Annotated in this window: 40 protein-coding genes and 3 tRNA genes; 19 read left to right on the forward strand and 24 right to left on the reverse strand. The window is 74.6% G+C overall.

The genetic code is table 11. The annotated features are described in order from the left end of the window. Window positions 1-31 precede the first annotated feature (31 nt). From ACWGB8_RS17955 to ACWGB8_RS17970, 4 genes are read right to left on the reverse strand one after another with little or no spacing between them, the layout of a single operon-like run. On the reverse strand, window positions 32-442 hold the full coding sequence (locus tag ACWGB8_RS17955) for a Fur family transcriptional regulator (protein ID WP_452214457.1): 411 nt from the start codon (window positions 440-442) through the stop codon (window positions 32-34). Window positions 443-477: 35 nt separating this feature from the next. After that, window positions 478-1407 (reverse strand): metal ABC transporter permease, encoded by a 930-nt coding sequence (locus tag ACWGB8_RS17960; RefSeq protein WP_452214458.1) that lies wholly within the window; start codon window positions 1405-1407, stop codon window positions 478-480. After that, window positions 1404-2168 carry a metal ABC transporter ATP-binding protein gene (locus ACWGB8_RS17965; RefSeq protein ID WP_452214459.1) on the reverse strand — a complete coding sequence of 255 codons (765 nt, stop codon included), beginning with the start codon at window positions 2166-2168 and terminating at the stop codon, window positions 1404-1406. The genes ACWGB8_RS17960 and ACWGB8_RS17965 overlap by 4 nt, the downstream gene beginning before the upstream one ends. Window positions 2169-2185: 17 nt before the next feature. Beyond that, a complete protein-coding gene (locus tag ACWGB8_RS17970) occupies window positions 2186-3127 on the reverse strand; it encodes a metal ABC transporter substrate-binding protein (RefSeq protein WP_452214494.1) in 942 nt (313 codons plus the stop codon). A gap of 216 nt (window positions 3128-3343) precedes the next feature. Between ACWGB8_RS17970 and ACWGB8_RS17975 the strand changes: the two genes are divergently transcribed. Beyond that, entirely contained in the window at window positions 3344-4726 is a 1383-nt protein-coding gene (locus ACWGB8_RS17975; protein ID WP_452214460.1) for a glycine--tRNA ligase, read from the forward strand. A 136-nt stretch (window positions 4727-4862) separates the two neighbouring features. Here the strand turns inward: ACWGB8_RS17975 and ACWGB8_RS17980 are convergent, their stop codons facing one another. The 3 genes from ACWGB8_RS17980 to ACWGB8_RS17990 form a co-directional block, all read right to left on the reverse strand. Then, window positions 4863-6107 (reverse strand): hypothetical protein, encoded by a 1245-nt coding sequence (locus tag ACWGB8_RS17980; protein WP_452214461.1) that lies wholly within the window; start codon window positions 6105-6107, stop codon window positions 4863-4865. A 322-nt stretch (window positions 6108-6429) separates the two neighbouring features. Further along, window positions 6430-7002: an NADAR family protein gene (locus ACWGB8_RS17985; protein WP_452214495.1), complete on the reverse strand. Its 573-nt coding sequence runs from the start codon at window positions 7000-7002 to the stop codon at window positions 6430-6432. Window positions 7003-7087: 85 nt separating this feature from the next. Continuing rightward, entirely contained in the window at window positions 7088-8653 is a 1566-nt protein-coding gene (locus tag ACWGB8_RS17990) for an MFS transporter (RefSeq protein WP_452214462.1), read from the reverse strand. Window positions 8654-8662: 9 nt separating this feature from the next. On the opposite strand from ACWGB8_RS17990, the gene ACWGB8_RS17995 reads away from it, so the two are divergent. The 6 genes from ACWGB8_RS17995 to ACWGB8_RS18020 all read left to right on the forward strand — a co-directional run bounded on the left by ACWGB8_RS17995 (window position 8663) and on the right by ACWGB8_RS18020 (window position 15865). Then, a complete protein-coding gene (locus ACWGB8_RS17995) occupies window positions 8663-9592 on the forward strand; it encodes a helix-turn-helix transcriptional regulator (protein ID WP_452214463.1) in 930 nt (309 codons plus the stop codon). A 150-nt stretch (window positions 9593-9742) separates the two neighbouring features. Beyond that, the gene (gene dusB / locus ACWGB8_RS18000) at window positions 9743-10912 is read left to right on the forward strand and encodes a tRNA dihydrouridine synthase DusB (protein WP_452214464.1); all 1170 of its coding nucleotides are present in this window, start codon (window positions 9743-9745) and stop codon (window positions 10910-10912) included. Window positions 10913-11476: 564 nt separating this feature from the next. Next, window positions 11477-14185 (forward strand): pyruvate, phosphate dikinase, encoded by a 2709-nt coding sequence (ppdK, locus tag ACWGB8_RS18005; RefSeq protein WP_452214465.1) that lies wholly within the window; start codon window positions 11477-11479, stop codon window positions 14183-14185. 267 nt (window positions 14186-14452) lie between these two features. After that, a complete protein-coding gene (locus ACWGB8_RS18010; RefSeq protein WP_452214466.1) occupies window positions 14453-14965 on the forward strand; it encodes a ribonuclease domain-containing protein in 513 nt (170 codons plus the stop codon). Between the two features lie 106 nt (window positions 14966-15071). Continuing rightward, entirely contained in the window at window positions 15072-15542 is a 471-nt protein-coding gene (locus ACWGB8_RS18015; protein ID WP_452214467.1) for a hypothetical protein, read from the forward strand. Then, window positions 15542-15865, forward strand: coding sequence for a transcriptional regulator (locus ACWGB8_RS18020; protein ID WP_452214468.1), 324 nt, complete (start codon window positions 15542-15544; stop codon window positions 15863-15865). Before ACWGB8_RS18015 ends, ACWGB8_RS18020 begins: the two co-directional genes overlap by 1 nt. 56 nt (window positions 15866-15921) lie before the next feature. Here the strand turns inward: ACWGB8_RS18020 and ACWGB8_RS18025 are convergent, their stop codons facing one another. The 3 genes from ACWGB8_RS18025 to ACWGB8_RS18035 form a co-directional block, all read right to left on the reverse strand. After that, a complete protein-coding gene (locus tag ACWGB8_RS18025) occupies window positions 15922-16665 on the reverse strand; it encodes a hypothetical protein (protein WP_452214469.1) in 744 nt (247 codons plus the stop codon). Beyond that, window positions 16656-17006 carry a hypothetical protein gene (locus tag ACWGB8_RS18030; RefSeq protein ID WP_452214470.1) on the reverse strand — a complete coding sequence of 117 codons (351 nt, stop codon included), beginning with the start codon at window positions 17004-17006 and terminating at the stop codon, window positions 16656-16658. The genes ACWGB8_RS18025 and ACWGB8_RS18030 overlap by 10 nt, the downstream gene beginning before the upstream one ends. A gap of 95 nt (window positions 17007-17101) precedes the next feature. Next, a complete protein-coding gene (locus ACWGB8_RS18035) occupies window positions 17102-17830 on the reverse strand; it encodes a GNAT family N-acetyltransferase (RefSeq protein ID WP_452214471.1) in 729 nt (242 codons plus the stop codon). 619 nt (window positions 17831-18449) lie between these two features. On the opposite strand from ACWGB8_RS18035, the gene ACWGB8_RS18040 reads away from it, so the two are divergent. Together ACWGB8_RS18040 and ACWGB8_RS18045 are read left to right on the forward strand one after the other, a co-directional pair. Further along, window positions 18450-19394 (forward strand): PAC2 family protein, encoded by a 945-nt coding sequence (locus ACWGB8_RS18040; protein WP_452214472.1) that lies wholly within the window; start codon window positions 18450-18452, stop codon window positions 19392-19394. Between the two features lie 163 nt (window positions 19395-19557). Continuing rightward, a complete protein-coding gene (locus ACWGB8_RS18045; protein WP_452214473.1) occupies window positions 19558-20568 on the forward strand; it encodes an SGNH/GDSL hydrolase family protein in 1011 nt (336 codons plus the stop codon). 117 nt (window positions 20569-20685) lie between these two features. On the opposite strand, the gene nirD is transcribed toward ACWGB8_RS18045, so the two are convergent. The 4 genes from nirD to ACWGB8_RS18065 all read right to left on the reverse strand — a co-directional run bounded on the left by nirD (window position 20686) and on the right by ACWGB8_RS18065 (window position 27118). After that, complete coding sequence (gene nirD / locus ACWGB8_RS18050; RefSeq protein ID WP_452214474.1) at window positions 20686-21057, reverse strand: nitrite reductase small subunit NirD; 372 nt, start codon at window positions 21055-21057, stop codon at window positions 20686-20688. Continuing rightward, the gene (nirB, locus tag ACWGB8_RS18055; protein WP_452214475.1) at window positions 21054-23612 is read right to left on the reverse strand and encodes a nitrite reductase large subunit NirB; all 2559 of its coding nucleotides are present in this window, start codon (window positions 23610-23612) and stop codon (window positions 21054-21056) included. The genes nirD and nirB overlap by 4 nt, the downstream gene beginning before the upstream one ends. Continuing rightward, window positions 23609-24868 carry an NAD(P)/FAD-dependent oxidoreductase gene (locus ACWGB8_RS18060; RefSeq protein WP_452214476.1) on the reverse strand — a complete coding sequence of 420 codons (1260 nt, stop codon included), beginning with the start codon at window positions 24866-24868 and terminating at the stop codon, window positions 23609-23611. Before ACWGB8_RS18060 ends, nirB begins: the two co-directional genes overlap by 4 nt. A gap of 174 nt (window positions 24869-25042) precedes the next feature. Further along, the gene (locus ACWGB8_RS18065) at window positions 25043-27118 is read right to left on the reverse strand and encodes a molybdopterin oxidoreductase family protein (protein ID WP_452214477.1); all 2076 of its coding nucleotides are present in this window, start codon (window positions 27116-27118) and stop codon (window positions 25043-25045) included. A gap of 161 nt (window positions 27119-27279) precedes the next feature. Between ACWGB8_RS18065 and ACWGB8_RS18070 the strand changes: the two genes are divergently transcribed. The 4 genes from ACWGB8_RS18070 to ACWGB8_RS18085 all read left to right on the forward strand — a co-directional run bounded on the left by ACWGB8_RS18070 (window position 27280) and on the right by ACWGB8_RS18085 (window position 32885). Continuing rightward, complete coding sequence (locus ACWGB8_RS18070; protein WP_452214478.1) at window positions 27280-28017, forward strand: sirohydrochlorin chelatase; 738 nt, start codon at window positions 27280-27282, stop codon at window positions 28015-28017. A gap of 147 nt (window positions 28018-28164) precedes the next feature. Further along, a complete protein-coding gene (locus ACWGB8_RS18075) occupies window positions 28165-29475 on the forward strand; it encodes a deoxyguanosinetriphosphate triphosphohydrolase (RefSeq protein WP_452214479.1) in 1311 nt (436 codons plus the stop codon). A 96-nt stretch (window positions 29476-29571) separates the two neighbouring features. Beyond that, on the forward strand, window positions 29572-31482 hold the full coding sequence (gene dnaG, locus ACWGB8_RS18080) for a DNA primase (protein WP_452214480.1): 1911 nt from the start codon (window positions 29572-29574) through the stop codon (window positions 31480-31482). 161 nt (window positions 31483-31643) lie between these two features. Beyond that, window positions 31644-32885, forward strand: coding sequence for an RNA polymerase sigma factor (locus ACWGB8_RS18085; protein ID WP_452214481.1), 1242 nt, complete (start codon window positions 31644-31646; stop codon window positions 32883-32885). Here ACWGB8_RS18085 and ACWGB8_RS18090 read toward each other — a convergent pair. The 4 genes from ACWGB8_RS18090 to ACWGB8_RS18105 form a co-directional block, all read right to left on the reverse strand. Continuing rightward, complete coding sequence (locus tag ACWGB8_RS18090) at window positions 32882-34006, reverse strand: DUF2690 domain-containing protein (protein ID WP_452214482.1); 1125 nt, start codon at window positions 34004-34006, stop codon at window positions 32882-32884. The genes ACWGB8_RS18085 and ACWGB8_RS18090 overlap by 4 nt on opposite strands. Before the next feature lie 433 nt (window positions 34007-34439). Beyond that, window positions 34440-35843, reverse strand: coding sequence for a glutamate decarboxylase (locus tag ACWGB8_RS18095; protein WP_452214483.1), 1404 nt, complete (start codon window positions 35841-35843; stop codon window positions 34440-34442). Window positions 35844-35985: 142 nt separating this feature from the next. After that, entirely contained in the window at window positions 35986-37416 is a 1431-nt protein-coding gene (locus ACWGB8_RS18100) for an FGGY family carbohydrate kinase (protein ID WP_452214484.1), read from the reverse strand. Window positions 37417-37521: 105 nt separating this feature from the next. Next, window positions 37522-37818 carry a hypothetical protein gene (locus ACWGB8_RS18105; protein ID WP_452214496.1) on the reverse strand — a complete coding sequence of 99 codons (297 nt, stop codon included), beginning with the start codon at window positions 37816-37818 and terminating at the stop codon, window positions 37522-37524. 238 nt (window positions 37819-38056) lie between these two features. Between ACWGB8_RS18105 and ACWGB8_RS18110 the strand changes: the two genes are divergently transcribed. After that, window positions 38057-38129 (forward strand) — tRNA-Asn (locus ACWGB8_RS18110). Between the two features lie 60 nt (window positions 38130-38189). After that, window positions 38190-38262, forward strand: a tRNA-Asn gene (locus ACWGB8_RS18115). A 124-nt stretch (window positions 38263-38386) separates the two neighbouring features. Here the strand turns inward: ACWGB8_RS18115 and ACWGB8_RS18120 are convergent. After that, on the reverse strand, window positions 38387-39130 hold the full coding sequence (locus ACWGB8_RS18120) for a trypsin-like serine peptidase (RefSeq protein ID WP_452214485.1): 744 nt from the start codon (window positions 39128-39130) through the stop codon (window positions 38387-38389). 281 nt (window positions 39131-39411) lie between these two features. Between ACWGB8_RS18120 and ACWGB8_RS18125 the strand changes: the two genes are divergently transcribed. Next, a tRNA-Ile gene (locus tag ACWGB8_RS18125) sits at window positions 39412-39485 on the forward strand. Window positions 39486-39626: 141 nt separating this feature from the next. Further along, window positions 39627-40538 carry a 1-aminocyclopropane-1-carboxylate deaminase/D-cysteine desulfhydrase gene (locus tag ACWGB8_RS18130; RefSeq protein WP_452214486.1) on the forward strand — a complete coding sequence of 304 codons (912 nt, stop codon included), beginning with the start codon at window positions 39627-39629 and terminating at the stop codon, window positions 40536-40538. 35 nt (window positions 40539-40573) lie between these two features. On the opposite strand, the gene ACWGB8_RS18135 is transcribed toward ACWGB8_RS18130, so the two are convergent. From ACWGB8_RS18135 to ACWGB8_RS18150, 4 genes are all read right to left on the reverse strand, one after another. Further along, a complete protein-coding gene (locus tag ACWGB8_RS18135) occupies window positions 40574-40831 on the reverse strand; it encodes a hypothetical protein (RefSeq protein ID WP_452214487.1) in 258 nt (85 codons plus the stop codon). Then, window positions 40828-41436, reverse strand: coding sequence for an RNA polymerase sigma factor (locus ACWGB8_RS18140; protein WP_452214488.1), 609 nt, complete (start codon window positions 41434-41436; stop codon window positions 40828-40830). The genes ACWGB8_RS18135 and ACWGB8_RS18140 overlap by 4 nt, the downstream gene beginning before the upstream one ends. 261 nt (window positions 41437-41697) lie before the next feature. Continuing rightward, entirely contained in the window at window positions 41698-43224 is a 1527-nt protein-coding gene (locus ACWGB8_RS18145; RefSeq protein WP_452214489.1) for an LCP family protein, read from the reverse strand. A 184-nt stretch (window positions 43225-43408) separates the two neighbouring features. Continuing rightward, window positions 43409-43870 (reverse strand): MarR family winged helix-turn-helix transcriptional regulator, encoded by a 462-nt coding sequence (locus tag ACWGB8_RS18150; protein ID WP_452214490.1) that lies wholly within the window; start codon window positions 43868-43870, stop codon window positions 43409-43411. Window positions 43871-43964: 94 nt separating this feature from the next. Here ACWGB8_RS18150 and ACWGB8_RS18155 point away from each other — a divergent pair, with 94 nt between their 5' ends. Both ACWGB8_RS18155 and ACWGB8_RS18160 read left to right on the forward strand, forming a co-directional pair. Continuing rightward, the gene (locus ACWGB8_RS18155; protein WP_452214491.1) at window positions 43965-44990 is read left to right on the forward strand and encodes an NADP-dependent oxidoreductase; all 1026 of its coding nucleotides are present in this window, start codon (window positions 43965-43967) and stop codon (window positions 44988-44990) included. A gap of 391 nt (window positions 44991-45381) precedes the next feature. Further along, window positions 45382-45876, forward strand: a complete 495-nt coding sequence (locus ACWGB8_RS18160; protein ID WP_452214492.1) for a DUF3145 domain-containing protein — start codon at window positions 45382-45384, stop codon at window positions 45874-45876. Window positions 45877-45940: 64 nt separating this feature from the next. On the opposite strand, the gene fabF is transcribed toward ACWGB8_RS18160, so the two are convergent. After that, window positions 45941-47206: a beta-ketoacyl-ACP synthase II gene (fabF, locus tag ACWGB8_RS18165; protein WP_452214493.1), complete on the reverse strand. Its 1266-nt coding sequence runs from the start codon at window positions 47204-47206 to the stop codon at window positions 45941-45943. Window positions 47207-47270 lie beyond the last annotated feature (64 nt).

Here is a 47270-nt window from a genome sequence, read left to right on the forward strand (position 1 = left end):
GGACGCGTCCCGCGGGCCCTTCGCCGTGCTGTCAGAGCTTCTTGGCGCACTCCGCGCAGCTGCCGAAGATCTCCAGCGTGTGCGCGATGTCGACGAAGCCGTGCTCGGCGGCGACCGAGTTGGCCCACCGCTCGACGGCCGGCCCCTCCACCTCGACGGTCGCGCCGCAGTGCCGGCAGACCAGGTGGTGGTGGTGGCCGCTGCTGCAGCGGCGGTAGACGGCCTCGCCGTCGGCGGTGCGCAGCACGTCGACCTCGCCGGCGTCGGCGAGGGACTGCAGGGTGCGGTAGACCGTGGTCAGGCCGACCGAGTCACCCCGGTGCTTGAGCAGGTCGTGGAGCTCCTGCGCGCTGCGGAAGTCCGCGATCTCGTCCAGGGCCGCCGAGACGGCGGCGCGCTGCCGGGTCGACCGGGCGCGCGGCGACTGGCCTGCGGTGGTCACCGTGGGTCCTCCAGTGGGTGTGGGCGTCTCGCACCTCATTGTGCCAGCCCGGCCCCGCGAGCCGGATCGGTCGCGTCGGAGGAAGTGGGGGAGGGCAGTTGGACGTCGCACACGGCGGGCCCGGTCTCGGCCGGTGAGACCCGGTGCCGGCGCCGGGCCAGCGGCCCGGCCAGCGCGCTCAGCACCGCGAACACCGCGATGGCGAGCAGCACGATGGCCGGGCCGGGCGGGAGTTCGGCCTCGTAGGAGGCGGTGACGCCGACCAGCGAGACGATCACGCCGAGGGCGATCGAGGCGGCCTGGGTGGCGGCGAAGGAGCGGGTGACCTGCTGGGCGGCCACCACCGGGACCACCATCATGGCGCTGACCAGCAGCAGGCCGACGACCCGCATGGCGACCGTGACGGTGACCGCGGCCGTCACCATGAGCAGCAGGTTGAGCATCCGCACCGGCACGCCGGTGACCCGGGCGAAGCCCTCGTCCTGGCAGATCGCGAAGAGCTGGCGGCGCAGGCCGAGGGTGACCAGGGCGACCACCGCGCCGAGCCCCGCGATGGCGGCGAGGTCGCCGGGGGAGACGGTCAGGATGGAGCCCCACAGGTAGCTGTCCAGGGAAGCGCCGCCCTGGGCGGACTTGTCGGCGAGCAGCTTGCCGCAGGCCATGCCGCCGTAGAAGAGCACGGCGAGGGCGATGTCCCCGCGCTGGTTGCCGCGGGAGCGGACCAGCTCCATCAGGACGGCGCTGACCACGCAGACCAGCACGGCCATCCACACCGGGTCGGTCTGGAAGAACAGGCCCAGGCCGACGCCGGTCATCGCGACGTGGCCCATGCCGTCGCCCATCAGCGCCTGCCGCCGCTGCACGAGGTAGATGCCGACGGCGGGCGCGGTGCAGCCGACCAGGACGGCGGCGAGCAGCGCCCGCTGCATGAAGTCGTACGAGAGCATCTCGGTCAGGTCGATCATGCGAGGAGCCTCGGCGGGGTGTGGTCGGCGTGCGGGTGGACGTGGTCGTGGCCGGGCAGGGCGTGCAGGCCGGTATTGGGGACGGGCGGGCCGTCGTGGGCCACGCAGCCGTCCCGCAGCACCACGGCGCGGTCGATCAGCGGCTCCAGCGGCCCGAGTTCGTGCAGCACCAGGAGAACGGCGGCGCCGCGGGCGACCTCGGCCTTCAGGGTGTCGGCGAGCACCTGCTGGCTGGCGGCGTCGACCCCGGCCATCGGCTCGTCCATGATCAGCAGGTCGGGGGCGCCGACCAGGGCGCGGGCGATCAGCACCCGCTGCTGCTGGCCGCCGGAGAGGTCGGCCACGCCGTCGCCGGCGCGGTCCAGCATGCCGACGGACGTCAGCGCGGCGTCCACCGCCTCGCGGTCCCGGCGGCGGAACGGCAGCAGCCGGTGCTGCGGGAGCCGGCCGGTGGAGACCACCTCGCGCACGGTGGCCGGGACCCCGGAGGCGGCGGTGGTGCGCTGCGGCACGTACCCGATGCGCCGCCAGTCGCGGAAGCGCGCGAACGGGGTGCCGAACAGCTCCAGGGCGCCGTGCTCCAGCGGCACCGCGCCGATCACGGTCTTGACGGTGGTGGACTTGCCGGAGCCGTTGGCGCCGAGCAGGGCCACCACCTCGCCGGGGCGGACGGTGAGGTCGACCCGGCGCAGCACCGGCCGCCCGCCCTGCGAGGCGACGGCGCCGCGGAGGTGGACGGCCGCTGGTGTTCCGTTCTTCATCGGGTGCTGTGGTCCCGTCAGCCGGTGGCGCCGAGGGCGGCCTGGAGGTTGGTGAGGTTCTGCTTCATCACGGTCAGGTAGGTGTCCTTGGCCGGGTCCTTGACGCCCTCCAGGGGGTCCAGGACGGCAGTCTTGAGGCCGAGGTCCTTGGCGACGGTCTCGGCGAGCTTGGGGCTGGCCAGGGTCTCGAAGAAGACGGTGGTCGCGCCGTTGTCCCGGGCGGCCTTCTGCACGTCGGCGAGCCGGGCCGGGGTGGGCTCGGACTCCGGGTCGATGCCGTTGATGGCGACCTGGGTGAGGCCGTAGCGCTCGGCGAGGTAGCCGAAGGCGGCGTGGCTGGTGATGAAGGTCTTGGTCTTCGCACCCTTCAGGCCGTCCTGGAACTCCTTGTCCAGGGCGGTGAGCCGGCCGACCAGCTCCTCGGTGTTCTTGCGGTAGTCGGCGGCGTGCGCCGGGTCGGCCTTGGCGAACTCCTCGCCGACGCTCTTGGCGACCTGGGCGTAGCGGGTCGGGTCGAGCCACAGGTGCGGGTCGCCGGCGGACCCGTCGTGGTCGTGGCCGTCGCCCTCGGCGTGGCCCTCCTCGTGGTGCTGCTCCAGCGGGCCGGCCGCGGTCGCGTCGACCCGGTGCTTGGCCTCGGACTGGGCGACCGCCTTGTCGACGTTGGGCTGGAGGCCCTTGAGGTAGACCACCGCGTCGGCCTTCCGGACGGTGCCGATCTGCTTGGCGGTGAGCTCCAGGTCGTGCGGTTCGACGCCGGCCGCGGTGAGGCCGGTGACCTTGACGTGCTCGCCGCCGATCTGCGCGGCGAGGTACTCCATCGGGTAGAAGGAGGCGACGACGTCCAGCTTGCCGGCGCCCTTGGCGCTGCTGTCGCCGCCGCACGCGGTGAGCAGGAGCGCGGCGGAGAGGGTGGTGGCGGCGAGGGCTATGGAGCTGCGAGCACGTCGTCGGATCATCATGACAACCATTCTCAACTTAGATGGAAATGATTGTCAAATCACTCGGATGGTCGTACCGAGGAGGTGGCGGGGAGGTGGCGGGGAGGTGGCGCACCCGCTCCTGGCTGGTCGATACCGATTTGAACCGCGTACCCGTATGGCCGGTAACCTGAGGTATTCGGGTACGCGCAACCAGCCGCACCCTCACCGCGCCGTCGTACTGAAGAGAGCACTGTGGCCGCCGACAAGATCGAGACGATCGTCAGCCTGAGCAAGCGCCGTGGCTTCGTCTACCCCTGCAGCGAGATCTATGGCGGCACGCGTGCCGCCTGGGACTACGGGCCGCTGGGCGTCGAGCTCAAGGAGAACATCAAGCGCCAGTGGTGGCGTGCGATGGTCCAGGCGCGGGAGGACGTCGTCGGACTCGACTCGTCGGTGATCCTGGCCCGCGAGGTCTGGGAGGCCTCCGGCCACGTCGCCACCTTCAACGACCCGCTGACCGAGTGCCTCTCCTGCCACAAGCGCCACCGGGCCGACCACCTGGAGGAGAAGTACGAGGCCAAGCACGGGCACCTGCCGGCCAACGGCCTCAAGGACATCAACTGCCCCGACTGCGGCACCAAGGGCTCCTTCACCGAGCCCAAGGAGTTCTCGGGCATGCTGAAGACCCACCTCGGCGTCACCGAGGAGGCCGGCGGCCTGGCCTACCTGCGCCCGGAGACCGCGCAGGGCATCTTCACCAACTTCAGGGCCGTCCAGACCACCTCGCGCAAGAAGCCGCCGTTCGGCATCGCCCAGGTCGGCAAGAGCTTCCGCAACGAGATCACCCCCGGCAACTTCATCTTCCGGACCCGCGAGTTCGAGCAGATGGAGATGGAGTTCTTCGTCAAGCCGGGCGAGGACGACGAGTGGCACGAGTACTGGCTCCAGCAGCGCTGGAACTGGTACGTCGACCTCGGCCTGCGCACCGAGAACATGCGCTTCTTCGAGCACCCGAAGGAGAAGCTCTCCCACTACGCCAAGCGCACGGTGGACATCGAGTACCGCTTCAACTTCGGCGGCCAGGAGTTCTCCGAGCTGGAGGGCGTCGCCAACCGCACCGACTACGACCTGGCGGTGCACAGCGAGCACTCCGGCCAGGACCTCAAGTACTTCGACCAGGAAGCCAACGAGCGGTACTTCCCGTACGTCATCGAGCCGGCCGCGGGCCTCAACCGCGCCATGCTGGCCTTCCTGCTCGACGCCTACTTCGAGGACGAGGCGCCCAACGCCAAGGGCGTCATGGAGAAGCGCGTCGGCATGCGGCTGGACCCGCGCCTGGCCCCGGTCAAGGTCGCGGTGCTCCCGCTCTCCCGCAACGCCGACCTCTCCCCGAAGGCCCGCGGGCTGGCCGCCGACCTGCGCACCGCCTGGAACGTCGAGTTCGACGACGCCGGCGCGATCGGAAAGCGCTACCGCCGCCAGGACGAGATCGGCACGCCGTTCTGCGTCACCGTCGACTTCGACACCCTTGAGGACAACGCGGTGACCGTCCGCGAGCGCGACACCATGGCGCAGGAGCGCGTCTCGCTCGACCAGGTCAAGTCCTACCTGGCGGCCCGCCTCATCGGCTGCTGACGCCACCCCCCGGGTGGGAGCCCCCGTACGCCTCCGGGCGGGCGGGGGCTCTGCGTTCTCCGGGTCCTTCGTGTTTCTGCGCCGGGTGCTCCGCGACGTCCGCGCCGGGTGCTCCGCGACGCCCGCCGGGTGCCGGTCAGCGGCGGTTCCACCAGGAGCGCTGCGGCGCGGAGACGGCGGTCGGCAGCCCGGCCGAGCGCAGCGCGGCGTAGGTGGTGCGGTGGCGGGCGGCGTCGGCGGCCAGCGCGGTCAGCAGCTCGTCGTACAGCTCGCGCCGGCTGTCCGGCTCCGTCAGGGAGCTCAACGCACCGGCCAGCCGGGCCAGTTCCGCGGGCGGGCGGAGCGCGGCAAGCTCGTGGATCAGCATCGGGGCGAGCGGCACCGGGAGCGCGGCGGCCAGTTCGGCGAGATCGGCGGCGGGCCGGCCGGCGGCCTGGCGCAGCAGCGTCCGGACGTCCTCGGCGCGGCCGGAGCCGTGCAGTCCGGCGGCCAGCGCGGCCAGCCGGTCGGTCGGCGCGGAGCCCCACTCCCAGAGCAGGGTGGCGCCGTCGGCGTGCTGCCCGGCGTCCTCCAGGGCCGCCAGCAGGGCGGGCAGCGCGGCGGCCGGGTAGCTCCACAGGGCGTGGAAGAGCTCGGTGGCCTCCTCGGTCAGTCCGGCCTGGCGCAGTTCGCCGAGGGTCCGGGCGGCCTGGCGGGGCGCACCCTGCGCGGCGGCGCGGGCCAGCCGGCGGGAGGCTCCGCCCGGGGACAGCAGCCCGGCCAGCCGGGCCACGTCGGACGGGGCGAGCCGGGTGGCGGCCCGGGCCAGCAGGGCGTTCACCTCCTCGGCGGGCCCGGTGCGGCCGAGGTCGGCGATCCGGGAGGCGAGCGCGGTCAGTTCGGCGGCGGAGCGGCGGCGGGGCGGGGCGGGGGCGGGCTGCGGGGGCAGCAGCGGGTGCGGCTGCGGGGCGGGTTCGGCCGGGGCCTGCCGGACGCCGCCGAAACGGGCGCCGGTCGCGGGCGGCGGCGGTGCCAGCTGCGGCGGGGCGGCCTGCGGCGGGGCGGCCGGGGCGGTCGGCTCGTACCCGGTGCCGGCGAACCGCGCCCCGGTCGGTTGGTGCGGGATGAGGTCGCGCAACCGTCCCTCGACGGACTGCAGTTGCTCGCTCAGCTCCGAGCAGCGGGCGCCCAGCCCCTCGCGCAGCGTCCGCGCCTGGGCGAGCCGGTGCAGCAACTCCTCGTCGGGGCGGTCCTGTTGCCGGACGGCCTCGGACAACCGGCGCTCGCGCTGGGTGGCGTACTGCCGGGCGCGCAGCAACTCGTCGAGTTCGGCCCGCAGTTCCTCCGCCTCCTGGGCGGGTTGGGTGCTCCGGCCCGGTTGTGCCGGTGATGGTGTTCGCATGGTGACCGTCCCGCCCCGTTCGCCTGACCCTGACTTCCGGTCATCCTGGCGTCGCGATACGGCGGACGCGTTACGTCCGTGCGTCCAACGGTTTGCAACTCGCGTCCGGCGCTGCGGTGCCGGCCGGGTGCGGCGGCGGATCCGGTCCGCGTGGCGGGCCCGGTCCGGGGGCGCTGAGCTGCGGGGTCGCCGTCGGCGCACGCCGCCGTAGGCGGGTGCGGCGGGCCGCCCCGTCCGTGCGCCGTTTCGGGAGCCCGTAACGGCGCACGGACGGGCTGGGGGCGCGCGCGACGGGGCGCTCACGCCCCCCGTCCGGCGGGGGTCACTCCGCAGCGAGCCGGGTGCGGGCCTCCATCAGCGCGAAGCCGAGCAGGTTCTCGCCGCGCCACTGCGCGGGGTGCGGGGCCCGCTCGTCCTCGGCGGCCAGGCCGATGCCCCAGATCCGGTCCATCGGGCTGGCCTCCACCAGGACCCGCTGCGCCGTGCCGAGCAGATAGGCGCGGAGCGCCTCGTCCTGACCGAACTTGGCGACGTTCCCCTCCACCACCAGGGCGAACCGCCCGGCCCGCCAGACCGCGTCGTCGAAGCCGCGGACCTGGCGGCCCAGGCTCTTCGCCTCGGCGGGCGTCCGGGCGGCGAGGATGCGCGGCACGATCGCCTCGTCGCCGAACATCCGGGCCTTGCCGGCCATCATCCAGTGCTCGGCCGTCGCGTACGACACCCCGTCGACGGTGAACTCCCCGCGCCACCACTGGCTCAGCGACCCCGCGCCGATCGAACCGTCCCGCTGCGGCTGATGGCCCCAGAACATCACCCACTTCGGCTGCGCGCCGAGCGCGACCGCCGTCACGAGATCGGCCCGGTTGCGGGCGGCGAGCGGGTCGACCTGCTGCATGTCCGTCATATCGTCATCCTGACACGAAGGGGGTGGCGGCGGCCAACGGCTTTTGCGCGAGCCCGGAGCCGTCAGCCGCCGACCGTCAGCCGATCGAGCGGGGGAGCCGGAGGGTCAGGCCGAACACCGCGCACGAGCCCAGCAGCTGGATGCCGAGGCAGAGCGCGAGCGCACGTGCCTCGCCGAGCCCGGGCGCGAGCGCCAGGTAGAGCGAGCCGAGGGTGGCGACGCCGAGCGCCAGCCCCGACTGGTGGCTGGTGGCGAGGACCCCGCTGCCCACGCCCGCCCGGTCGGCGGGCACCCCGGCGAGCACCACCCGGAACAGCGGGGTCCCGATCAAACCCTGGCCGACACCCGCCAGCGCCACACCCGGCGCCATCCGCAGCGGGGTCAGCCCCGGCCAGTCGGCGAGCACGGTCAGCGCCAGCACCGCCAGGCCCGCCGCCTGTACGGCGGCCCCGGCCGTCAGGACCCGGCTGCCGAAGCGGCCGATCAGCCGCGGGCCCGCCAGCGAGGCGGTGAAGTAGCCGGCGGCCATCGGCGCCAGCGCCCAGCCCGCCGCGACCGGCCCGAGGTGCAGGCCCTGCTGCAGGGCGATCGCCACCACGAACATGAAGCCGCCGAACCCCCCGAAGAAGGGGAGGGCGATCCCCAGCCCCCGGCGCAGCTCCGGGATCCGCAGCAGGCTCGGCGGCACCAGGGCGTCCCCGCCGCGCCGTTCGGTCCGGTGCTCGACCACGGCGAAGGCGGCGGCGAGCGGCGGGAAGAGGGCGAGCAGCAGCCACGACCAGAGCGGCCACCCCGCGGCCCGGCCCGCCATCAGCGGCACCAGCAGGGCGAGCAGCGCGCCGGTCAGCAGCAGGGTGCCGGGCACGTCGACGCGGGCGGCCCGTTCGGCGCGGCTCTCCGGCACGTACCGCAGGGCGAGGAGCGCGGCCAGTACGGCGAACGGTACGTTCAGCAGGAAGACCGGACGCCAGCCGGAGCCGAACAGCTCGGCGGCGACCAGCACCCCGCCGAGCACCTGCCCCACCACCACGGAGATCCCGGCGACCGCCCCGTAGACGCTCAGCGCCCGGCCGCGCCGGGCCCCGGTGGTGGCGGCGGTGATGGTGCCGAGCACCTGCGGGACCAGCAGGGCCGCCGAGGCGCCCTGGGCCGCGCGGGCGGCGACCAGCGACCACGCCCCCGGGGCGAGACCGCAGGCCAGCGAGGTGACGGCGAAGGCGGCGGAGCCGGCGACGAACAGCCGGCGCCGCCCGTACGTGTCGCCGAGCCGGCCGCCGACGACCAGCAGCACCGCGAAGGCGAGGCCGTAGCCGGCGGCGACCAGCTCCAGCACGGCCGGGCCGGCGGCGAGCTCGCGGTCGATGGTGGGCAGGGCGACGTTGACGACGAAGAAGTCGAGGAACGGCAGGAACGCACCGAGCAGGACGGTGGCCAGCCCGGCCGGTCCCAGGGCGGGCACGGCGGGGGCCGTCCGCGCGGGCGCCGCGGTGGCGGTCGGCGGAGCTGCGGGCGGGGCGGGACGGGTGGCGGTGGTGAGGTCTCGGATCACGGACACCACGATCGAAGCTCCGTCAGCCTGGTACCAGAGTGCACTTATCCAGGTATCAGGAGTACCTGGCACCGAGGATCGGCCGTCCGCCATGCTGGGGGCATGAGCCCCACCCGCGCTCCCGCCGCTCCGCCCGCCCCCACCCGCGCCTCTGCTCCGGGGCCCGCCCACGCCCCCGCCCACGCCCCCGCGCCGGCCGGACCGGCCGAGGCCCGCCGGCACGAGCTGGCCGCCTTCCTGCGCAGCCGCCGGGAGCGGATCGCCCCGGAGCAGGTCGGCCTGCCGACCACCGGCCGCCGCCGGACACCGGGCCTGCGGCGCGAGGAGGTGGCGCAGCTCGCCGCCGTCGGGGTCACCTGGTACACGTGGCTGGAGCAGGGGCGCGCGATCCAGGTCTCCGTGCAGGTGCTGGACGCGGTGGCCCGGGCGCTGCTGCTCGACCCGGCCGAGCGCTCGCACCTGTTCGTCCTGGCGGGCGCGGAGGACCCGTCGCCGGTCAGGCAGTGTGCGGCGGTGACCCCGGCGGTCCGGCTGGTGCTGGAGCAGATGTCGCCCTTCCCGGCCGCGGTGGTCAACGCCCGATTCGACGTGCTGGCGCACAACCCCGAGTACACCTGGCTGGTGGGCGACCTCGACGCGCTGCCGTTCGAGGACCGCAACCTGCTGTGGATGGCCTTCATGCCCTCGCGCTTCCGGGAGGTGCTGGTCGACCACGAGGCCGAGCGCGAGGCGATGGTGGCGCGGTTCCGCTCGGGGATGGCCGACCACGCCGCCGAACCGGCCTGGAAGGCGCTGCTCACCCGGCTGCGGTCGGCCTCGCCGGACTTCGAGGCGGCCTGGCGGCGGCACGACGTGCAGCATCCGGGCAACGGGGTGAAGCGGTTCCTGCTCCCGGGGATCGGGCTGCTGCACTGCGATTACACCGGCTTCTGGCTCGGTCCGCGCCCCAGCACCCGGCTCGTGGCGTACACCCCGCGCGACGACGCGACCCGCGCGCGGATGGCGCTGCTGGCGGGCGGGCTCCCGCAGTAGCGGGCCGGGGGCGGTCCGCCGGAGCCGGTCCGCCGGGGGCGACCCGCCGCGCCGCCGGGGCCGGTCAGCCGGAGCCGGTCCGCCGGGCCGATCCGCCGGGTGGGGGACAATGAAGAGTCCCGAGCCCGCCGTCCAGAGGATCCGCCGCGCATGACCGCCACGCCCGACACCCCCGCGACCGCCTCCGGGTTCGCGCCGCTCAGCATCGGCCCGATGCAGGTGTGGCCGCCCGTCGTCCTGGCGCCGATGGCGGGGATCACCAACGCGCCGTTCCGGACCCTGTGCCGGGAGCAGAGCGGCGGCAAGGGCCTGTTCGTCAGCGAGATGATCACGACCCGGGCGCTGGTCGAGCGCAACGCCAAGACCATGCAGCTGATCAGGTTCGACCCGAGCGAGAAGCCGCGCTCCATCCAGCTGTACGGGATCGACCCGGTGACCGTCGGCAAGGCGGCCCGGATGATCTCGGACGAGGGCCTGGCCGACCACATCGACCTCAACTTCGGCTGCCCGGTGCCCAAGGTGACGCGCAAGGGCGGCGGCTCGGCCCTGCCGTACAAGCGCAACCTGCTGCGGGACATCCTGCGCGAGGCGGTCGCCAACGCCGGCGACCTGCCGGTGACCATGAAGATGCGCAAGGGCATCGACGACGACCACCTCACCTACCTGGACGCCGGGCGGATCGGCGCCGAGGAGGGGGTGTCCGCGATCGCCCTGCACGGCCGCACCGCCGCCCAGCACTACGGCGGCACCGCCGACTGGTCGGCGATCGCGCGGCTGCGGGAGTCCGTTCCGGCGCACATCCCGGTGCTCGGCAACGGCGACATCTGGGCGGCGGACGACGCGGTGCGGATGATGCGCGAGACCGGCTGCGACGGCGTGGTGGTCGGCCGCGGCTGCCTGGGGCGCCCGTGGCTGTTCAAGGACCTGGTCGCGGTCTTCGAGGGTGACACCGACTACGCCCGCCCGGTCTTCGCCGACGTGGCGCGGGCGATGGTGCGCCACGCGCAGCTGCTCGGCGAGTGGATCGGCGACGAGGCGCGCGGGGTGATCGACTTCCGCAAGCACGTCGCCTGGTACACCAAGGGCTTCTCGGTCGGCTCCGAGCTGCGGGTGAAGCTGGCCAACTCCTCCTCGCTCGCCGAGTTGGCCGAAACCCTGTCCTCGGTGGAGCAGGACCAGGGCTGGCCGGCGGGCGCGGACGGCCCGCGCGGGCGGACCAGCGGCAACAACCGGGTGGTCCTGCCCGAGGGCTGGTTGGACGATCCGTACGACTGCGCCGTTCCGAGCGCTGACGCCGAATCGGACAGCTCCGGCGGATGATCTGTACTCGGCGGCAGAAATGCCCCTGAGGGGGCGGTGGCCGCCGCGTCCGAGCCCTCTTGGCCGATCTGGCCAAGAGGGCTCCTTTTCGGCGTGTCGATGTCACGGAACGGCAACGTCCGTGGACGCAGTGCGACGATCGGACGAGGTTGCCTACGCACAACTGGTGAGATGCGCTCGTGACGCTTGCCACATACGCTCGCGGCGCCGGCGGCCCGATGCGACGAAATGGACAGGTCGGGGGTGGATCGCTTCCCGAAGGGGGGCGGCGGAGGATCGGCCGGTCGGTATGCAGGAAATCAAGCCGGGGCAACACGGTGGACGGTCGGCCATCACCCTCCGTCCGCATCGTGTGATCTTCGGGTTTCCGATCGTTCAAGAGTTGAAGGCAAGCTAGCGTCAGGGGGACGATTTCACCAACAGAGGTGAACGCCTTTATGTGCATTCGATCTGCCGGGTTACTAATGGGTACTGGCCTCGTACGGCCTATTGGCGGCGCGGAAGTGCCTTCGAAATGGGTATGTTCTCCGGCGTCAGGGCAACCGTGTGCGAGGAGACCGACCCGTGCCGTCCCAGCAGAAGTTTGTTTACTCCTTCACCGAAGGAAACAAGGACCTCAAGGATCTTCTTGGTGGCAAGGGCGCGAACCTGGCCGAGATGACCAACCTGGGCCTCCCGGTCCCCCCGGGGTTCACCATCACCACCGAGGCCTGCAAGGTCTTCCTGGAGACCGGCAGCGAGCCGGCCTCGCTGCACGCGGAGATCAGCGCCCACCTGGAGGCCCTTGAGGCCGAGATGGGCAAGAAGCTCGGACAGGCGGACAACCCGCTGCTGGTCTCGGTGCGCTCCGGCGCCAAGTTCTCCATGCCCGGCATGATGGACACCGTCCTGAACATCGGCCTCTCCGACGTCTCGGTGCAGGGGCTGGTCGCCCAGTCCGGCAACGAGCGGTTCGCCTGGGACTCCTACCGCCGCCTGGTCCAGATGTTCGGCAAGACCGTGCTGGGCGTCGACGGCGAGCTGTTCGAGGAGGCCCTGGACGAGGCCAAGCACGCCAAGGGCACCACCAGCGACCTGGACCTGGATGCTTCCGACCTCCGGGAACTCGTCGAGGTGTTCAAGGGCATCGTCGAGCGCGAGACCGGCCGGGCCTTCCCGCAGGAGCCGCGCGAGCAGATGGACCTCGCCGTCCACGCCGTCTTCCACTCCTGGAACGGCGACCGCGCCCGGCTGTACCGCCGCCAGGAGCGCATCCCGAACGACCTGGGCACCGCGGTCAACGTCTGCACCATGGTCTTCGGCAACCTCGGCGAGGACTCCGGCACCGGCGTCGCCTTCACCCGTGACCCCTCCACCGGCCACCAGGGCGTCTACGGCGACTACCTGTCCAATGCCCAGGGCGAGGACGTCGTCGCCGGCATCCGCAACACCCTGCCGCTGTCCGAGCTGGAGAAGCTCGACAAGAAGTCGTACGACGAGCTCATGGCGATCATGCAGAAGCTCGAGAACCACTACCGCGACCTCTGCGACATCGAGTTCACCATCGAGCGCGGCAAGCTCTGGATGCTGCAGACCCGTGTGGGCAAGCGCACCGCCGCCGCCGCCTTCCGGATCGCCGTCCAGCTGGTCGACCAGGGCCTGATCGACCTGGACGAGGCCCTGATGCGGGTCACCGGCGGCCAGCTCTCGCAGCTGATGTTCCCGCGCTTCGCCCCGACCGCCGAGTCCAAGCAGATCGCCTGGGGCCTCGCCGCCTCGCCCGGCGCCGCGATCGGCAAGATCGTGTTCGACTCGTACACCGCGGTGAAGTGGTCGCGCTCCGGTGAGAAGGTCATCCTGGTCCGCCGCGAGACCAACCCGGACGACCTGGACGGCATGATCGCCGCCGAGGGCATCCTCACCTCGCGCGGCGGCAAGACCTCGCACGCGGCCGTCGTCGCCCGCGGCATGGGCAAGACCTGTGTCTGCGGCGCCGAGGAGCTGGAGGTCGACACCAAGCGCCGCCGGATGACCACCGCCGACGGCCTGGTGCTGGAGGAGGGCGACGTCGTCTCGATCGACGGCGCGACCGGCAAGGTCTACCTCGGCGAGGTGCCCGTGCTGCCCTCCCCGGTGGTGGAGTACTTCGAGGGCACCCTGCACGCGGGCGCCGACGTCCAGGGCGGCCTGGTCCAGGCCGTGCACCGGCTGATGTCGCACGCCGACGGCCGCCGCCGCCTCGCGGTGCGCGCCAACGCCGACAACGCCGAGGACGGCGGGCGCGCCCGCCGCTACGGAGCCCAGGGCATCGGCCTGTGCCGCACCGAGCACATGTTCCTCGGTGAGGAGCGCCGCAAGGAGGTCGAGCACCTGATCCTGGCGGACAACGACAAGGACCGCGAGCTCGCCCTCTCCACCCTGCTGCCGATGCAGAAGGGCGACTTCCTGGAGCTCTTCCAGGCGATGGACGGACTGCCCGTCACCGTCCGCCTGCTCGACCCGCCGCTGCACGAGTTCCTCCCGGACATCACCGAGCTGTCGGTGCGCGTCGCCCTCGCCGAGGCCCGCAAGGACCCGAACGAGAACGACCTGCGCCTGCTCCAGGCGGTGCACAAGCTGCACGAGCAGAACCCGATGCTCGGCCTGCGCGGCGTCCGCCTCGGCCTGGTCATCCCCGGCCTGTTCGGCATGCAGGTCCGCGCCATCGCCGAGGCCGCGGCCGAGCGCAAGCTGGCGGGCGGGGACCCGCGCCCCGAGGTGATGATCCCGCTGGTCGGCACCGTCCAGGAGCTGGAGCTGGTCCGCGACGAGTGCGAGCGCGTGCTGGCCGAGGTCTGCACCTCCACCGGCGTGCAGCTCGACATCAAGCTCGGCACCATGATCGAGCTGCCGCGCGCCGCCGTCACGGCCGGCCAGATCGCCGAGGCCGCCGAGTTCTTCTCCTTCGGCACCAACGACCTCACCCAGACCGTCTGGGGCTTCTCCCGCGACGACGTCGAGGCCTCGTTCTTCACCGCCTACCTGGAGAAGGGCATCTTCGGGGTCTCCCCCTTCGAGACCATCGACCGGGACGGCGTCGGCTCGCTCGTCAGGCACGCCGTCGAGGCCGGCCGGGCCACCCGCCCCGACCTCAAGCTCGGCGTCTGCGGCGAGCACGGCGGCGACCCGGACTCGGTCCACTTCTTCCACGAGGTGGGGCTGGACTACGTCTCCTGCTCCCCCTTCCGGATCCCGGTGGCGCGCCTGGAGGCCGGCCGCGCCGCCATCGAGTCTGCGGGCAGCGACTCGCGCTGACCGGGGGTGGGCACCCGCTTCGCCAGGCATCGGCGGGGTGGGGTCCAACCACCGGCACGGCGCGGTCAGTCGCTGACCGCTTCCCCTCCCGCCGTCTGAGCTGGCGCGAGGGGCGTACACCGGAGCTCGGCGCAGGAGAACCGGCGTACGTGATGCGGCCGGGGCGGGAACGGACAACGGCGTCCGTCCCCGCCCCGGCCGCCGGCATTTCCGGGCCGCCGGGGCGCCTTCGCGTGCCGTGCGGCGGCCCGCTGCCAGGCTGGGGGGATGTCCAGTCCGAGCGGTCGGAACCGCCTGATCGTCATCGTCGCCACCCTGCTCTGCGGGGTGGCCGCGGCCCTCGCGTACGGCCTCGCGGGCTCCGGCGCCGACCCCGGTCCCGAGGCCGGCCCGTCCCCGGCCTCCTCGCCGACACCCGCCTCCGCCGCCGCCTCCGCGTCGCGCCCGGCGTCCGCGCCCGCCTCGGCGGCGACCGGCTGGACCCCCTCCGACCCGGGGCTCGCGGACGTCTGCCGCACCCGGCTCCCGGCGCAGGCCGACCGCACCCTGGTCCTGATCGCCCAGGGTGGGCCGTACCCCTACCGCGCGGACGGCACCGTCTTCCAGAACCGGGAGAACCGCCTGCCCCGCAGGGCGTCCGGCTACTACCGCGAGTACACCGTCACCACCCCCGGGGCCACCGACCGCGGCGCCCGGCGGATCGTCACCGGCGGCGCGGGCGAGCAGTACTGGACGGCCGACCACTACACGACCTTCGAGGAGATCGACGCGCGCTGCTGAAAGTACTTTCCAATCAGGAAAGTAGATGCCACACTGGAATCAGCGACCACGCGACCGCGTGTCGACGCGCCGGCTGCGTCCGCGCGTCCGTCCAGAGGGGGATTCCATGAGCAGTTCCGCGTCCGAGCACCTGTCCGCCGCTGAGGCCCTGCGCCTCGCCGAGCAGGCCCGCGCCGCCTCCGGGGACCCGGCCCGGCTGCCCGCCTGGTACGGCCCGGCCTTCGGAGCCGGCTTCACGCTGTACGGCACCGGGCTCGGCCAGGTCATCGGCTCGGACCAGCCGTGGATGGTCGGGGTCGTCGCCGCCGGGTTCGCCGCCCTCACCGGCGCCCTGGCCGCGCTCGCCTCCCGGCAGGGCGGCATCGTGCGCCGCACGGCGCCGGGCATCGGCGGCCCGGTCGTGCTGGCGGTGCTGTCCGTCATCGGCGCCGCGCTGGCCGGGCTGCTGCTCGCCCTCGCGGCCGGCGGCGGGGCGCGCTCGATGGGCGCCGTCGCCGGGATCGCGGCGGGCGCGGCGTTCTGGATCGCCTCCGGGCGGCTGAACGCCTTCGTCGAGCGCCGCTCCGGGAAGCGCTGATGCCCTCCGACGCGCTCGACGCCCTGCTCCAGCACCCGACCCGGCTGACCGTGCTGGCCTTCCTCAGCGGCTGCCGCGAGGCCGAGTTCGGCGTGGTGCGGGACTACTGCGAGGTCTCCGACTCGGTGCTCAGCAAGGCCGCGAGCGCCCTGGAGGAGGCGGGGTACGTGGCGGTGAAGAAGGGGTACGTCGGCAAGCGCCCGCGCACCTGGCTCGCCGCCACCGGGGCCGGCCGGACCGCGCTCGCCGACCACCTCGCCGTCCTCCAGCGGCTGGCCGCCGCGGCCGGGGCCGCCGGCGCCCGGCACGACGCGCCCGCCTGACGGCCCGCCCGACGCGCCCGCCCCGCCCGGGCCCGCAGCCAAGGGCCCCGGACGGTCTACCGGCGGGCGCGCTGCCAGCTGATCCGGCGGTGCGCGGCGTGCGGGCCGGTCGCGAGCAGGGTCCGGAGCTGCTCCAGGACCGGCCCCGGGTCGCGGCGCAGCTGCAGCGGGGTCGCCCGGACGACCGGGAGGCCCGCCGCGGTGAGCCGGTTGGCCGGGCCGGGCCGTGCTCGTGGTCGGCCGGGCACAGGTGCCAGGCGCGCGAGTCGATCTCCAGGGCCACGCAGGCGTCCGGCCAGTAGGCGTCCGGTACGGCGAGGAAGCGGCCGTCCAGGTGCAGCACCGGGTTCCAGAGCGGCTCCGGCAGCCCGGTGCCGAGCAGCAAGCTCGCGGGTCTCGCCCTCGGCCACCGAGCGCACCCCCGCCGCCAGCTCCTCCACCACCCGGGCCACCCCGGGCCGCTCAGCGGCGTCCGGCCGGGCGAGCAACTGGTCCAGCAGCTCGCCGAGTTCGCAGCGCCGGCGCTGCACCGCCTCGGCGCACAGCGCCCGGTAGCGGCGCTGCCCGTCCGCCCCGGGCGCGAGATCGGCCAGGGCCCGGGCGACCGTGGTGCTCCACAGTCCGTCGTCGCGCCGCAAGCCGCCCGGCATCGGCCCGGCCGCCCGGTGGACCCGGACGAAGGAGCGGTCGGCCACCCGCCGCCCGGCCGGTACCAGCACGTCGACCTCCGCGAGGTCCGCCGGGTGGCCCGCACTGGGCAGCCCGGCGTCCGCCAGGACCGCCCACCCGGTCAGCAGCACCCCGCCTCCGCGAGGTCCGCCGGGTGGCCCGCACCGGGCAGCCCGGCGTCCGCCAGGACCGCCCACCCGGTCAGCAGCACCCCGCCGTCCCGCGGCGCCGCGCCCTTCGGCGCCGCGTACGCGAGGGCCGCCCGCAGCCGCTGGTGCGCGGTCAGCCGTCCGCTCTGCAGGCAGATCACCCAAGGCAGCACCTGCTGCCAGGGCCCGCCCGGCCGCAGCCGGTGCGCGATCGTGCCGGAGGGCACCCCGAGCCCGACCAGCTGGGCCCGGGTGACGACGTGCTGCTGGTCGGCGCCGAGCAGCAGCAGCGGGGAGAGCGCCTCGATGCGGGTCAGGCCCACCTGCTGCCCACCGGGGTCGGCGGCATGCGGAACACCACCCGGTGGGGGAGTGCGGTACGGGGCGTTGACGGCGGCGGGCGGGCCGCCGGGGGAGGTCAGGCCGGGATCAGGCGCCCGGCGCCACCGCCGTGTCTAAGGCACTCCTGGTTGATCGCGCGGTCCGGCGCGCTCGGCGAGGTGGCGGCGGCGATCCGCAGCTCGATGATGTCGCGGACGGCCGGCCACTCGGAGTCCAGGATCGAGTAGAAGGCGGTGGAGCGGACCACGCCGTCCAGCCCGCGCGAGTGGGCCCGGCGGACACCCTCCGAGGTGGCCCCGAGCCGCTCGATGGCGGCCCGCGAGCGCAGGTTGCGGGCGTCGGCGCGGAGCGAGATCCGCTGCACCCCCCACTCCTCGAAGGCGTGGCGCAGCATCAGCAGCTTGGCCTCGGTGTTGATGCCGGTGCCCTGGGCGCGCGGGGAGAGCCAGGTGTTGCCGATCTCGGCGGCGTCCGGGACGGCGGTCGCCGGGTCGCCGTGCGGCACGCCGGGGGCCGGCGGCCAGACCATCGGCCCCTTCCAGTAGTCCAGCTCCAGGAAGCGGGTGGAGCCGACCACCCGGCTGTCGGCCGTACTCACCGTGGCGAACGGCAGCGAGCGGCCCGCGGCCCGGTCGGCGAGGGCGCGCGCGATGTAGTCGCGGGCCGCTTCCAGGCCGTGCGGGACGGGGGTGAAGGCGTAGGTCGTACGGTCCTCGGCGCCGGCCATGGCGAGGGCCTCGGCGTGGTGCGCGGCGAGGGGCTCCAGCCGCACGGTGCGGCCGGTGAGGATGACAGGTACGGGCACGGAAACCTTCGGTCCTTCGGCGGTCGGAGGGGTCCCTCGTGCCGGGGGGAGGCAGGAGGGGCGGTGGGACGTTTCGCCCCGGCTCCGGTGGTGCCGCCCGTGCCGGTGCACGCCGGAGGTCCGGCGGGCGGTGCGGGGGTGGCGGCCCGGAGGCGGGCAGCGCGGTGCCGGAACGGACACGGGTCCACGGACCGGTCCGGCGGGGATGAGCGAGGGGACAGTGTGCGTCCGCGAGATGGCCGAGGAGGGAACGAGAGCGCGAAGGGAAGCAGGCGGCCAGGTGAAGGCAAGATGCGTCGTGGGGGGCTGGCCGCGCAGCGGTCCGGGACGCGGTCGACGGCGTTACGGTACGACGTGACGACGACGCGACGATGCGAGGCAGCGAGAGGACGATACCTGCCAGAAGGCGGTGCGTCACTTCGCGGCACACGAATGGTCCCCCGCGCCGTCGACCGTCCGACCCGGAAGGGCCACCGGACGCCTCTGACCAGGGGTTTTCCATCCGGGTGCGATCATGGTCCGGGCGGCGGTCGGCGGGGCGGGAATTCCCGTGACGCGCGGCGCGCTGGAGACAGGGACAAGGACGGACGACGAGTAGAGATCGGGGTGTGGGTGCACGGTGCGTGATCCCCAGTCGCTGTACGAGCTGGACCAGCAGGGCGTGGCCGCGGTGGCCGCGGCGAACGCGGCCCTGCGCGACACCGGCGCCGGCCTCGTGCTGCTGCACCACTTCGAGGGCTTCATGGACGCCGGCGAGGCCGGCGGCCAGGTCGTGGACCACCTGCTGGAGCAGGGCGACGTGCAGGTGGTGGCCCGCTTCGACCACGACCGCCTGGTCGACTACCGGGCCCGCCGCCCCGCGATGCTCTTCGACCGCGAGCGCTGGTCCTCCTACGACCCGCCGGAGATCCTGCTGCAGCTGGTGCACGACGCGGCCGGCGCGCCGTTCCTGTTGCTCAGCGGCCCCGAGCCGGACGTCGAGTGGGAGGCGTTCACGGCCGCCGTGCGGCAGCTGGTGGAGCTGTTCGACGTCCGGCTGACGCTGGACTTCCACGGCATCCCGATGAACGTGCCGCACACCCGCCCGGTCGGGCTGACCCCGCACGGCACCCGGCTCGACCTCGCCGCCGGGTACCCGGTCTGGTTCGAGCAGGCCCAGGTGCCGGGCAGCGCGCAGGCGCTGCTGGAGTACCGGCTCGCCGAGGCCGGGCACGACGTGCTGGGCTTCGCGGTGCACGTGCCGCACTACATCGCCCGGTCGGCCTACCCGGCGGCGGCGGTGCTGATCCTGGAGGCCGTCCAGTCGGCGACCGGCCTGGTGCTGCCGGGGACGCAGCTGCGCGAGCGCGGCGCCGAGGTGCACGCCGAGATCGAGGAGCAGTTGGCGCACGGCGACGGCGAACTGCGCTCCGCCATCCAGGGGATGGAGGGCCAGTACGACGCGGTGGCCGGTGCCGAGAGCCGGGAGAGCCTGCTGGCGGAGCCGGTGGACCTCCCCTCGGCGGACGAGCTGGGCCGCCGCTTCGAGCAGTTCCTGGCCGAGCACGAGCGCGGGCCGGAGTAGTCGAACCGGAGCGGTCGGCCTGCGGGCCTGCCCGGCGGATTCGGCCGAAAACAGCCCCGGCGGCGGGAGTCATCGGTGCCCGCCGTTCGTTGGGCCTGCGGTGCTCGGGGGACGGGCTGCCGAACGGAGAAGACACCCGACTCCTGCCCCAGGGGGATCTTTCGTGTGGACGCACAGGCGCCCGACCGCCGTCGTGACGGCGGTCCTGGCCGCATCGCTGCTGGCCGGCTGCACCGGTGACGACGACCCGCCGTCCACCGCCGGGGCCGCCGCGTCGCCGGCCCGGACGGGTGCGGCGACCGCCGAACGCAGCCCGGCCGCGCCGACGACCCCGCCGCCGGTCGGCCCGTACGTCGCGCTCGGCGACTCCTACACCTCGGGGCTGAAGATCGCCCCGCAGGTCGGCGAGCCGACCGGGTGCGCCCGCTCGGCGGTCAACTACCCGTCGCTGGTCGCGAAGGAGCTGGGCCTGTCGTTCGCCGAGGTGCGGGACGTCAGCTGCAGCAGTGCCAGGACCGGCGACCTGACCGGCCCGCAGAAGGTGTCCGGCGGGGTCAACCCGCCGCAGCTGGACGCGCTCACGCCGGCGACCCGGCTGGTGACGGTGGGGATCGGCGGCAACGACGCCGGCTTCATGGAGGTCGTCGGCCAGTGCGCCAAGGAGAACCTGGTGGACGCGGTTAAGGGCCTGGTCACCGAGGGCGGCCGGGGTGCGGCGCCGTGCCGGGAGCACTACTCCTCCGCCGACGGCGCGGCCGGCGACCAGGTGCAGCGCAAGGTGGACGAGGCCGGGGAGCGGCTGGGCCGGGTGCTGCAGGAGATCAAGCGGCGTTCCCCGCAGGCCCGGGTCCTCGTGGTCGGCTACCCGTCGCTGCTGCCGGCCGACCCGCTGACCTGCGTGCCGGTGCTGGGCCGCGCGGTGGCGCCGGCCGACCTCGGCTTCCTGGCGGAGAAGGAGCAGCAGCTGAACGCGATGCTCAGGGGGCGGGCGCAGGCTGCGGGAGCGGTGTTCGTGGACACCGCGGGGCCGTCGGCCGGTCACGACATGTGCTCCGGGGAGGGGGTCCGCTGGGTGGAGCCGCCGTTCCCGGCCGCGGGACTGGCCGCCATCCACCCCAACGCCCGCGGGCAGCAGGGCGTGGCGACGGCCGTGCTCAAGGCGATCCGGCCCTGACGCCGGTCCCAGCCCGAATCCCGCCCGGCCCGACTCCTGCCCGCCCCGAATCCCGGCGGCCCCGGACGGCGGGGAGCCGTCCGGGGCCGGTCCGGCTCGGGCCGGGAGCCCGCGGGGTCAGACCACCCGCACCGGGTGGACGTCGATCCGCACCTCCGGGTCGTCCAGGCACTCCCCGGTGGCCAGGTCGAAGCGCTGCTTCAGCAGCGGCGAGGCGACGTAGACCCGGCCGTCCGCGGTGGAGCCGAGCAGTCCGCGGGAGAGCACCTGGGCGCCGGTGAACGGGTCCTGGTTGGCGACGCCGTAGAGGCGGTCGTGGCGGTCGCGGAAGACCGCGGCCTGCCGGCCGTCCGGCAGCAGGGCGGCCACGCCGCGCCCGTGCCCGAGGCGCTCCAGCGCGCAGACCGGGGTCCAGGCGCCGTCGTGCCGGAGCTCGACGACGGCGGTGGCGGAGGCGACGGTGGGGAAGGGGGTGGCGACGGTGCTCATCCGATGGTCTCCAGGAGAAGGGCGGGCGTGGTCAGGAGCGGCCGGATCTGCTCGCGCTCCGGGGTGAAGCGGATGCTCGGGTCCTCGGTGCCGGGGGCGTTGACGAAGGAGACGAAACGGGCCAGCCGCTCCGGGTCGGCCAGGGTGGCGGCCCATTCGTCCTGGTACTCGGTGACGTGGCGGGCCATCAGGGCCTCCAGGTCGGCGGCGATGCCGAGGCTGTCGTGCACCACGACGTCCCGGACGTGGTCGAGCCCGCCGTCGATCCGCTCCAGCCAGGCCGAGGTGCGCTCCAGCCGGTCGGCGGTGCGGATGTAGAACATCAGGAACCGGTCGATCAGCCGGATCAGCTCGGCGTCGGAGAGGTCCTGGGCGAGCAGGTCGGCGTGGCGCGGGGTGGCGCCGCCGTTGCCGCCGACGTAGAGGTTCCAGCCGTTGGAGGTGGCGATCACCCCGAAGTCCTTGCCGCGGGCCTCGGCGCACTCCCGGGCGCAGCCGGAGACGGCCGACTTGAGCTTGTGCGGCGAGCGCAGGCCCCGGTAGCGCAGCTCCAGGTGGATGGCCATGGCGACGGAGTCCTGCACCCCGTAGCGGCACCAGGTGGAGCCGACGCAGGACTTCACGGTGCGCAGCGACTTGCCGTACGCGTGGCCGGACTCGAAGCCGGCCGCGACCAGCCGGGTCCAGATCAGCGGCAGCTGTTCGACCCGGGCGCCGAAGAGGTCGATCCGCTGACCGCCGGTGATCTTGGTGTAGAGGCCGAAGTCCCGGGCGACCTCGCCGATGACGATCAGCTTCTCGGGGGTGATCTCACCGCCGGGGATGCGCGGGACGACCGAGTACGAGCCGTTCTTCTGCAGGTTGGCCAGGAAGTGGTCGTTGGTGTCCTGCAGGGCGGCCTGCTCGCCGTCCAGGATGTGCCCGGAGGCGTCCAGCTCGGGGGCGAGCGAGGCGATGATCGAGGCGACGGTCGGCTTGCACACCTCGCAGCCCTCGCCGTCCAGCCGCCCGTGCCCGTCCAGCAGCTGCCGGTGGGTGCTGATCCGCTTGACCCGGACGATCTCGAACAGCTCGGCCCGGGTGTGCGCGAAGCAGGGGCACAGGCCCTTGTCGACCTCGACGCCGCCCGCCTCCAGCTCCTCGGTGACCAGGGTGGAGAGCAGCTTGATGCAGGAGCCGCAGCCGGTGCCCGCCTTGGTGCACTGCTTGACCTGCGGCACCGTGGTGCAGCTGTGCTCGGTGACGGCGGCCCGCACCTGGCCCTTGGTGACGTTGTGGCAGTTGCAGACCACGGCGTCGTCCGGCAGCGCGGCCCCGCCCAGGGCGACCGCCGGGGCCGCCCCGGCGGGCAGCACCAGCGACTCGGCGGGCACCGGCAGCGGCTTGCCGGTGCCGGTCAGCGGCCGCAGCATGGCGTACGCCTCGGCGTCGCCGACCAGGATGCCGCCGAGCAGCGCCCCGTCGGCGGTGACGACCAGCTTCTTGTAGACGCCGGCCCGGGAGTCGGAGTAGACGACGTCGAGGGCGCCGGCGGTGGTGCCGAAGGCGTCGCCGAAGCTGGCGACGTCCACCCCGAGCAGCTTCAGCTTGGTCGACAGGTCGGCGCCGGTGAACGGCTCCGGGGCCTGCTCGGCCAGCTGCCGGGCGACCGTGGCGGCCATCTCGTAGCCGGGCGCGACCAGCCCGTACACCCGGCCGTCGACCGCCAGCGCGCACTCGCCGATGGCGTACACCGCGGGGTCGGAGGTCCGGCAGAACTCGTCGACCGCGATGCCGCCGCGCTCGCCGACCGTCAGCCCGGCGTCCCGGCCGAGCTGGTCGCGGGGGCGGACGCCGGCCGAGAACACCACGAGGTCGGTCTCCAGCCGGCTGCCGTCGGTGAACGTCATGGCGGCGGCCCGGCCGTCCGCGGCGGGCTCCACCGCGCTGGTGCCGACACCGGTGTGGACGACCACGCCCATCTCCTCGATGGTGCGCCGCAGCGCCTCGCCGCCGCCGTCGTCGACCTGCACCGGCATCAGCCGGGGCGCGAACTCGACCACGTGGGTCTCCAGGCCGAGCCCCTTGAGCGCGCCCGCCGCCTCCAGCCCGAGCAGCCCGCCGCCGACCACCGCGCCGACCTTCGCCCCGGCCGCGTACGACTCGATGGCGCGCAGGTCCTCGATGGTGCGGTAGACGAAGCAGCCTTCGGCGTCCTTGCCGGGCACCGGCGGGACGAACGGGTAGGAGCCGGTGGCCAGGACGAGGGTGTCGTAGCCGATCTCCTGCCCGCTCGCGGTGGTGACGGTCCTGGCGGCCCGGTCGATCGCGGTGGCCGGGTCGGCGAGCCGGACCTCGAAGCCGAGCCCGTCCAGTGCGGGCAGCAGCAGGTCGGTGGGCGTCTTCCCGGAGAAGTACGAGGTCAGCGCGACCCGGTCGTACGCCGGTCGGGGCTCCTCGGCGAGCACGACGACCCGGTAGCGGTCGGCGGCGCCGGCGTCGGCCAGGGCTTGCAGGAAGCGGTGGCCGACCATGCCGTAGCCGACCAGGACGACGGTGGGCTTGGTGGTGGTCATCGGGTCCCTCCCGGGGTCGTTGCGGTGGTGATGAGGTGCAGTGGGTGGTGGGGGAGTGCCAGATCGCCCTGCCAGGTGTCGGCGACGGTGCCGAGGGTGGTGAGGTCGCCGAGCAGGACGCCGCCGACCAGCCGGTCGCCGCCGCCCTCGTCCCGGCGGACGATCACCTTGCGGTAGCTGCTCCGGGCGGCGTCGGCGAGCCGCACCACCCGGTCCTCGGGCCCGGCGGGCCCGGTCTCGCCGAAGGCGGCGACGTCCAGCGGGGCGGCCCCGCCGAGGGTGAGCCGGGTGAGCAGCCGGCTGCCGGTGTACGCGGCGGGGCGGCCGGCCAGCCGCGCGGCCAGCACGTCGGCCTGCTCCAGGGCGGGCCCGGCCAGGCCGTACACGGTGCCGCGGTGCTCGGCGCAGTCGCCGACGGCGTGCACGTGCGGGTCGGCGGTGCCGAGCCGGTCGTCGACGAGGACGCCCTCGCGCACCGCGAGGCCGGCCTCCGCGGCGAGCCCGGTGCGCGGACGCACCCCGACCGCCACGACCAGCAGTTCGGCGGCCAGCCGGTAGCCGTCGGCGAGCTCCACCCCGGTGACCCGGCGGTCCGCGGTGAGCACGGACCGGGCCCGGCACTCGGTGTGCACCTCGACGCCCAGCGCCTCCAGGTGCCGGCGCAGCAGCCCGGCGCCCTCCGGGTCGAGCTGGCGCTCCATCAGGTGCTCGCCCTGGTGGGCCAGCACCACCTGGACGCCGCGTTCGGCCAGCGCCCGCGCCGCGCTCACCCCGAGCAGCCCGCCGCCGACCACGACCGCCTGCCGGACGCCCGGGAGGTGGGCGGCGATCGCCGCGCAGTCCGCCATCGTGCGGAAGGCGAACACCCCGGCGGGCAGTTCGCCCGGCCCGCCGCCGGCGCCGTCGAACAGTCCGCGCAGCGGCGGCAGCACCGGGTTGCTCCCGGTGGCGAGCACCAGGTCGCCGTAGGCCAGCTCCGAGCCGTCCGCGCAGTGCACCAGGCGGCGGTCGCGGTCGATCCGCACCACCCGGCCCGGCCGGCGCACGACGCCCGCGGGGAGCTCCCCGAGCGCGGCCACCTCGGGCCCGTACCGCCCGGCCAGCACCTCGGCCAGCAGCACGCGGTTGTAGGCGGGGCCGTCCTCCTCGCCGACCAGCACCACCTCGCGGCCCCCCGGGGCCCCGAGCTGCAGTGCCAGCCGGTGGCCGGCCATCCCGCCGCCGACGATCACCACACGGCTCTCGGTTGCTGTCATGGACCAACCCTCGCGGCCGCCTGTTTCCCACCCGCTCCCCGTCGGTTTCGGCTCCGGAACTTCCACCTCAGCGCCCCGTGCCGCGCCCTGTGAGCCCCGCCGGCCCCGGGCGCACCACGAGCGCCGCCCCCGGAACGGTGGGGCGGCGCTCGGCCGGCGGGCGCCCGCGGCGGCTCAGGCCGGTTCGATGCGGACGGCGCAGGCCTTGAACTCCGGCATCCGGGAGACCGGGTCGAGGGCCGGGTTGGTGTGCAGGTTGGCGTTGCCCGCGCCCGCCCAGTGGAACGGCATGAACGCGGTGTCCGGGCGGATCGCGGTGGTGAGCCGGGCGGGGGTGACGGTCCTCCCGCGACGGCTCACCACCGCGACGTCCTCGCCGTCGCGCACCCCGAGCCGTTCGGCGAGCAGCGGGTGCAGCTCGACGTACGGGCCGGGCGCGGCGGAGTTCAGGGCGGCCACCCGCCGGGTCTGCGCGCCGGACTGGTACTGGGCGAGCACCCGGCCGGTGGTGAGCCGGACGGGGTACTCGGGGTCCGGCTCCTCGGCGGCCGGCCGGTGCCGCACGGCCGTGAAGCGGGCCCGCCCGTCGGGGGTGGCGAAGCGGTCCAGGAAGAGCCGCGGCGTGCCCGGGTGGCCCTCGTCGGGGCACGGCCAGAACACCCCGTCCTGCTCGGCGATCCGCCGGTAGCTGATGCCCGCGTAGTCGGCCGGACCGCCCGCCGAGGCGCGCCGCAGCTCCTCGAACGCCTTCTCCGGGTCGGTCGGGAAGCCCTCCCCCTGGCCGAGCCGCCCGGCCAGCTCGTGCAGCACCTCCAGGTCGCTGCGCACCCCCGGCGGCGGGTCGACCGCCCGGCGGCGCAGGATCACCCGGCCCTCCAGGTTGGTCATGGTGCCGGTCTCCTCCGCCCACTGGGTGACCGGCAGGACGACGTCGGCCAGTTCGGCGGTCTCCGACAGCACCACGTCGCTCACCGCCAGGAAGTCCAGCGCGCGCAGCCGCTCCGTGACGTGCGCCGAACGCGGCGCCGACACCACCGGGTTGGAGCCCGCGAGCAGCAGCGCCCGGACGTCCCGGCCGAGCGAGTCCAGCAGCTCGTACGCGCTGCGCCCGGGGCCCGGCAGGGTGTCGGGGTCCACCCCCCACACCGCGGCGACGTGCGCCCGGGCCGCCGGGTCGTCCAGCTTGCGGTAGCCGGGGAGCTGGTCGGCCTTCTGCCCGTGCTCCCGGCCGCCCTGCCCGTTGCCCTGCCCGGTGAGGCAGCCGTACCCGGCGTACGGGCGGCCCGCGTTGCCGGTGGCCAGGCAGAGGTTGATCCAGGCGCTGACCGTGTCGGTGCCCTTGGCCTGCTGCTCCGGACCGCGCGCGGTGAGCACCATGGCCCGCCCGGCCCCGCCGAACAGCCGGGCCGCCTCGCGCAGTTCGGGCAGCGGCACGCCGGTGACCGCCTCCACGTGCTCCGGCCAGTGCGCCATCGCGGCGTCCCGGGCCGCCGCCCAGCCGGTGGTCCGGTCGGCGATGAACCCCTCGTCCGTACGGCCGTCGGCGACCACCAGGTGCAGCAGGCCGAGGGCCAGCGCCAGGTCGGTGCCGGGGCGCGGGGCGAGGTGCAGGTCGGCGAGTTCGGCGGTCCGGGTGCGCCGCGGGTCGACGACGATCAACCGGCCGCCGTTCTCCTGGAGTTCGCGCAGGTAGCGGACGAACGGCGGCATCGTCTCGGCCGGGTTGCCGCCGACCAGGACCAGGCAGTCGGTATGGGGGATGTCCTCGACCGGGAACGGCAGCCCCCGGTCCAGCCCGAACGCCCGGATGCCGCCGGCCGCCGCCGAGGACATGCAGAACCGGCCGTTGTAGTCGATGGCCGAGGTGCGCAGCACCACCCGGGCGAACTTGCCCAGCAGGTACGCCTTCTCGTTGGTCAGCCCGCCGCCGCCGAACACCCCGACGGCGTCCCGCCCGTGCCGCCCGGCGGTGGCGGTGAGCCGCTCGGCGATCAGGTCCAGCGCCTCCGCCCAGCCGGCCGGGCGCAGCACGCCGTCGCGCCGCACCAGCGGGGTGCTCAGCCGGGCCCCGGGCGCCAGCACGGCGGCGGCGTTGGAGCCCTTGCCGCACAGCGCGCCCCGGTTGACCGGGAAGCCGGGCCGTTCGACCACCGAGACGGGCACGGGCCCCTCGGCGCGGCGCAGCCCCATCCCGCACTGCAGCGCGCAGTACGGACAGTGGGTGTCGGTGGCGGGGGCGGTGTCGTTCATACCGGCCACCCTCCCCTCCGGCTGTTTCACCGCCACGACCCGCGCGTTACACCCGCCGCACACCGCCCTCACAGCCACCGGCCCCCCGCGTGAGAGCAGGGAAACCACTGCTTACCGCCGGGCAACGGCCGGGAAACACCGCTCGGCCACGCTTGGACCCCATGACCCCGCCGACGACCGCCCTCACCGCCCCCCGGGTGCTGCACTCCGCACGGCGCCCCGCCCTCGTCCTCGTCGCGCACGGCTCGCACGACCCGGCCGCGCTCGCCACCGTCCGGAGCCTGCACGCCCGGGTCGCCGCCGCCCGCCCCGAACTGGACGTCCGGCTCGCCCACCTGGGCCTCAACGACCCGTTGCTGCCCGACGTCCTCGCCGGCCTCGGCGGCCCGGCCGTCCTCGTCCCGCTGCTGCTGAGCCGCGGCTACCACGTCCGGGTCGACCTGCCGCGCGCGCTCGCCGCCGCCCCCCGGGTGGACGGCACGATCACCCGGCCGCTCGGACCGGACCCGCTGCTCACCGAACTGCTCGCCCGACGGCTGGCCGAGGCGGGCTCCGGGGCCGACGCCGTGGTCCTCGCCGCTGCGGGCTCCCGCGACCCGCTGGCCGCCGCCGACACCGGGGCGCAGGCCGCGCTGCTCGCCGCCCGGCTCGGCCGGCCCGTCCTGCCCGGCTACGTGGCGGCCGGCGGCCCGACCGTCGCCGAGGCCGTCGCCCGGCTCACCGCCGACGGGCACCGCCGGGTCGCGGTGGCCGGGTACTTCACCGCCCCCGGCGACTTCGCCCGCCTCGCCGCCGCGGCCGGCGGCGAGTACACCGGCGCCCCGCTGGGCGACCACCCGCTGCTGGCCCGGCTGGTGCTGGCCCGCTACGACCGGGCCCGGCTGCGGATCGCCGCCTGAGCTGCCCGGCCGCCGCCCCCGCCACGCGGCCGACCACAGCCTCCGCCGCCCGGGCCGCCCCGGCTCCGGGCGTTCACGCCCCGGCCCCCGCCCCTTCGCGCGCGGCACATCCCGCGTGTCCGAGCCGCGGCGTACCGTGAGGGGCATATGGACGACACCGCGCACCGCCTCACCGCAGCCCCGAACCCGTACGACCACGCAGCCGAGGCCCGCTGGGTCCCCGAGCCGGACAAGCGCCCCGGCCGCACGGCGTTCCAGCGCGACCGCGCCCGCGTGCTGCACTCCGCCGCGCTGCGCCGCCTGGCCGGCACCACCCAGGTCGTCGCCCCGATGCGCAGCGACTTCCCCCGCACCAGGCTCACCCACTCCCTGGAGTGCGCCCAGGTCGGCCGCGAACTCGGGGCCGCGCTCGGCTGCGACCCGGACCTCGTCGAGACCGGCTGCCTCGCCCACGACATCGGCCACCCGCCGTTCGGCCACACCGGCGAGGAGGCCCTCGACCAGGCCGCCGAGGCCTGCGGCGGCTTCGAGGGCAACGCGCAGTCGCTGCGCATCCTGACCCGCCTGGAGCCCAAGCGCTTCGCCCCGCTCGACGAGGAGCCCGCCCGGCTCGCCCCCTGGCCCGGCCGCAGCGTGGGGCTCAACCTCACCCGCGCCGCCCTGGACGCCGCCACCAAGTACCCGTGGAGCCGCGGCGCCCACCCCACCGACCCGGCCTCGCCCAAGTACGGCGTCTACGCCGACGACCTGCCGGTCTACCGCTGGCTGCGGGCCGGCGCCCCGCCCGGGCGCAAGTGCTTCGAGGCCACCGTCATGGACTGGTCCGACGACGTCGCCTACTCCACCCACGACGTCGAGGACGGGCTGCAGGCCGGCCACATCGACCCGGCCGCCCTGCGCGCCCCCGGCGAGCGCGGCGAGCTCTTCAAGGTCGCCGAGCGCTACGCCCCCGACGCCGAACCCGAGGAGCTGGACGCCGCCCTGGACCGCCTGCTCGCCCAGGAGTGGTGGCCCAGCTCGTACGACGGCACCGCCCGCGCCCGGGCCGGCCTGAAGGACCTCACCAGCCAGCTGATCGGGCGCTTCTGCCTGGCCGCCGAGCAGGCCACCCGCGCCCGCTACGGCCCCGGCCGGCTCTCCCGGTACGCGGCCGAGCTGGTCGTCCCGCGCGAGGTCCGGCTGGAGTGCGCCGTCCTGAAGGCCGTCGCCGTTCGGTACGTCATGCAGCGCGACGAGCAGGCCCAGCTGCGGGCCCGCCAGCGGGTGGTGATCGCCGAGCTGGCGTACGTGCTCACCCAGCGCGCCCCCGAGGGCCTCGACCCGGTCTTCACCGTGCTCTACCACGAGGCCGAGGACGACCGCGCCGCCCTGCGCACGGTGATCGACCAGATCGCCACCCTCACCGACGCCTCCGCGCTCGCCCTGCACGCCAAGCTCGTCGGCGCCGCCTGGACGTGACCGCGCGGGCGGGGCACCGCCCGGGCCGCCTCCCGGCCCGGCGCCCCCGCCCCTCGGTGCGGCCGGGAAATCCCGGCGCCCCAGTAGACTTCCGGGGTGGCCGGGCGGATCAGGGACGAAGACGTGCAGGCGGTGCGCAGCGCACTGCCCATCGACGTGGTGGTCGGCGACTACGTACAGCTCACCAACGGTGGCGGCGGGGAGTACAAGGGCGTCTGCCCCTTCCACGACGAGAAGTCCGCCTCCTTCTATGTGAACCCCGCCAAGGGCGTCTTCCACTGCTTCGGCTGCCAGGAGAACGGCGACACCATCGCCTTCCTGATGAAGATCGAGCACTTCACCTTCGCCGAGGCCGTCGAGCGGATGGCCGCCCAGGCCAACATCACCCTCCGCTACGAGGAGGGCGGCTACAGCCCGCGCCACCAGCAGGGCGAGCGCACCCGCCTGGTCGAGGCGCACAAGGTGGCCGCCGCCTTCTACCAGGAGCAGCTGGCCTCGCCGGAGGCCGAGATCGGCCGCCGCTTCCTGGGCGAGCGCGGCTTCGACGAGCAGTCGGCGAAGGACTTCGGTGTCGGCTACGCCCCGGCCGGCTGGGAGCACCTGGTCCGCTACCTGCGCGGCAAGGGCTTCAGCGACAAGGAGATCCTGCTCGGCGGCCTGGCCTCGCAGGGCCAGCGCGGCGGCCTGATCGACCGCTTCCGGGGCCGGCTGGTCTGGCCGATCCGCGACATCGCGGGCGAGGTGGTCGGCTTCGGCGCCCGCCGCCTGCGCGAGGACGACAACGGTCCGAAGTACCTCAACACCCCCGAGACGCCGATCTACAAGAAGTCGCACGTGCTCTACGGCATCGACCTGGCGAAGAAGGAGATCGCCAAGTCGGGCCGGGCGGTGGTGGTCGAGGGCTACACCGACGTGATGGCCTGCCACCTGGCCGGGGTCACCTCGGCGGTGGCGACCTGCGGCACCGCCTTCGCCGAGGACCACATCAAGATCATCCGACGGCTGCTGATGGACACCTCCTCCTACCGCGGCGAGACCGTCTTCACCTTCGACGGCGACGCGGCCGGCCAGAAGGCCGCGCTGCGCGCCTTCGAGGACGACCAGAAGTTCGCCGCGAAGACCTCGATCGCGGTCAGCCCCGGTGGCATGGACCCGTGCGAACTGCGCCTGGCCCAGGGCGACGAGGCCGTCCGGACGCTGATCGACAATCCGGTGCCGCTGTTCGAGTTCGCGCTGCGCTCGGCGGTGGCCCGGCACCGGGTGGAGACCCCGGAGGGGCGCTCGGCCGCCCTGGAGGAGGCCGCACCGATCGTCGCCCGGATCAAGGACCGCTCGATCCAGCACGAGTACGCCGTCCGGCTGGCGGGCATGCTGGGCATCCTGGACGAGCAGTTCGTGGTCCGCCGGATCTCCCAGCTGGCCCGCTGGGACCGCGAGCGCCAGCAGAACCCGCGCGGCGCGGACGCCCGGCAGCGCCGCCCCGGGCCCGCCGCCCCGCCGCAGCCCGTCCGCCAGGCGTTCCGGCTCAACCCGCGCGACCCGGCGCAGTTCGTCGAGCGCGAGCTGCTCAAGCTCGCACTGCAGCACCCGGAGCTGGTCAGCCCGGCCTTCGACAACTACGGCGAGGACGAGTTCCCCACCCCGCCCTACACCGCCGTGCGCCGGGCCATCGGCCAGGCGGGCGGCGCCGCGTACGGCTCCGGGCTCGGCGACTTCACCTCGGCCGTCCGCGAGTCCTGCCCGGACGACCAGGTGCGCTCGCTGGTGACCGAGCTGACCGTGGAGCCGGTGCGCTCCCGGCGCAAGGTCGACGCGATCTACGCGGGGGAGTTCCTGGTGAAGCTGCGCCTGCTGGCGGTGGACCGCCGGGTCGCCGAGGTCCGCGCCCACCTGCAGCGACTCGGCACCAGGGCGGCGCCCGAGGAACTGCACGCCGTACAGACCGAGCTGTGGCAACTCCAGCAGTACGGCCAGCAGTTGCGCAGCCAGGGCGTGGCCGCTCTCTAGGCCGGACGGCCTACGCCCCGTCCGGCCGAGGGGTTGTCCAGGGCCGGTGGTGAGAAAAGCCGCGCACGAGTCTCGGCCACGGAGTGTGGCGTGCCGCACACTGGTGGGCGTCCCACCTCCGTTCAGCGCGGGTCCGCCAGAGTCGCGCCCGCCCCGAGGGGATGCCCGTGGATCTCGCCGCGACCGCCCGTACCGAGCCGATCCCGACCGCCCGCCCGGCCGGCGGGTCGGAACCCGACGCCCACGCCCGGGCCGAACCGCCCGCCGAAGCCGGCCCCGACGCCCGGGTGCCGGTGCAGGACATCCCGGAGGGCCATCCGGAGGCCCCGGCCGAACCCGATGCCGATGCCGGGCCGGAGCCCGATGCCGATGCCGATGCCGAGCCCGATGCCGGGCCGGAGGCCGACGGCGGGAGCGGCGAGGGCGCCGATGACGCGGCCGACCGCGAGCCGGAGGCCGGTTCCGCCCCCGGACGGGAGCGCGAGGGCTGGGGCCCGGCCGCCGACCTGCTCCGCCAGTACCTGCGCGAGATCGGCCGGATCCCGCTGCTGACCGCCGCCGACGAGGTCGAACTGGCCCGCCGGATCGAGGCCGGTCTGTTCGCCGAGGCGCACCTCGACCGCGACCCGCCGCCCGCCGACCCGCTGGCCGGCGAGCTCGACACCCTGGTGGTGCTCGGCCGGATCGCCAAGCGCCGCCTGATCGAGGCCAACCTGCGGCTGGTCGTCTCGGTCGCCAAGCGCTACGTGGGCCGCGGGCTGACCCTGCTCGACCTGATCCAGGAGGGCAACCTCGGGCTGATCCGGGCGGTGGAGAAGTTCGACTACACCCGGGGCTACAAGTTCTCCACGTACGCGACCTGGTGGATCCGGCAGGCGATGAGCCGGGCCCTCGCCGACCAGGCCCGCACCATCCGGGTGCCGGTCCACGTGGTGGAGCTGATCAACCGGGTGGTGCGGGTGCAGCGCGTACTGGTCCAGGAGCGCGGCACCGAACCCACCGCGGCCGAGATCGCCGGTGTCCTGGAGCTCACCGAGGGGCGGGTGCGGGAGGTCCTGCGGCTGTCCCAGGAGCCGATCTCGCTGCACACTCCGGTCGGTGAGGAGGACGACGTCGCCCTCGGCGACCTGATCGAGGACGCCGACGCCGCGTCACCCGCCGAGTCGGCCACCTTCCTGCTGCTGCGTCAGCACCTGGAGGCCGTCCTGGCGACGCTGGGGGACCGCGAGCGCCAGGTCGTCCTGCTCCGCTACGGGCTGGACGACGGGCGCCCGCGGACCCTGGAGGAGATCGGCCACCTCTTCGGCGTCACCCGCGAGCGGATCCGCCAGATCGAGTCCAAGACCCTCGTCAAACTCCGTGACCACGCCTTCGCCGCCCAACTGCGCGGCTACCTCGACTAGGACGTCGCGGGGGACGGCGCGTCGGTGGCCGCCGGGTCGGAGGACGGGCCCGTCGGCGTGGGCGTGGCGGTGGCCGGGTCGGTGGGGGCGGGCGACGGCGGGGAGGGCGGTCCGACCGGGACGGGCGTGGCCGCGACCAGGTGCGCCAGGTCGCCGACCGCCACCGTGCACGCGTCCCCGCCCTGCGGGCGCGCGCAGACCTGGAAGGTGGTGGCCGGGTCCGCCGCGTTCACCATCGGCGAGTAGTTGTCGTAGCCCCAGTGGATCAGCGCCTCGGCGGTCTCGCCGGCACTGCTGGTGATCACCGCACGGTCGCCCGGCTGGCCCTCGGTGATGGCCGCCCAGGCGGCCTGGCAGCGCGCGCTGTAGCGCAGGTACGAGACGACCTTGCCGACGTTGACGGTCTGCAGGGTGCGGGCGTCCGCGCCGCAGCCGGTCGTCTTGGGGTCCTTGTGCGAGCACCCCATGGCCTGGCAGCCGGGGACGGGCGGCGCCGGCGAGGCGGGCTTCGCGGGCGCCGAACTGCTCGGCGGCGCGGGCTGTGCGGCGGCCACCGGCTCCCGGCCGTCGTCGCCGGACATCCGGAGTCCGGCCACCAGCAGCAGGGCGAGCACCACGACCGCCGCGCAGGACAGCAGGGCGACCGGCCGCCGCAGCAGTGCGACCGCGCCCGGCGCCTTCTCCGGCTCCACCGCGTCCGCCGGTTCGGGCCCGTCCGCCGGGTCCGCGGCACCCGCGGAATCCCCGGTGTCCGCGGCATCCACCACGTCCGCCGCGTCCACCACGTCCGGCGCCTCCGCCTCGGCCACGTCCGGCGCCTCCGCCTCGGCCGCGTCCGGGGACTCCGCGGCCGGAGCGGGCTCCGCCGTCGCCGCCGTCCAGAGCGCCCGCAGCGTCGGCCCGTCGCATTCCACGGCCCCGATGAGCGCGTCCAGCGCCTGCTCGGTGACGACCCGTTTGCCGTTCAGCCAGCGCTCCCAGGAGGCCCGGCTGTAGTGGGTGCGGGCGGCCAGTTCGGACAGCGAGAGGCCGGTGTCGTCCTTGACGGCGCGCAGCTGCTCCGTCAGCCGCCGCAGCGGCTCCGGGAGTTCTTCCGGCAGTGCCTTCCAGGCCGAGGCCATGCGGTACTCCAAACACGCGGGTCGAAGGGACGGGCGGTGCGGACTGTCGGAGCGGGTGCCGACCGGGGCCGTGGGGGCGCCTTGGCGTCTCCAACCTCACCGGCCCGGCGTCTCAAACCGCATGTCACGGCGGTGAGACGGACGGAAGTGTCTCACACCGCCGGTAACCGCTCGAACATTCATGTGCACGTACGGCAGAGTTCTGCTCGCCGGTGCTTGCGCCGCCCGGACGCTTCGTCCGGACACCTTCGGCGCCTGCCGTCCGGCCCGTCCCGGCCCCCACCGGTGCGTGGCAGCCTCACGGGGGGAGGCTGCCGCGCACCGCAGGGACGCGCGGCGGGGAGGGCTTCCGTTTCCGGAACCCTCCCCGCCGTAACCTCCGCCGGACCGCCGGCGCCCCGTCAGTCCTGCGGCGCCGCAGGCCGACCGCCGGTCAGTGGTGGAAGCCCGTCCGGGCCGGCACCCCGAGTTCGCGCAGCGGTCCGGGCTGGTTGCGCAGTTCGGGCAGCAGCCGGGTGATGTCGGCGAGCAGCAGCTCGGCGAGGTCGCGGGAGAAGCCGTTGCGGCAGACCACCCGTAGCACCGAGAGGTCCTGCCGGTTCTCCGGGAAGGTGTACGCGGGCACCTGCCAGCCGCGTTCGCGCAGTCGCCGCGAGACGTCGAAGACGTCGAACGGGACGTCACCGGTCGTGGTGAAGGCGAAGACCGGCAGCTCGTCGCCGCGGGTGAGCAGCCGGAAGCAGCCGAGGGCCTCGATGCCGTCGGCCAGGAAGCCGGCCACCTCGCGGCAGGACTGCTGGACGGCCCGGTAGCCGTCCCGGCCGAGCCGCAGGAAGGTGTAGTACTGCGCGATCACCTCGGCGCCGGGCCGGGAGAAGTTCAGCGCGAAGGTCGGCATCTCGCCGCCGAGGTAGTTGACCCGGAACACCAGCTCCTCCGGCAGCGACTCCCGGTCGCGCCAGAGCGCCCAGCCGACGCCCGGGTAGACCAGGCCGAACTTGTGGCCCGAGGTGTTGATCGAGGAGACCCGGGGGAGCCGGAAGTCCCAGGACAGCTCCGGGTCGAGGAAGGGCGCGACCATCGCGCCGGAGGCGCCGTCCACGTGCACCGGGATGTCCAGGCCGGTGCGCTGCTGCAGGTCGTCGAGTGCGGCGCAGATCTCGGAGACCGGCTCGTAGGAGCCGTCGAAGGTGGAGCCGAGGATGCCGACGACGCCGATGGTGTTCTCGTCGCAGAGCGCCACCGCCTGCTCCGCGCCGAGATGGAAGCGCTCGCCCTCCATCGGCGCGGTGCGCGCCTCGACCTCCCAGAAGGTGCAGAACTTCTCCCAGCAGACCTGGACGTTGACGCCCATCACCAGGTTGGGCCGGGCCCCGGCGGCGTAGCGCTCGGCGTTGCGGCTCATCCAGCGGCGCTTGAGCGCGAGCCCGGCCAGCATGCAGGCCTCGCTGGAGCCGGTGGTGGAGCAGCCGACCGCGTCGTCCGGTGCGGGGGCGTGCCAGAGGTCGGCGAGGATCGCCACGCAGCGCCGCTCCAGTTCGGCGGTCTGCGGGTACTCGTCCTTGTCGATCATGTTCTTGTCCAGGCACTCGGTCATCAGCCGGGTCGCCTGGACCTCCATCGACGTGGTGACGAAGGTCGCCAGGTTGAGCTTGGCGTTGCCGTCGAGCATCAGCTCGTCGTGGATCAGCTGGTACGCGGTGTCGGCGGGCACCGGGCCGTCGGCGAGCCGGTGCAGCGGCGGTGCGAGCTCCATCGCGCCGAGCGGGTCGGCCGAGCCGACGAACGGGTTCACCGTCAGCCGGCGGTCGTCGTCGGCTCCCTTGTGCAGCGCCATCTGTCCCAGCCGCCCTTCGCTCCGCCGGCCGGTCGGCCGCGCCGCCTCCCACGCTGCCACCGGCCGGGGGGTGACGCATCTTCGGGACGGCCGCCCGGGGCGGGCCGGCGCCGTCGACGGGGGGCTCAGGCCCGGGCCGGGCTCAGGCCGTCTCGGGGTAGGCCTGCTCCCGGGTGGCCCGGTACTGGCTGCGCACGGCCGCGCCGACCGGCAGGTCCTCGTCCGGGTCGGGCGTGACGGTGACGGCCTCCGGCATCGGCCAGGACGGCGGTTCGGGGGTGCCCGCGAGCGACCAGGCGGCCTGCCGGGCCGCGCCGCGCGCCGCGTGGTCGCCGGGCGGCGGGACGACCACCGGGACGCCGAACAGCAGCGCCGCGATCTGCTGGACCGCCGGCAGCCGGCCGGCCGCGCCGAGCAGGAACACCCGGCGCACCCCGACGCCCTGGGCGCGCAGCACGTCCAGCGCGTCCGCCAGGTTGCAGAGCATGCCCTCGACGGCGGCCCGGGCCAGGTGCTGGGGGGCCATCGACTCGGCCCGCAGGCCGCTCAGGGTGCCGGCGGCGTGCGGCAGCGCCGGGGTCCGCTCGCCGTCCAGGTACGGCAGCAGCACCAGCCCGTACGCGCCGGGGGTGGACTGCAGGGCGAGCTCGCTGAGGCCGGCGAGGTCCTGGCCGAGCAGGGCGGCGGTGGAGCGCAGCACCTGCGCGGCGTTCAGGGTGGCGACCATCGGCAGGTGCCGGCCGGTGGCGTCGGCGAACGAGGAGACCAGCCCGGTGGCGTCCACCACGGCCTGCTCGTGCACCGCGAAGATCGTCCCGGCGCTGCCGAGGGAGACGACCGCGTCGCCCGGGCCGAGGCCGAGGCCGAGCGCGGCGGCCATGTTGTCGCCAGTGCCGGCCGAGATCAGCAGGCCCTCGGGGGTGTGTCCGGCGGGCTCCGCGGGGCCGAGCACGTCGGGGAGCTTCAGCTCGTGGCCGAGCGCGATCTTCACCAGGTCCTGGCGGTACTCGCCGGTGATCGGCGACCAGTAGCCGGTGCCGGAGGCGTCGCCGCGGTCGGTGGTGCGCCGCTTGGGGTGGCCCAGCAGCTGCCAGACCAGCCAGTCGTGCGGCAGCAGCACCTCGGCCACCCGCCGGGCGTTGGCCGGCTCGAACTCGGCCAGCCAGCGCAGCTTGGCGATGGTGTAGGTGGGGCCGGGGACGGCGCCGATGGCCCGGGTCCAGGCCTCCGGCCCGCCGAGCGCGTCCAGCAGGTGGGCGGCGGCGCCGCCGGCCCGCGGGTCGTTCCAGAGGATCGCCGGGCGCACCAGTACGCCGCCGGCGTCCAGCCCGATCATGCCGTGCTGCTGGGCGCAGACGCCGATCGCGCGGACGCCCTCCAGCAGGCCGCCGGTGGCGGCGTCGCCCAGCGAGTGCAGCCAGGCCTGCGGGTCGGTCTCGCCGGGCCGGGCGTCCGGCCCCTCCGGGGCGGGGTGCGGTGCCTTGCCGGAGCGCAGCACCTCGCCGGTCCCGGAGTCGCACGCGACGATCCGGGTGCGGCTGGTGGAGCTGTCTATCCCCGCGACGATGGCCATGTCGAGATCATGCCTCAGCGCGCGTCGCGGCGCGGGCAGGCCGGGGAAGTGTTGCCCGTTCGGTACCGCCCCCGGCCCGCCGCGCCGCCGCGCGGTCCTTCCGGCTCACGGCCGGTAGGTGCCCCAACTGTCCTGCTCGACGCGGGGGCGGTTGAAGTACGGCACCCGGTCGGTCACCGAGTTCGGCAGGCGGTCGCCCACCTTGTCGGCGACGGCCCCGGCGGCCTTCCCGGCCAGTTCGCCGGCCTGGTGCCTGGCCTTGTCGGCGGCGCCCTGGACCTTCGGGTTCCGGGCCACCTGCCGGGTGACCTTGGCGATCTGTTCGTAGCGCTGGCGGCCTGCCCGCGAGCCCAGGACGTAGCCCGCCGCGAGCCCGACGATGAACGACAGCTTCCACATGATCGGATTCCACCCTCTCCTGGCGGCCATTGCCGCATTGCCCTACCCGTCCTACGGGGCGGCGAACCGTCCGTGCCCCCAGCATCCCCGGGCCGTCCGCCGGGCGCGCGCGGGCACGCCGGGCGGTGCGCCGGGGCGGCCGGGAAAGCGATTGGCGGACCACCCCCCCGAGTGCGCTAATGTATGTCCCGCAGCGAGCGCCGCGGAGCCCGGGAAGCCGGGAGCCGGGGCGGTAGCCCGATCCCCCATAGCTCAATTGGCAGAGCAGCCGACTGTTAATCGGCAGGTTATTGGTTCGAGTCCAATTGGGGGAGCTCCGGGCGGCAGACCTCCGGGTCGGCCGTCCTGCGTGCAGTACCACCGCAGTACCGCGATCCCGCATAGCTCAATTGGCAGAGCAGCCGGCTGTTAACCGGCAGGTTTTTGGTTCGAGTCCAAATGCGGGAGCTGCACCGGGTGCGCCCCGGTGACTGCTCAGAGCGAAGGCCCCTCGGACGACCGGGGGGCCTACGTGTTTCCCGGCGCCGTGCGACCCGGCCCCGCGCCCCGGTGCCCCCGGTGCCAGGGCCGGTCAGGCGGTGGCCTGCCGGTACAGCTCGGCGACCCGCTCGTCGAAGGTCACGCTGTACGAGGTGTCCGGGGTGTCCCCGCCCTGCTGGTAGCCGCCGATGACGCCGACCACCGTGCCGTCCGCGGTGACCCACGGGCTGCCGCTGGTGCCGTGGGTGTAGCCGCGGCAGTCGAAGCGCTCCTGGGTGGGGCTCTGCTCGCTGGTGGTGGCCGCGCAGGTGATCGGCTCGTCGCGCTCGTGCGGGTAGCCGGTCACCGCGACCGGCAGGCCGAAGCCCCGCTCCAGCCCGAGCGGGTTCCCGCCGACGGCCTCCTCGACCTGCACCCCGTCCACGGGCTGCACGGTGACGAAGGCCACGTCGTACTCCGGATCCTCCCCGGCCGTCCAGCGCGGGTCGACGGTGATCGCCAGCACCGGCCAACTCCCGTACGGCGAGTAGCCGTTGCGGTAGCCGGGGGTGAACACCAGGCCGTCCAGCAGGCCGATCGGGCCGCTCTGCACGCAGTGGGCGGCGGTCAGCAGCAGATTGCGCCGCGGACTCTGCACCACGCTCGCCGTGCAGGCCCGCGGGCCCTGGGCGGTACGGACGGCGAGGGTGCCGATCCGGTCGCCGGCGGCGCTCTGCGGGGCCACCTCGGCGGTCGGGGCCGGCTCCGCGCCGCAGGCCGTCCCGCCGGCGAACAGGACGGCCGCCAGGGCCAGCGCCTGCCCCGCGCGTGCGGGCCGTACCGGGCGGGTGGCCATCCGGGCTCGCTCCCTCGTGCTCGGGGCGGCCTGGTCGGTGCTGCGGGCCGCCGTTCGTGAGGAAGATCTACCAGTCCGGGCCCGGCGGCGCCACCACCCTCCCGGCGGACCCCGGACACCCCGTCACCGGGCCCGCGCCGCAGGTACCGGAACGATCTCGTACGCACCCGGCTGCGCCCCTGGCGCGCACCAGGGGTGATCGACCGGCTATGCTGCCCGGGACGGCCTCGCGGGGCCGTCTGCTGCTGCCGCAGCCGGGAACCCGGCGCGCACGGCGAACCGGGGCGGTAGCTCAGCCGGTTAGAGCAGGGGACTCATAATCCCTTGGTCGTGGGTTCGAGTCCCACCCGCCCCACCGCTCGGCACTGGCCGCCACCTGCACGAACTCTAGGACAGGCGGCCTCCCGGGCCGCGCCGACAGGCCGGGAATCACCCGAATAGGGCCGCCCGGGGAGCCCGTTGACGCCCTCGGCGGCGCCCTCCGTATCCTGGCGCGGTGCTCGAAGCCGCCCGCCTCCCCACCCCGCTCGTCGACTGCACCGCCGGTGCGCCGGCCCGTGCCGGGGTGGAACTGCGGCTGAAGCGCGACGACCTGCTGCACCCCGCGGTGCCGGGCAACAAGTGGCGCAAGCTCGCCCCCAACCTCGCGCACGCCCTGGAGCACGGCCACACCCGGCTGCTGACCTTCGGCGGCGCCTACTCCACGCACCTGCGGGCGGTCGCCGCCGCGGCGGGCGCACTGGGCCTGGAGAGCGTCGGCCTGGTCCGCGGCCAGGAGCTGGCCGACGCCCCGCGCAACTGGTCGCTGCGGGCCGCGGAAGCGTCCGGCATGCGGCTCGCCTTCCTCTCCCGCACCGAGTACCGGGCGCTGGCGGCGGGCGGCGCCGACCCGGCGGTGGCGGCCGGGCTGCAGCGGCGCTGGGGGCCCTGCCTGGTCCTCCCGGAGGGCGGCTCCAACGCGCTCGCGGCGGTCGGCGCCGCGGCCGTCCCGGCGGAGCTGGCCGACCTCGGCGGGCGGGACGTCGTCTGCTGCCCGGTCGGCACCGGCGGCACCCTCGCCGGCATCGCGGCGGGCCTGCCGGCCGGGGCCCGGGCGCTGGGCGTCGCGGTGCTGCGCGGCGGCGCGGGCTACCTGGAGAGCGAGGTGACCCGGCTGCACCGGGAGGCGTACGGCAGGGAGTTCGGCAACTGGCGGATCGACCACGACCACCACGGCGGCGGCTACGGGCGGGTGCCGGCCGAGCTGGAGTCGTTCGCGGCGGATTTCGAGCAGCGGCACGGCATCGCGCTGGAGCGCCGCTACGTCGCCAAGCTGCTCCTCGCCCTGCACCGGCTGGCGGCCGCGGGCGCCTTCCCCCGGGGCACCCGGCTGACCGCCGTCGTCACCGGCCTGCCCGACCCGCAGTGAGGGCGGCGGCACCCCGGAGGCGGGGTGCCGCCGCGTCAGTGCTTCCCGGCGGTGCCCGGTGCCACCAGGGTGCAGGTGCCGTCCTCGCAGCGGCGCTCCAGCCGCCCCCGGGCGAGCAGCTCGACCAGCCGGGCCGCCCAGCAGGTCGGGCAGCCCCGCAGCGCCACCAGGCCCAGTGCCAGCGCGGCCAGCGCCACCGGCCAGGAGGTGGTCAGCAGCAGCGCGCCGCCGACCAGCAGACCGAACCCCAGCGCGCCGCGGGCCAGGTGGCGCGACAGGGGGCGCCCGCTCACCGCCGGCCCCCGTCCGGGCCGGCGTCCGCCGCGGCGAGGCTGCGGCGCACCGCCGAGCGGGCCCGGTGCAGCCGGGACTTCATCGCCGGGGTGCTCAGCCCCAGCGAGCGCGCGACCACCGGGCCGGGCAGCCCCTGGACGTCCCGCATCAGCAGGACCACGCGCTGCTCCTGCGGCAGCAGGCCGACCGCCGCGGCGATCCGCTCCGCCTCCAGCCGGGTGAGGGCGCTGTCCTCGGCGGACCGCTCGGTGGGCTCCGCCGTGCGCCCCCCGGCGGTCGGCGGGCCGCTGCGGACGGCCACCGCCGAGCGCACCCGGCGCAGGCACTCGTTGCGCACCACGCGGAACATCCAGGAGGCCAGCGCCCCGGTCGCGCGGAGCGTGCCGATCCGGCGGTACAGGACGATCAGCGCCTCCTGGGCCGCGTCCTCGGCGTCCTGCGGGCCGGCGCAGAGGCTGTGCGCGAAGCGGCGCACGTGCGGGTGCGCGCCGTCGATGACGGCGGCCAGCGAGGCCGGGTCGCCGTCCCGGGCCGCTTCGATGGTGCCCTCGTCAGGCCAGCCCGGGTGGGCCCCGGCCGGCCGGCGGGCCGCTGCGGCGCCCATCAGCCGCGGTCCCGGGAGGTACCGGCCCGGTTGCCGCGGCGCCGCCTGGTGAGCGTCACCACGCAGGTGCACACCAGGATCGCGCCCAGTCCTACGATCGCCACCACCGTCATGTCGGTTCCTCCGTCTCGTCCTCGCCCGGCGCGGTGGCCGGGGTGTCGGGAACAAGAGTCGTCCGGGGGCCGGAAGGATTCGGCCCGGGCGCGGAATTCTTCCGGACCTTCCCGCGCCCCGCTCCGGCGGCCCGTCCCGGGGCGGGCGTCAGCCGAAGGTGAGGTCCGCGCAGGGGTCGGTGTCGGCGCCGCGGGTGTTCTCGGCGATCCCGGTGGGCACGCCGGTCGGGAGCGGCTCGGCCGTACCGCCCGGGGTCGGCGTGGCCCCCGGCCGGACGGCGTCCGTACCGGCGGTGGGGGCCGCGGTCGGGCGGAAGTCCCGGCCGAGGGTGACGGTGACGGCCTCGCTGCCGGGCTCCTCGACCAGCCGCGCGCCGGGGAAGAGCGGGGCGAGCTGCTCGGCGACGGCCTTCAGCTCCGGGGCGTGCGCGATCTCGGTGTTGAGCCGCCCGCCGCTGGTGCGGTCGAGGGCGACGTTGGTGAAGCCCTTCGCCTTGATCGTCTCGGCGGCCCGGCCGGCCAGTCCGGGGGTGCCGACGCCGTTGACCACCTGGACCGGTACGGCGGCCTGTTCGGGGGTCAGCGGCGGCTGGGTGGCCGGGGCGGTGGGGGAGGCGGAGCCCGCCGAGGGGGAGGCCGAGGACGGCGCCGCGCTCTGCGCGGTGCTCTGCCCGTCCAGCGTGCGGTCCTCGCGCAGCAGCTTCCACAGGGTGTCCACATCGGGGTGGACCAGCGCGACCCGGCTGCCGGAGTAGCGCCACGGGGCGGTGACGAAGGTGATGTCGGAGAGCTTGATGTGCTGCAGCGACTGGGCGAACTCGACCAGCTTCATCGCCGAGCCGAGGCCCTCGTCCACGGTCAGCGAGCGGGTGGCGGCGTCGGCCAGCGGGAGCAGGGTGGGGAGGTCGAAGCCCAGGCCCTGGACCTTCTTGATCATCGAGGAGAGGAAGGCCTGCTGGCGCTTCATCCGCCCGATGTCGGAGTTGTCGCCGAAGCCGTAGCGCGCCCGCAGGTAGTCGACGGCCGGCTGGCCGGATATCTTCTGCGGGCCCTTCTTCAGCTTGATGTTGTGCGAGTCGACCGCGTTGGGCACGCAGACGTCCACGCCCTTGATGGCGTCGGTCATCGCGGCGACGCCCTTGAAGTCGACCACGATGGTGTGGTCGATCCGCAGGCCGGTCAGCTCCTCGACGGTGTTCTGGGTGCAGGCCGGGTTGCCCTGGGGGGACCCGCCGACGGTGAACGCCTCGTTGAACATCCGGCCGGTCCGCGGCGCCGTCCACTTGCCGTTGGGCAGCCTGCAGGAGGGGATGGTGACTAGGGCGTCCCGGGGTATGGAGACGCCGACGGCGTGCCGGCGGTCGGCGTAGACGTGCAGCAGGATCGCGGTGTCCGAGTGGCCCACACCCTCCTCGCCGCCGCCGAGGTCCGCGTTGCCGTCGTTGCGGGTGTCCGAGCCGAGCAGCAGGACGTTGACGGGCACCGAGGCCCCCGGCTTGACGGGGACCGGGGCCGGCGGGCGGGTGGTGGCGACCCCGCCCGGGTCGAAGGTCGTGATGTTGGTGTCCAGCCGGTGGTAGAACCAGGCCCCGGCGCCCGTGACCGACAGCACCAGGACGGCGACCACGCCGAGGGCGGTGCGAACGATCCGCCGCCTGCGCACGCTGCTGCTCATCGCCCCGGAGTCCCCCGTTTTCGTGTCAAAGTGCGCACGGCCTGCCGCCCACGGACCGGGTGGTGCCGAACTCTCGAACGTTAGACGCCCTGGGAGGCGGTTCGGTTGACACGCGACCGACAGGGAATTCGGCCGGAGACCGACCGGTGGCGTGTGATTCCGCTCACGCCGGCGGGTCGGGCGCTCAGGCGCCCGGTCCGGAGGCGTTCGACAGCATCCGGCGGAGCAGGTCGCGCAGCACGGCGCGCTCGTCGCCGTCCAGGGCGGCCAGCGGCTCGCGGGCGAAGTTCAGCGACTCGCGCAGCTCGGCCGAGGCCACCGCGCCGCTCTCGGTGGCGGCGACCAGCTTGACCCGGCGGTCCTGCCGGTCGGCCTCGCGGGTGACGAAGCCGCGCGACTCCAGCCGGTCGACGATGCCGGTGATGTTGGAGGGCTCGCAGCTGAGGGTCTGGGCGATCCGGCGCATCGGCATCGGGCCGAGCCGCAGCAGGGCGAGGACCTTGGCCTGGGCTCCGGTGAGCGAGCGGGCGGCGGCGGCCTCCTCGTACTCGCGGTGGAAGAGCGCGACCAGATTGGCCATCAGGTCGACGACCTCACGGGTGATCTCGTCGGGCTCGGCGGCGGCCCGGGTCGGCTGGGTGTCCATGGCTCCCAGTGTACCTGAACAGTTGACAACATGAACCTTTCATGCCCATGGTTGCTTCACTGGCTCAACCTTTCATGCATCGAGGAGTACTGCCATGGCCCCCCAGGATGTGCCCGCCGCCGCCCGTGAGTGGCACCTCGCCGCCCGCCCGCAGGGCTGGCCGGTCCCGGCGGACTTCGCGCTGGTCGAGGCGCCCGTCCGCACCCCCGGCCCGGGCGAGATCCTGGTCCGCAACACCCATCTCTCGGTCGACCCCTACATGCGCGGCCGGATGAACGACGTGAAGTCCTACGTCCCGCCGTACGAGCTCGGCCGGGTCATGGACGGCGGCGCGGTCGGCCTCGTCGTCGCCTCGCAGGCCGAGGGCTTCGAGCCCGGCGACACCGTCCTGCACGGGCTCGGCTGGCGCGAGTACGCCACCGTCGGCGCGGGCCAGGCCGTCAAGGTCGACCCCGACGCGGCCCCGCCGTCCGCCTATCTCGGCGTGCTCGGCATGCCCGGACTGACCGCGTACGCGGGCCTGCTCGCCGTCGGCGGCCTCAAGGAGGGCGACCGGGTCTTCGTCTCCGGCGCGGCGGGTGCGGTCGGCTCGCTGGTCGGCCAGATCGCCCGGCTCAAGGGCGCCGCGCTGGTGGTCGGCTCGGCCGGCTCGGCCGAGAAGACGGCCCGGCTGGTCGAGGAGTACGGCTTCGACGCCGCCTTCAACTACAAGGACGCCCCGGTGAAGGTGCAGCTGGCCGAGGCCGCGCCGGAGGGCATCGACCTCTACTTCGACAACGTCGGCGGCGACCACCTGGAGGCCGCGATCGGCGCGCTCGGCGTGCACGGCCGGGCCGTCCTGTGCGGCGCCATCGCCCAGTACAACGACACCGCCGGCCCGGCCGCCCCGCGCAACCTGGCGCTGGCCATCGGCAAGCGGCTGCGCCTGGAGGGGATGCTGGTGCGCGACCACGCCGCGCTGCGCCCGGAGTTCCTCGCCGAGGTCGGCGGCTGGCTGCGCGAGGGGCGGCTGCGCTGGGAGGAGACCGTGGTGGACGGCTTCGAGCACACCCCCGAGGCCTTCCTCGACCTGCTGCGCGGCGCCAACACCGGCAAGATGGTCGTGCGCCTCGACGGCTGACCCCGCGTCGGCCCGCCGACCCGTCCGGCCCGCGCCGCAGCGCGCCGGGCACCGCCCCGCCGCCCGCCCGGGCGCGCGGGGCGGTTCGGGTACGGGCGCGGGCGAACGGCCCCCACTACCGCATGTCGACCCGATCCGAAAGTGCGTCAGCCAAGGTGCGGGGCAGCGCGGTACGGTGGTCGGGCCCTGGTGATGGGGCCGTTCGGGGGAGAGATCCGACCGAGGGGTGGACCTCGTTGGGGATTCGATTAGCATTGAGCGAAAGCCTGTCCGTTTTGCTCAATTTAGTAGCTTAATGTCGGCTAACGTGGGTAACTGTGGATCAACTGCAGGCGCACGCGGCACGAGGCAGCTGGGGAAGGCGACCCTCGTCCACAGCCTGGAGGTCCCGGTGACGACACGTGGAGTCCTGTACGTCCACTCCGCGCCCCGCGCGCTGTGCCCGCACGTCGAGTGGGCCGTCGCAGGGGTGCTCGGTGTGCGGGTGAGCCTGGACTGGATCCGCCAGCCGGCCGCACCCGGCCACTGGCGTGCCGAGTTCTCCTGGCAGGGGGAGCCCGGTACCGCCTCGAAACTCGCCTCCGCGCTGCGCGGCTGGCAACTACTGCGCTACGAGGTCACCAGCGAGCCCTGCCCCACCGCCGAGGGCGAGCGCTACAGCAGCACGCCCACGCTCGGCATCTTCCACGCCGTCACCGGCATCCACGGCGACATCCTGATCCCCGAGGACCGCCTGCGCGCCGTCCTGCTGCGCGCCCGCAGCGAGGGCGCCGACCTGGAGGACGAGATCGCGCGGCTGCTCGGCAAGCCGTGGGACGACGAACTGGAGCCCTTCCGCTACGCGGGCGAGGGCGCCCCGGTCCGCTGGCTGCACCAGGTGGTCTGAACGCACCGACGCCGGAGGGGCCGACGCGCGATGCGTCGGCCCCTCCGGCGTACGGACGGACCCGTCAGACGGTGCGGAAGGCCAGCACCACGTTGTGGCCGCCGAAGCCGAACGAGTTGTTCAGCGCGGCGATCCGGCCGTCGGCCGGCAGCGAGCGGGGCTCGCGCACGATGTCCGCGTCGACCTCGTCGTCCAGCTCCTGGACGTTGATGGTCGGCGGGGCGGTGCGGTGGTGCAGCGCCAGCACGGTGGCGACGGTCTCGATGCCGCCGGCGCCGCCCAGCAGGTGGCCGGTCATCGACTTGGTGGCCGAGACGGCGATGTGGTCGAGGTGCTCGCCCAGCTCCTTGCGCAGCGCCTTCAGCTCGGCGGTGTCGCCCTGCGGGGTCGAGGTGGCGTGCGCGTTGACGTGCACGATCTCGGCCTTGTCCAGCTCGTTGCGCTCGAACAGGTCGGCGATGGCCCGGGCCACGCCCGCGCCGGTCGGCTCCGGCTGCGCGATGTGGTGCGCGTCCGAGGACAGGCCCTGGCCGACCGCCTCGCAGTAGATCCGGGCACCGCGCGCCTCGGCGTGCTCGATCGACTCCAGCACGACCACGCCGGCGCCCTCGCCCAGCACGAAGCCGTCGCGGCCCTTGTCGTACGGACGCGAGGCGCCCTGCGGGTCGTCGTTGTTCTTGGACATCGCCATCATGTTGGCGAACGCGGCGATCGGCAGCGGGTGGATCGCCGCCTCGGTGCCGCCGGCCACCACGACGTCGGCGCGGCCGGTGCGGATCATCTCGATCGCGTAGCCGATCGCCTCGGCGCCGGAGGCGCAGGCGGAGACGGGGGTGTGCACGCCCGCGCGGGCGCCGACCTCCAGACCGACGTTGGCCGCCGGGGAGTTGGGCATCAGCATCGGGACGGTGTGCGGGGAGACCTTGCGGACGCCCTTCTCCTTCAGCACGTCGTACTGGTCGAGGAGGGTGGTCACGCCGCCGATGCCGGAGGCGATCACGGCGCCCAGGCGCTCGGGGGCCAGCTTGGAGGACTCGTCGGTGGCCGGGGTCTCGTAACCGGCGTCGGCCCAGGCCTCGCGGGCCGCGATCAGCGCGAACTGCGCCGAGCGGTCCAGCTTGCGGGCGACCGGGCGGGGCAGCACGTCGCCGGGGTCCACGGCGGTGCGCGCGGCGATCCGCACGGGGAGTTCGGCGGCCCACTCCTCGGTCAGGGCGGCCACCCCGGAGCGTCCTGCCAGCAGGTTCTCCCAGGTGGTGGCGGCGTCGCCGCCCAGCGGCGTGAAGGCGCCGATACCCGTGACGACCACGGTACGGTTTTCAACGGTCACTGGAATGTCTTCTCTCACGTGTGCGGGGGTTCGGCGGCGCCGTAGGAAGGCCCGGCCGGGGCAC

It is taken from the genome of Kitasatospora sp. NPDC054939, assembly GCF_053610105.1.

Excerpts from the sequence above, each read along its gene's own strand:
- ACWGB8_RS17960 (WP_452214458.1), bottom strand. The coding sequence starts at position 1,407 with ATGATCGACCTGACCGAGATGCTCTCGTACGACTTCATGCAGCGGGCG.
- ACWGB8_RS17965 (WP_452214459.1), bottom strand. The coding sequence starts at position 2,168 with ATGAAGAACGGAACACCAGCGGCCGTCCACCTCCGCGGCGCCGTCGCC.
- ACWGB8_RS17970 (WP_452214494.1), bottom strand. The coding sequence starts at position 3,127 with ATGATCCGACGACGTGCTCGCAGCTCCATAGCCCTCGCCGCCACCACC.
- ACWGB8_RS17980 (WP_452214461.1), bottom strand. The coding sequence starts at position 6,107 with ATGCGAACACCATCACCGGCACAACCGGGCCGGAGCACCCAACCCGCC.
- ACWGB8_RS17985 (WP_452214495.1), bottom strand. The coding sequence starts at position 7,002 with ATGCAGCAGGTCGACCCGCTCGCCGCCCGCAACCGGGCCGATCTCGTG.
- ACWGB8_RS17990 (WP_452214462.1), bottom strand. The coding sequence starts at position 8,653 with ATGGCGGACGGCCGATCCTCGGTGCCAGGTACTCCTGATACCTGGATA.
- ACWGB8_RS17995 (WP_452214463.1), top strand. The coding sequence starts at position 8,663 with ATGAGCCCCACCCGCGCTCCCGCCGCTCCGCCCGCCCCCACCCGCGCC.
- dusB (WP_452214464.1), top strand. The coding sequence starts at position 9,743 with ATGACCGCCACGCCCGACACCCCCGCGACCGCCTCCGGGTTCGCGCCG.
- ACWGB8_RS18010 (WP_452214466.1), top strand. The coding sequence starts at position 14,453 with ATGTCCAGTCCGAGCGGTCGGAACCGCCTGATCGTCATCGTCGCCACC.
- ACWGB8_RS18015 (WP_452214467.1), top strand. The coding sequence starts at position 15,072 with ATGAGCAGTTCCGCGTCCGAGCACCTGTCCGCCGCTGAGGCCCTGCGC.
- ACWGB8_RS18020 (WP_452214468.1), top strand. The coding sequence starts at position 15,542 with ATGCCCTCCGACGCGCTCGACGCCCTGCTCCAGCACCCGACCCGGCTG.
- nirD (WP_452214474.1), bottom strand. The coding sequence starts at position 21,057 with ATGAGCACCGTCGCCACCCCCTTCCCCACCGTCGCCTCCGCCACCGCC.
- nirB (WP_452214475.1), bottom strand. The coding sequence starts at position 23,612 with ATGACCACCACCAAGCCCACCGTCGTCCTGGTCGGCTACGGCATGGTC.
- ACWGB8_RS18060 (WP_452214476.1), bottom strand. The coding sequence starts at position 24,868 with ATGACAGCAACCGAGAGCCGTGTGGTGATCGTCGGCGGCGGGATGGCC.
- ACWGB8_RS18065 (WP_452214477.1), bottom strand. The coding sequence starts at position 27,118 with ATGAACGACACCGCCCCCGCCACCGACACCCACTGTCCGTACTGCGCG.
- ACWGB8_RS18070 (WP_452214478.1), top strand. The coding sequence starts at position 27,280 with ATGACCCCGCCGACGACCGCCCTCACCGCCCCCCGGGTGCTGCACTCC.
- ACWGB8_RS18075 (WP_452214479.1), top strand. The coding sequence starts at position 28,165 with ATGGACGACACCGCGCACCGCCTCACCGCAGCCCCGAACCCGTACGAC.
- ACWGB8_RS18085 (WP_452214481.1), top strand. The coding sequence starts at position 31,644 with ATGCCCGTGGATCTCGCCGCGACCGCCCGTACCGAGCCGATCCCGACC.
- ACWGB8_RS18090 (WP_452214482.1), bottom strand. The coding sequence starts at position 34,006 with ATGGCCTCGGCCTGGAAGGCACTGCCGGAAGAACTCCCGGAGCCGCTG.
- ACWGB8_RS18095 (WP_452214483.1), bottom strand. The coding sequence starts at position 35,843 with ATGGCGCTGCACAAGGGAGCCGACGACGACCGCCGGCTGACGGTGAAC.
- ACWGB8_RS18100 (WP_452214484.1), bottom strand. The coding sequence starts at position 37,416 with ATGGCCATCGTCGCGGGGATAGACAGCTCCACCAGCCGCACCCGGATC.
- ACWGB8_RS18120 (WP_452214485.1), bottom strand. The coding sequence starts at position 39,130 with ATGGCCACCCGCCCGGTACGGCCCGCACGCGCGGGGCAGGCGCTGGCC.
- ACWGB8_RS18140 (WP_452214488.1), bottom strand. The coding sequence starts at position 41,436 with ATGGGCGCCGCAGCGGCCCGCCGGCCGGCCGGGGCCCACCCGGGCTGG.
- ACWGB8_RS18145 (WP_452214489.1), bottom strand. The coding sequence starts at position 43,224 with ATGAGCAGCAGCGTGCGCAGGCGGCGGATCGTTCGCACCGCCCTCGGC.
- ACWGB8_RS18150 (WP_452214490.1), bottom strand. The coding sequence starts at position 43,870 with ATGGACACCCAGCCGACCCGGGCCGCCGCCGAGCCCGACGAGATCACC.
- ACWGB8_RS18155 (WP_452214491.1), top strand. The coding sequence starts at position 43,965 with ATGGCCCCCCAGGATGTGCCCGCCGCCGCCCGTGAGTGGCACCTCGCC.